At 56.5% G+C, this 57,671-nt stretch carries 46 protein-coding genes, 5 tRNA genes, 1 pseudogene and 1 other annotated feature (2 of these 53 running past the window's edge); of the genes and pseudogenes, 22 read left to right on the top strand and 30 right to left on the bottom strand.

Annotation, left to right across the window (positions count from 1 at the left end):
- Positions 1 to 529: the end of a hypothetical protein gene (locus tag ACRER8_RS05440; RefSeq protein WP_431745322.1), read on the top strand. The gene continues 566 nt to the left of window position 1, outside the view; only the last 529 of its 1,095 coding nucleotides appear in the window; its start codon lies off the left edge, out of view; its stop codon occupies positions 527 to 529.
- Here the strand turns inward: ACRER8_RS05440 and ACRER8_RS05435 are convergent.
- The 8 genes and pseudogenes from ACRER8_RS05435 to ACRER8_RS05400 all read right to left on the bottom strand — a co-directional run.
- Positions 420 to 1,522 (bottom strand): annotated as a pseudogene (locus ACRER8_RS05435) (IS3 family transposase); the annotation flags it as partial. The gene ACRER8_RS05440 and the pseudogene ACRER8_RS05435 overlap by 110 nt on opposite strands.
- Positions 1,260 to 1,376 (bottom strand) — a sequence feature (AL1L pseudoknot). (Overlaps the previous pseudogene by 117 nt.)
- Positions 1,491 to 4,289 (bottom strand): DEAD/DEAH box helicase family protein, encoded by a 2,799-nt coding sequence (locus ACRER8_RS05430; RefSeq protein WP_431745321.1) that lies wholly within the window; start codon positions 4,287 to 4,289, stop codon positions 1,491 to 1,493. The gene ACRER8_RS05430 and the pseudogene ACRER8_RS05435, both read right to left, overlap by 32 nt.
- A gap of 1 nt (position 4,290) precedes the next feature.
- Positions 4,291 to 6,081: a site-specific DNA-methyltransferase gene (locus ACRER8_RS05425; RefSeq protein WP_431745320.1), complete on the bottom strand. Its 1,791-nt coding sequence runs from the start codon at positions 6,079 to 6,081 to the stop codon at positions 4,291 to 4,293.
- Positions 6,081 to 8,945, bottom strand: coding sequence for an SNF2-related protein (locus ACRER8_RS05420; protein ID WP_431745319.1), 2,865 nt, complete (start codon positions 8,943 to 8,945; stop codon positions 6,081 to 6,083). Before ACRER8_RS05420 ends, ACRER8_RS05425 begins: the two co-directional genes overlap by 1 nt.
- A 131-nt stretch (positions 8,946 to 9,076) precedes the next feature.
- A complete protein-coding gene (locus ACRER8_RS05415) occupies positions 9,077 to 9,961 on the bottom strand; it encodes a helix-turn-helix transcriptional regulator (RefSeq protein ID WP_431745318.1) in 885 nt (294 codons plus the stop codon).
- A 425-nt stretch (positions 9,962 to 10,386) separates the two neighbouring features.
- Entirely contained in the window at positions 10,387 to 11,358 is a 972-nt protein-coding gene (locus ACRER8_RS05410) for a hypothetical protein (RefSeq protein ID WP_431745317.1), read from the bottom strand.
- Between the two features lie 333 nt (positions 11,359 to 11,691).
- On the bottom strand, positions 11,692 to 11,922 hold the full coding sequence (locus ACRER8_RS05405; RefSeq protein WP_017739170.1) for a helix-turn-helix transcriptional regulator: 231 nt from the start codon (positions 11,920 to 11,922) through the stop codon (positions 11,692 to 11,694).
- Positions 11,923 to 11,976: 54 nt separating this feature from the next.
- Entirely contained in the window at positions 11,977 to 13,356 is a 1,380-nt protein-coding gene (locus ACRER8_RS05400; RefSeq protein WP_431745316.1) for a hypothetical protein, read from the bottom strand.
- Between the two features lie 156 nt (positions 13,357 to 13,512).
- Here ACRER8_RS05400 and ACRER8_RS05395 point away from each other — a divergent pair, with 156 nt between their 5' ends.
- From ACRER8_RS05395 to ACRER8_RS05385, 3 genes are all read left to right on the top strand, one after another.
- On the top strand, positions 13,513 to 14,196 hold the full coding sequence (locus ACRER8_RS05395; protein ID WP_431745315.1) for a hypothetical protein: 684 nt from the start codon (positions 13,513 to 13,515) through the stop codon (positions 14,194 to 14,196).
- A 797-nt stretch (positions 14,197 to 14,993) separates the two neighbouring features.
- Positions 14,994 to 15,686 (top strand): YoaK family protein, encoded by a 693-nt coding sequence (locus ACRER8_RS05390; protein ID WP_431745314.1) that lies wholly within the window; start codon positions 14,994 to 14,996, stop codon positions 15,684 to 15,686.
- A 269-nt stretch (positions 15,687 to 15,955) separates the two neighbouring features.
- Positions 15,956 to 17,077, top strand: a complete 1,122-nt coding sequence (locus ACRER8_RS05385) for an MFS transporter (protein WP_431745313.1) — start codon at positions 15,956 to 15,958, stop codon at positions 17,075 to 17,077.
- Between the two features lie 154 nt (positions 17,078 to 17,231).
- Here ACRER8_RS05385 and ACRER8_RS05380 read toward each other — a convergent pair whose 3' ends face one another.
- A complete protein-coding gene (locus ACRER8_RS05380; protein WP_431745312.1) occupies positions 17,232 to 18,083 on the bottom strand; it encodes a LysR family transcriptional regulator in 852 nt (283 codons plus the stop codon).
- Positions 18,084 to 18,185: 102 nt separating this feature from the next.
- On the opposite strand from ACRER8_RS05380, the gene ACRER8_RS05375 reads away from it, so the two are divergent.
- Positions 18,186 to 18,569 carry a cupin domain-containing protein gene (locus tag ACRER8_RS05375; RefSeq protein WP_431745311.1) on the top strand — a complete coding sequence of 128 codons (384 nt, stop codon included), beginning with the start codon at positions 18,186 to 18,188 and terminating at the stop codon, positions 18,567 to 18,569.
- A gap of 204 nt (positions 18,570 to 18,773) precedes the next feature.
- Here the strand turns inward: ACRER8_RS05375 and ACRER8_RS05370 are convergent, their stop codons facing one another.
- A complete protein-coding gene (locus tag ACRER8_RS05370; RefSeq protein WP_431745310.1) occupies positions 18,774 to 21,437 on the bottom strand; it encodes an autotransporter outer membrane beta-barrel domain-containing protein in 2,664 nt (887 codons plus the stop codon).
- Positions 21,438 to 21,803: 366 nt separating this feature from the next.
- On the opposite strand from ACRER8_RS05370, the gene ACRER8_RS05365 reads away from it, so the two are divergent.
- The 3 genes from ACRER8_RS05365 to ACRER8_RS05355 all read left to right on the top strand — a co-directional run bounded on the left by ACRER8_RS05365 (position 21,804) and on the right by ACRER8_RS05355 (position 24,898).
- Positions 21,804 to 22,982 (top strand): sugar transporter, encoded by a 1,179-nt coding sequence (locus ACRER8_RS05365; RefSeq protein ID WP_431745309.1) that lies wholly within the window; start codon positions 21,804 to 21,806, stop codon positions 22,980 to 22,982.
- 339 nt (positions 22,983 to 23,321) lie between these two features.
- Positions 23,322 to 23,603 carry a hypothetical protein gene (locus ACRER8_RS05360; RefSeq protein ID WP_431745308.1) on the top strand — a complete coding sequence of 94 codons (282 nt, stop codon included), beginning with the start codon at positions 23,322 to 23,324 and terminating at the stop codon, positions 23,601 to 23,603.
- 443 nt (positions 23,604 to 24,046) lie between these two features.
- Positions 24,047 to 24,898: an HPP family protein gene (locus ACRER8_RS05355; RefSeq protein WP_431745307.1), complete on the top strand. Its 852-nt coding sequence runs from the start codon at positions 24,047 to 24,049 to the stop codon at positions 24,896 to 24,898.
- 59 nt (positions 24,899 to 24,957) lie between these two features.
- On the opposite strand, the gene ACRER8_RS05350 is transcribed toward ACRER8_RS05355, so the two are convergent.
- The gene (locus tag ACRER8_RS05350) at positions 24,958 to 25,821 is read right to left on the bottom strand and encodes a LysR family transcriptional regulator (protein WP_431745306.1); all 864 of its coding nucleotides are present in this window, start codon (positions 25,819 to 25,821) and stop codon (positions 24,958 to 24,960) included.
- Here ACRER8_RS05350 and ACRER8_RS05345 point away from each other — a divergent pair.
- A complete protein-coding gene (locus tag ACRER8_RS05345; protein ID WP_431745305.1) occupies positions 25,814 to 26,299 on the top strand; it encodes a hypothetical protein in 486 nt (161 codons plus the stop codon). The genes ACRER8_RS05350 and ACRER8_RS05345 overlap by 8 nt on opposite strands.
- 133 nt (positions 26,300 to 26,432) lie before the next feature.
- Here ACRER8_RS05345 and ACRER8_RS05340 read toward each other — a convergent pair whose 3' ends face one another.
- From ACRER8_RS05340 to ACRER8_RS05315, 6 genes are all read right to left on the bottom strand, one after another.
- A complete protein-coding gene (locus ACRER8_RS05340) occupies positions 26,433 to 28,718 on the bottom strand; it encodes an Orn/Lys/Arg decarboxylase N-terminal domain-containing protein (RefSeq protein WP_431745304.1) in 2,286 nt (761 codons plus the stop codon).
- A 26-nt stretch (positions 28,719 to 28,744) separates the two neighbouring features.
- On the bottom strand, positions 28,745 to 30,154 hold the full coding sequence (gene potE, locus ACRER8_RS05335) for a putrescine-ornithine antiporter (RefSeq protein WP_431745303.1): 1,410 nt from the start codon (positions 30,152 to 30,154) through the stop codon (positions 28,745 to 28,747).
- A 295-nt stretch (positions 30,155 to 30,449) separates the two neighbouring features.
- Positions 30,450 to 31,223 carry a 5'/3'-nucleotidase SurE gene (gene surE, locus ACRER8_RS05330; RefSeq protein ID WP_431745302.1) on the bottom strand — a complete coding sequence of 258 codons (774 nt, stop codon included), beginning with the start codon at positions 31,221 to 31,223 and terminating at the stop codon, positions 30,450 to 30,452.
- 191 nt (positions 31,224 to 31,414) lie between these two features.
- A complete protein-coding gene (gene ampE, locus ACRER8_RS05325) occupies positions 31,415 to 32,251 on the bottom strand; it encodes a regulatory signaling modulator protein AmpE (RefSeq protein ID WP_431745301.1) in 837 nt (278 codons plus the stop codon).
- A gap of 15 nt (positions 32,252 to 32,266) precedes the next feature.
- Entirely contained in the window at positions 32,267 to 32,815 is a 549-nt protein-coding gene (ampD, locus tag ACRER8_RS05320) for a 1,6-anhydro-N-acetylmuramyl-L-alanine amidase AmpD (protein ID WP_431745300.1), read from the bottom strand.
- Between the two features lie 186 nt (positions 32,816 to 33,001).
- Positions 33,002 to 35,257 (bottom strand): DUF1631 domain-containing protein, encoded by a 2,256-nt coding sequence (locus tag ACRER8_RS05315; RefSeq protein WP_431745299.1) that lies wholly within the window; start codon positions 35,255 to 35,257, stop codon positions 33,002 to 33,004.
- Between the two features lie 388 nt (positions 35,258 to 35,645).
- Here ACRER8_RS05315 and nadC point away from each other — a divergent pair, with 388 nt between their 5' ends.
- Positions 35,646 to 36,494, top strand: a complete 849-nt coding sequence (gene nadC, locus ACRER8_RS05310) for a carboxylating nicotinate-nucleotide diphosphorylase (RefSeq protein ID WP_431745298.1) — start codon at positions 35,646 to 35,648, stop codon at positions 36,492 to 36,494.
- A gap of 160 nt (positions 36,495 to 36,654) precedes the next feature.
- On the opposite strand, the gene yecR is transcribed toward nadC, so the two are convergent.
- The 3 genes from yecR to ACRER8_RS05295 all read right to left on the bottom strand — a co-directional run bounded on the left by yecR (position 36,655) and on the right by ACRER8_RS05295 (position 37,988).
- Complete coding sequence (gene yecR, locus ACRER8_RS05305) at positions 36,655 to 37,167, bottom strand: YecR family lipoprotein (RefSeq protein ID WP_431745297.1); 513 nt, start codon at positions 37,165 to 37,167, stop codon at positions 36,655 to 36,657.
- A gap of 260 nt (positions 37,168 to 37,427) precedes the next feature.
- Positions 37,428 to 37,503: transfer RNA gene (locus ACRER8_RS05300), tRNA-Thr, on the bottom strand.
- A gap of 50 nt (positions 37,504 to 37,553) precedes the next feature.
- Positions 37,554 to 37,988 carry a pilin gene (locus tag ACRER8_RS05295; protein ID WP_431745296.1) on the bottom strand — a complete coding sequence of 145 codons (435 nt, stop codon included), beginning with the start codon at positions 37,986 to 37,988 and terminating at the stop codon, positions 37,554 to 37,556.
- 225 nt (positions 37,989 to 38,213) lie between these two features.
- On the opposite strand from ACRER8_RS05295, the gene pilB reads away from it, so the two are divergent.
- The 5 genes from pilB to yacG are packed head-to-tail and all read left to right on the top strand — an operon-like array spanning position 38,214 to position 42,822.
- The gene (gene pilB, locus ACRER8_RS05290; protein ID WP_431745295.1) at positions 38,214 to 39,908 is read left to right on the top strand and encodes a type IV-A pilus assembly ATPase PilB; all 1,695 of its coding nucleotides are present in this window, start codon (positions 38,214 to 38,216) and stop codon (positions 39,906 to 39,908) included.
- 2 nt (positions 39,909 to 39,910) lie between these two features.
- Positions 39,911 to 41,128 carry a type II secretion system F family protein gene (locus ACRER8_RS05285; protein ID WP_431745294.1) on the top strand — a complete coding sequence of 406 codons (1,218 nt, stop codon included), beginning with the start codon at positions 39,911 to 39,913 and terminating at the stop codon, positions 41,126 to 41,128.
- Position 41,129: 1 nt separating this feature from the next.
- On the top strand, positions 41,130 to 42,002 hold the full coding sequence (locus tag ACRER8_RS05280; protein ID WP_431745293.1) for a prepilin peptidase: 873 nt from the start codon (positions 41,130 to 41,132) through the stop codon (positions 42,000 to 42,002).
- Positions 41,999 to 42,622, top strand: coding sequence for a dephospho-CoA kinase (gene coaE, locus ACRER8_RS05275; RefSeq protein WP_431745292.1), 624 nt, complete (start codon positions 41,999 to 42,001; stop codon positions 42,620 to 42,622). Before ACRER8_RS05280 ends, coaE begins: the two co-directional genes overlap by 4 nt.
- The gene (yacG, locus tag ACRER8_RS05270) at positions 42,619 to 42,822 is read left to right on the top strand and encodes a DNA gyrase inhibitor YacG (RefSeq protein WP_431745291.1); all 204 of its coding nucleotides are present in this window, start codon (positions 42,619 to 42,621) and stop codon (positions 42,820 to 42,822) included. The genes coaE and yacG overlap by 4 nt, the downstream gene beginning before the upstream one ends.
- A 297-nt stretch (positions 42,823 to 43,119) precedes the next feature.
- On the opposite strand, the gene ACRER8_RS05265 is transcribed toward yacG, so the two are convergent.
- On the bottom strand, positions 43,120 to 43,806 hold the full coding sequence (locus ACRER8_RS05265) for an energy-coupling factor ABC transporter permease (RefSeq protein ID WP_431745290.1): 687 nt from the start codon (positions 43,804 to 43,806) through the stop codon (positions 43,120 to 43,122).
- Between the two features lie 332 nt (positions 43,807 to 44,138).
- On the opposite strand from ACRER8_RS05265, the gene ACRER8_RS05260 reads away from it, so the two are divergent.
- The 3 genes from ACRER8_RS05260 (at position 44,139) to ACRER8_RS05250 (ending at position 46,448) form a co-directional block, all read left to right on the top strand.
- The gene (locus tag ACRER8_RS05260; protein WP_081566644.1) at positions 44,139 to 44,768 is read left to right on the top strand and encodes a DUF1780 domain-containing protein; all 630 of its coding nucleotides are present in this window, start codon (positions 44,139 to 44,141) and stop codon (positions 44,766 to 44,768) included.
- Between the two features lie 144 nt (positions 44,769 to 44,912).
- A complete protein-coding gene (locus tag ACRER8_RS05255) occupies positions 44,913 to 45,086 on the top strand; it encodes a DUF3094 family protein (RefSeq protein WP_431745289.1) in 174 nt (57 codons plus the stop codon).
- A 63-nt stretch (positions 45,087 to 45,149) separates the two neighbouring features.
- Positions 45,150 to 46,448, top strand: a complete 1,299-nt coding sequence (locus tag ACRER8_RS05250) for an NAD(P)/FAD-dependent oxidoreductase (protein ID WP_431745288.1) — start codon at positions 45,150 to 45,152, stop codon at positions 46,446 to 46,448.
- 162 nt (positions 46,449 to 46,610) lie between these two features.
- On the opposite strand, the gene ACRER8_RS05245 is transcribed toward ACRER8_RS05250, so the two are convergent.
- From ACRER8_RS05245 to rluD, 8 genes are all read right to left on the bottom strand, one after another.
- On the bottom strand, positions 46,611 to 46,892 hold the full coding sequence (locus ACRER8_RS05245) for a hypothetical protein (protein ID WP_431745287.1): 282 nt from the start codon (positions 46,890 to 46,892) through the stop codon (positions 46,611 to 46,613).
- A 321-nt stretch (positions 46,893 to 47,213) separates the two neighbouring features.
- Positions 47,214 to 47,290: transfer RNA gene (locus ACRER8_RS05240), tRNA-Pro, on the bottom strand.
- A 95-nt stretch (positions 47,291 to 47,385) separates the two neighbouring features.
- Positions 47,386 to 47,461, bottom strand: a tRNA-Lys gene (locus tag ACRER8_RS05235).
- A gap of 6 nt (positions 47,462 to 47,467) precedes the next feature.
- A tRNA-Pro gene (locus tag ACRER8_RS05230) sits at positions 47,468 to 47,544 on the bottom strand.
- A 20-nt stretch (positions 47,545 to 47,564) separates the two neighbouring features.
- Positions 47,565 to 47,640, bottom strand: a tRNA-Asn gene (locus ACRER8_RS05225).
- Positions 47,641 to 47,994: 354 nt separating this feature from the next.
- On the bottom strand, positions 47,995 to 50,559 hold the full coding sequence (gene clpB, locus ACRER8_RS05220; RefSeq protein WP_431745286.1) for an ATP-dependent chaperone ClpB: 2,565 nt from the start codon (positions 50,557 to 50,559) through the stop codon (positions 47,995 to 47,997).
- A gap of 321 nt (positions 50,560 to 50,880) precedes the next feature.
- A complete protein-coding gene (gene pgeF / locus ACRER8_RS05215; RefSeq protein ID WP_431745285.1) occupies positions 50,881 to 51,630 on the bottom strand; it encodes a peptidoglycan editing factor PgeF in 750 nt (249 codons plus the stop codon).
- Positions 51,627 to 52,589, bottom strand: coding sequence for a 23S rRNA pseudouridine(1911/1915/1917) synthase RluD (gene rluD / locus ACRER8_RS05210; RefSeq protein WP_431745284.1), 963 nt, complete (start codon positions 52,587 to 52,589; stop codon positions 51,627 to 51,629). Before rluD ends, pgeF begins: the two co-directional genes overlap by 4 nt.
- A gap of 151 nt (positions 52,590 to 52,740) precedes the next feature.
- Between rluD and ACRER8_RS05205 the strand changes: the two genes are divergently transcribed.
- The 4 genes from ACRER8_RS05205 (at position 52,741) to ACRER8_RS05190 (ending at position 57,069) form a co-directional block, all read left to right on the top strand.
- Positions 52,741 to 53,763 carry an outer membrane protein assembly factor BamD gene (locus ACRER8_RS05205; RefSeq protein WP_431745283.1) on the top strand — a complete coding sequence of 341 codons (1,023 nt, stop codon included), beginning with the start codon at positions 52,741 to 52,743 and terminating at the stop codon, positions 53,761 to 53,763.
- Between the two features lie 144 nt (positions 53,764 to 53,907).
- A complete protein-coding gene (locus tag ACRER8_RS05200) occupies positions 53,908 to 54,147 on the top strand; it encodes a PP0621 family protein (protein WP_431745282.1) in 240 nt (79 codons plus the stop codon).
- The gene (locus ACRER8_RS05195; RefSeq protein ID WP_431745281.1) at positions 54,137 to 55,729 is read left to right on the top strand and encodes a sensor histidine kinase; all 1,593 of its coding nucleotides are present in this window, start codon (positions 54,137 to 54,139) and stop codon (positions 55,727 to 55,729) included. Before ACRER8_RS05200 ends, ACRER8_RS05195 begins: the two co-directional genes overlap by 11 nt.
- Before the next feature lie 2 nt (positions 55,730 to 55,731).
- Entirely contained in the window at positions 55,732 to 57,069 is a 1,338-nt protein-coding gene (locus ACRER8_RS05190; protein ID WP_431745280.1) for a sigma-54-dependent transcriptional regulator, read from the top strand.
- 155 nt (positions 57,070 to 57,224) lie between these two features.
- Here ACRER8_RS05190 and thiO read toward each other — a convergent pair whose 3' ends face one another.
- Positions 57,225 to 57,671, bottom strand: the 3' end of a protein-coding gene (gene thiO, locus ACRER8_RS05185) for a glycine oxidase ThiO (protein ID WP_431745279.1). It continues 651 nt past the right edge of the window; 447 of the gene's 1,098 nt are visible here — the last part of the coding sequence; the start codon falls outside the window, past its right edge; the stop codon is at positions 57,225 to 57,227.

Below are 57,671 nucleotides of genomic sequence, written 5' to 3'. Positions count from 1 at the left end.
CCCCAAAAGAGCTTGGCAGTTGGCGTCGGCAGTGTGGGGCGCGGTGGCGCGCATGAAGCTCGACTATGCGTTGCCGCCGGCCAGCTTTGAACAATCAGGACAGAAGATTCGTAGCCCCAGTCAGCTTGCTGACTCCGGGTTGGCTACTTGTCTCGACCTGACTCTGCTTTTCTGCGCAGCATTGGAGCAGATTGGTCTTAACCCCGTGATCGTATTCACCCATGGTCATGCTTTTGCTGGTTTGTGGCTTAAGCCAGAAGAGTTTACGACTGCCGTGGTGGATGATGTCACTGCAGTACGTAAGCGGGTGAAGCTTCAGGAGCTCGTGCTGTTTGAGACCACTCTTATTACCCACGCCTCGATACCGCCATTCTCTTATGCGGTAGTGAACCGCCCCGGGTTTCGCGGAGGGCATTTGGTTAAAGTAAAACGGCCTTTTCGGCAGTTCTGCCGAGTTGGTTGTAGTAGTTTGCCTCAGCCTCGGCGGGCGGGATATAGCCGATCGATGAGTGCAGGCGTTTATGGTTGAACCAGGCGACCCATTCCAGGGTGGCCAGCTCGACGGATTCCCGGCTTTTCCAGGGCGCACGACGGTGGATCAGTTCGGCTTTGTACAGGCCGTTGATCGTCTCGGCCAATGCGTTGTCGTAGCTGTCGCCACGGCTGCCGACCGAGGGCTCGATGCCGGCCTCGGCCAGCCGTTCGCTATAGCGGATGCTGACGTATTGCGATCCCCTGTCGGAGTGATGGGTCAGAGAACCGTCATTGCCGGGCTGACGGGCGTATAACGCCTGCTCCAGCGCATCGAGCACGAAGTCCGTGGTCATGGACTTGCTCACGCGCCAGCCGACGATGCGCCGGGCGTAGACGTCGATGACGAAGGCTACGTACAGCCAGCCCTGCCAGGTCGAGACGTAGGTGAAGTCCGAGACCCAGAGCTGGTTTGGCCGATCCGCCCGGAACTGCCGGTTGACGCGATCCTGCGGTCGCACGGCAGCATCGTCGGCGACGGTGGTGCGCAGCCGTTTGCCACGCCGCACGCCTTGCAGGCCCTGGGCACGCATCAAGCGCTCGACCGTGCAACGGGCCACCGTCACGCCTTCGCGGTTCAGTTGCCGCCAGACCTTGTCTGCACCGTACACGCGATGGTTCTCCTGCCAGACCCGATGGATTTGTGGCTTCAGATGTTCGTCACGCCGAGCACGGTCGCTGCGCGGCGACGAGTCGCGTAGCCGAGCGGCGTGGCGCCGGTAGGCCGACGGGGCAACCTGCAACACTTTGCAGATCGGCTCGACCCCGTAGACCTCCCGGTGCCGGTCGATGTAGGTGTTTACGACTTTAGCTTGCGGTCGAGCTCCGCCTGCGCGAAAAAAGCGCTGGCCGTGCGCAGGATGTCGTTGGCACGGCGAAGCTCGCGGTTCTCTCGCTCCAGCTCCTTGATCCGTTCGCGCTCGCTGGTGGTGACGCCTTCGCGCTGCCCGCGGTCGACTTCATGGCGCTTGACCCAGGTCAGCAGCGTCTGCGTCTGCTTGGCGCGTGTATTTTGCGGCAAGACCTGCCAACGTAGAGTTTCCGACCACGTCCGTATGTGGCACTAATAAATAAGACCACGGCTTACCGCCAGTCTTCTTCGCATGGAACTCAGTGGCAATATGCGCCCAAAGCGCTGCAGTTTCTGCTTTACGCAATACCACCGTATCGCTAATTTCATCCGCGCGCTTGGTTTCAATAATAAAAATGCGATCTTGCATTTCAACCACAAAATCCGGCTGGTAAGGCAATCCATCTGAATCATACAGTTTGAATTGGTTGGGACCTGGTTTCATCCACAGCTTAACGCCATTTTCTTTTTCTAAAATCTCGCTCAGTTTACGTTCCGTATCCGAATCAAACTTAGCCAGTGGATAGCAGGATTTACTGAAACCGCTAAAAATATAACGCTTGATCTCGTTAAGCTTTGGCGGTGCCTGGCGAAAGTCCAATGAATATTGGCTGCCCGCATTCTCGAAAGTTTGTGGACGCAAGTCTTGGAAGGCCGCGCTCACAGTAACGCGGTAATTTGTTTTCCCGCGCCACATATTTTTCTTCATATCCGCAAAGATGGCATCGGCCATTTGCCGAGAGTGGCCTTGCAGCACACTACGCAACTCTTCAGGCTTATCGTATTTTGCTTGATAGTGAGAAACTACTTGGCCAGCCAGCTGGTAAAGAACTTCGGAGTGCGTGTCGTAATCAATCTCTGGGAAGTCCATGAGCTTGGCAACGATATAGTTTTCTAGGCACTCTTGCTGCTCATCATGGGCGTCGCCGCTAATGGACTGCGTTTTCTCTGTGCGTAAGACCTGAATCAATAGCTCGTTCGAGAGCGGTTGATGGTTCCAGTGTTTAAGATCCAGCGCGAACGGTTTAAAACCAAAAGACACATCTTGGGTCGGTGTGATGGTCAGTGCCGGAATGGCAATAATTCGCTCAACGAACTGACTGCAAATCGACTTCACGATTGCTTCAATTTTCAGCGTTTCAACCGGAAATATCTCAGCTTGCGGTTTTTGCTCCGCTTGAATGGCCTGAACAATAGCGGCTTGCACTTCCGGCTTATTGATATCCGCAAGGCTTCCTACTTGTTTAGCGGTCTGCTGAACCACAATCTGAAGGGTCTTCTCAGCCACTTCCACTTCTTGCGCTGTTTGCAGAATAAAAGGCGCAGGCGCTTCAGCCACACCGGCAGGGCTCGAGGGAGCAGGAATTTTGTAAGCAGTACTTTTTTCACTACCTTCTGCTTTCGGCAGCATGGATTGCACCAAGTGCTGCACCACATTTGGCGTAGTGACGGCCTCAGGTTTCGTTGAGGTCACGTCACCGTCCTCACCAATAAAAACTTGCTTAAGTTTCTTGGTAACGCCGTTTTCCGTTTTGGCCAATTCAATCAGTTCACTGAAGCGGTCGTGGGCAATAACGGTGAGCTGATCGACTTCAGCCACCCCCGTGCGCTTGCCATAAGGTAAGCGCAGGCCACGCCCCAAGGTTTGCTCGGTCAGAATATCGGAAGCTGAGGCACGAAATGGAACAATGGTGAACAGGTTGGTAACGTCCCAGCCTTCTTTGAGTTTGTTAACGTGAATAACGATGTCGGTATCGCCGCTTTTTTCGATGTTCAGCAAGCGCTGCGCATTCTCGTCACTCTCTTCCCCGGACGTTTTTGAGTGGATTTCGATAACACGGCCTTTGTAACGGCCACCGAAAAAACCGTCCGACTCCACAAACTGTCTTACCTCGGAGGCGTGCGTGGTGTCCTTGGTCACTACCAGCATAAACGGTCGCACTACCGGCTTGTCGTAGTTTTTGGCGTAGGTTTCCAGCGCTACCTTGACATGCTCGTGATAGTTAATTCCGTCCTCAAGCATGATGCGTTCCAGCGCATCGGCATCGACTGACTTCGGATTAAAGTTCGCCCGAGTACCAATGGCAGGCTCCTTCACATATCCGTCTTCCATCGCATCCGGCAGCTCGTAGCGGTACACCACGTTTTTAAATGGCTGAGGCTTGCTACCTGTAGTTTTCGGCGTCGCCGTCACCTCAAGGCCCATAATGGGCTGCAACTCGGCAATGGCCTTGAATCCGGCACTGCCACGATAACGGTGCGCTTCATCCATCAGCAGTACCAAATCATCAAGCTCAGACAGGTACGAGAAATAGCTGTCGCCAATGTACTCCTGAAGGCGTTTGATACGAGGGGCGGCACCGCCTCTTACCTCGGAGTTGATCTTCGAAATGTTGAAGATATTGATGATCACACTTTCACGGCCAAATAAATCCGCGCCGCGCACACCACGGCCTTCTTCATAGTTTTCAGCGTTAACAATCAAAGGCGGGTTATGGGCAAAGGCATCAATGCCCTTGAACACATATTTGGGGCTGCGCGGATCGAAATCGAACAGCAACTTCTCATAGATCGTCAGGTTTGGTGCCAGAATGAAAAAATTTCGGCTCTTACCGATCATGTGCAAATAACTGATGAACGCGCCCATTAAACGGGTCTTGCCGACGCCGGTGGCAACGGAGAAACAAACCGACGGGAAGTCACGTTCAAAATCTGCAAAGTCCGCATCAGTAACCTCACCGAATGCCTGACGCACCTGCTCCCGAGCGGCCTCGACATCAGTGCCCTTTTTCGGATCAATAAGCCCTACGATGGTATCGAGGCGCCGAAGCGCCTCTGCTTGAGGCTTGCGTAACGAGAGACGCTGACTAATTTGGGCAACTACACGATCCTTGTTGAGTTCAGTCATCTCAGTTTTCCTCAGAGCCATCGAATAGGCTGGTCTGCGCTACCGATGCTTTATTTTTTTTTGATTTGTTCTGCTTGGCATCTGCTTCTTCGGGCTCGTCAGGCTCTTCGTCTTCCAGAGGCAAGGCTGCGATTTTTAAGGAGTAATCGTCTTTACCCCACTCGCAACGATCCAGCACCACACGGGGGATTTTCTTGATAGTTAGGTTCGTTAAGTTATCGCCAGCGGCCTCATAGGCCATACAGCAAACTAGCAGGCTGCGCTCTTCCCCTACCTCATCAGACAGGACCTTGAGCTGATCAAAGGTCAAACTGTTAGTCGTGACATAGATAAACGCGTTTTCTGTGGCCTTGCCGTGCATCCAGTACTGCTCGGTGGATGGCGCGTAGATGTAGTTGAAATGCTTGCACATTGCCTCTGTCAGCATTTCTGGATTGTAGTCTTTATTTATAACCAAATTACCCCATTTGTCCTTTTGCAAAAGGGAGGGGGCAAGTTTGAAGAAGCGGTAGCCACCACCGCCCACCCAATTCATGGCATTTGAAATACCAGTATTATCTTGGCCAGCCACTATTCGCTTCAGTCTGGGTTGAATATGTGTTACTGCTTGCTCGCCGAGTTCCACCACTATCCAACGCCTTTTCATTTTGTGCGCTACGGCGGCAGTGGACCCAGAGCCCCCAAAGCTATCGAGCACAAGATCTCCCTCTGAAGTAGCAAGCTCTAAACATCTCTTTATAAGTGCCTCAGGCTTTTTTCCATTGGGAAATGAAACACCACCTTCGGCATGAAGATTGTTAGAAAGAAGATCATCCCACAGATTGGTTAGCGGCGCTGCAGTCGTAATCTTTCCGTCTAAAGTTTTTATCTTTGCACTGTAAAAAATTAGCTGCTCTCCATTAATGAAGTAATACGGCTCTTTTCCCTCTCGCTGAGAACAAAAGACCCTGTTTGGTACAGAGTTTGACTGAGCCAGTGCATCACGTGCGTCTTCATTCACGTCTTTAGGGGCTACACGCGCCGTCCTAACCACCCTCGCAGCCCTCTGCAACACGAACTCCTCAAGTCTGCTCTCTATCTTGTCAGCAAATTTCTTTTTTGCTTCGCTCCAATTTTGAACGCATTTCTCACGGCAAAATTCATCCTTTAAGCTTTCGAGTTGCCATTCAAAAAAAGGGCTTTCGTTATTTTTAATAATCTTACTGTAACGATCGTCTCTACCTATGGCTGTATAGACCCGCCCAGGAGTCCACTTATCCCTATTCTTAGCATAGTAAATTATAAAGTTATTTGTTGTAACAATTCCTTTATTCCCAGCCTTCGGACCAGAAACAGAACTTTGTTTAAACGTAATCACGTTAATACGATTGCGTCTTCCGAATATTTCATCCAGCACGGGAATGATGTATCCCAACTCGTTATCGTCGATATGGACGAACATCGACCCATCTTCAGATAAAAGACGATGCAAAATAATGCACCTCTCTCGCATTAGAGATAGCCAAAGAGAGTGTTCAATTCCGTCATCATAATTCTCAAACGCCTGTTGAGTGTTAAATGGCGGATCAATGTAAATACACTTCACCCTGCCGCGCACATTAGAGTCAGTCTCCAGCGCTTTTAGCGCCAGCAAATTGTCCCCATGGATCAGCATATTGTCGAACTGATCACCCTCACGCCGTGCTTCTGCGTGATAGGAAAACTCGGGCTCTTCAATCAGGATGCGCGGTTCTAGGCGCGGGCGATCGTCTTTGCCAATCCAAGTCAGTTCAAGTTTGGTTTTACCGGCCATTAGATCAGGCTCCATCGAATCGTAAACAGGTGGTCCACCTGTGGCGTCAAGTTAAGTTGTTCAGCAATGGTGTCGAGCATGGCTTCACGCTCACTATCGATCTCACTCAGGCGGGTATAGAGCTGATGTTGTAGCTCATCCACTTGGCGCTTTAAGGCTTTTGCTTCGTGCTGTAGCTCAAGCTTGGCGGCCAGATTAGCGGTTGCACGAGCAAGTTTGTTCTTCTCGTTGGCCTGTTTGGTCAGCTCTTTGATCTGCTGGTCGTAGGCTACGCGGGCGTCATTGCGCCACGCATCCAGGCGGTCTTCTTCTTCGTTGAGAAACTCACCCAAACGCTCTTGTGCATGCCCGACAAGCGCCGTTTGCCGCGCCTCAGTAACGCCCGCCAATTCTTCCTCGGGCGCCTGCCCCACCAGTGCGCCAAGCTCTCGGGCAGGAATATGCAGCAAGCGTTCGGCGGTACTCAGGTCAAGCATGCTGCCGTCATCAATGAAGGCTGCGCAGATCAGCTCATCCCAGGTACGAGCAGGTGTTTGTAATGTGAGTCGCGAGAGTCGCATCCAGCCTGATTGACCACGCAAGCAGGCCACATCCCCCAGATTGCCAGCATAGGCGCTGTAGTCAAACTCAAGCGCGGCCATGGGAGTTAATCGCGCTTTAGCCTGCGCCATCAGCTTGTCTGCTAGGCCTCCATCGCCCAAGCGGAAGAAGCGCCAGCCGTTATCCTCTGCCTCAGGCCACTCGGTCGACCAAGTGCTGCCTTGATAATCAAAACGTTCGGCATGGTCCGGATGAAAGTGGGCCTCGGGTAGCTCAGCACGGGCAAGGGTCAGCAGCGCCCTACGGAAGTCGCCAAGGGCGGCATGAACGCCTTCCTTACGGCTCATCAGGCGCTCAATCACCTTTTCGTCCATCTCAGCCAATATTTTGTTGCGTGCATCCTGTTTGGCCGCATCAATCTCGACACTGAACTCTTCTTGCAGCTTATCGAAAGCCTCATTGATTTCGTCGTTCGAGCGGCACGTCTGGACGATCTCCAGAATACGACGTTCGATATCCACACCAGACTCAATGGCGCCCAACACTTCATCGGATGAGCCAAACACACCCTCAAATAGCTTGAACTTCTGCTCTAGGAGCTGGTGAATTCGCTCTTCAGCCTGGTTCTTGCGATTGAGGAAGTTGATGACGGTAACGTCGATCTTTTGCCCGTAGCGGTGGCAACGACCAATGCGCTGTTCAACCCGCTGGGGATTCCAGGGCAAGTCATAGTTGATTAGCAGCGAGCAAAACTGCAGGTTGATACCCTCGGCACCGGACTCCGTGGAAATGAGGATTGAGCGGTCATGTTTGAAAGCATCGACAATGGCCGCTTTCATATCGGCAGTTTTAGAGCCGGAGACAACCTCAGTGCCTTTATTTTTGGTAAGCCAGGCTTTGTAGAGGGCTGCGCTGTCTTTATCAGTGTTTGAGCCGTTGAGAACTACGGTTTGACCGGCAAAGCCATTTTGCTCCAGCAGATCACGCAAGTAGGCTTGGGTACGCACGGACTCGGTAAATACCACGGCCTTGCGCTGACCGCCTTTGGTTTCCATCTCGGCCATAACGATGGGCAAGCACTCCAAGAGCGCTCGCCCTTTAGCGTTGTCGCTAATTGAGGTCGCGATATCCCGGTAATGCGTCAGCTCGGCGATCTCGACCTGAAGCTTTTTCGGATCAATTTCATCAAGATCATCATCCGTATGGTCTTCGACAGCATCCGCCTCGGTTGCGGCGATAGAACCAGCATCGCGCCAATCCTCGGCGTCCTCAGCAAAGCCATCAAGATCATCTAGGGTGTCGTCATCAACCACTAGCTTGGCTTGCAGGCGGTTGACCATCTTGTCCAAGGTTTTGGCAATGGCAAATGAGGATGAACCTAGGATCTTGCGCAGGGACAAGGTCACCAGGTGACGGCCATTTCTACCTAGGGCAAGGGTGTCTGGGTTTTGCAGGTACGCCGACACTGACTCGTACAGATCCAGCTCAAGCTTGCTGGGGGTAAAGTCAAAGGTTTTCGGCAAGCGGTTGGTGTAGTTGATCAGTCCAGCCTTTTGGACCTGACGGCGCAAGGTGCGCTTGCAGATGGGCTCCAAACGATTCTGTAGCAAGGTCATAGCGGCAAGATTGCCCTTGCCTCCGAACTCGGCCTTAAAGGCCTGCTCCGAACCAAAGTAAGCCTCATCAATGATCGTAACGAGACCATAGAGCTCCATCAGGTTGTTCTGCAACGGCGTTGCCGTCAGCAAAAGCTTCTGACAACCCTGTAAGGCATCGCGCAGGACCGCTGCTCGGGAATTGTTAGCCGCCTTAAAGACGTTACGCAGCTTGTGCGCCTCATCAAACACGACCAGATCCCAAGCAACCTTTTGCAGCTGATGGGCGATACGAGCGGCATATTCGTAAGAGACGATGATGATGCCTTCCTTACGCCCAATGGGATTGGGTTGCCCGCTGGCCGACAAGTCTTTAAGGCGCTTGGCATCAAGAATGACCGAGGGCAATGAGAACTTTTCACGGAGCTCCGTGGCCCATTGCTTGCGAAGAGAGGCCGGCACAACCAACAGAAGGTTTCGGCGCTGCTCCCACCAACGCTGGCTGAGCACTAACGCCGCCTCGATGGTTTTGCCAAGCCCTACCTCATCTGCCAGTAGCACGCCTTTGGATAAGGGCGAACGCAAGGCAAACATAGCCGCATCGACCTGGTGCGGGTTCAGATCCACACGCGCCGAAGACAAGGACTGGGTCAAAGACTCGTCGGCACCGATACCTTCACGCGTTAAGAAGTGAGCAAAATACTTGGCTTGGTAGGGGCTGTAGATCATTGGAAAAACAATTCCTTTTAACTTGAGGCCTTCCAGCCATGACAGGCAAAGAGAACTTAACGACCTTACCTCGGCTATCAGAGGCAACGGAGCCAAGGGTGATTAATCACTGTTTGTGTGTAATTACTTGCTCACCCTGTTCGGTAACCTGGAGCCAGCAACGCCGTTTCAACCCCATAAAGCAATAGAGGGTCTTTCAGCCAAAGGCGGTATTCCGGATCATGCAGCCGATGATCCGGCGAGCAGTCGACGCTCCATTTGCGCAGTACATAACCAGCGGTGGCACCGCGCAGGCGTAAACGCAATGCCCCACTGCTCATGCCGTAGTCCATCTCAGTGATATCCGAGTGCGGTTGATCCGGGTGAGGCACCAACTCGACCTCCAGTATCCGGCTCCACTGGACATCCTGTTCTGGGCGCTCGTGTTCAGCGACTTTAGACTCCGCCAGCAGCTTTGGCCGTCTGATGCGGGTGATCACGAAGTCCCGAAATGCCTCGCGCTTGCGATCATAGCCACGCACGTGCCAGCGCAGGCCCGTATCGATCAAGGCAAACGGAACAATTTCTCTCTGGGTCTTGCCGCTGGCCAGGGAGTGGTACTCCACTTGTAGAGGGCAGCGGTGATAGATGGCGCGGGTCACCACACCCAGCGTGTCCAGATCCGGCTGGGTAAGCCGTCCGGACGTTACGCAGGAGACTCCCGGCGCACTGCTCGCCGGCTCGCCATCGCCAAACCCTTCTGCGAGCCAGGCCAGTACCCGGTCAGCGGAGAAGGTGAAGATCGGTCGAAACTCTTTGGTCGGCGTATAGATTTTGCTACTACGGTCATACGCCAGGTTGTTACCTGCCAGCTCGCGATAGGTGGCGAGATCGCGCGTGGCTGCAGCCGTTTGAATGCCGAAACGCTGAATCAGATCCTGTCGCCCTATCTCTCCGACAAACCGCAGACGCAATTCGAGGTAAGCCAGGCGGTCGCGTTGGGCTTGCGTTAGCTGCAAGAGAGCTTCAGTGATCATGGCTACGCTGGTAGTGGTGAAAGCGGTGGACAGCATAAATTGCGATCACAACGCCAGCAACCAAAAATCATAAAAACGATATTTACCGATCATTTTGATTTGTAATAGCCTAATGCAATCTTCAGGCACTGCGCTGCCTGACCCCCACCCCAGCGAGGGATCTCAACATGTGGCTATTTACCAATTTCGGTTTCTTTTCGGTCGTGCAGAAAGACGCCAGCGATGACCTCACCATTCGCAGCCGTACCAAGAGCGACCTAGACCGTCTTCGCAATCACTAGACCCACACATTGACGTCACATCGGCTCACTGCCAACCCACTGCCACTGAGACGATTGAGCCACTGTTCCAGGGGAGGCATGCACATCAAGCCCCCTGGATTCTGGCTCAGCTTGAACCCTGCACCTGCACGATTACGCTGCCCGCTACCCTCGACGAGGACGTTTCAGCTGACCAGTCCGCAGGCATCGAGCGCCCTCAGGCCTCAAGCGCAGGTGCTGAGCATCTTTGACGAGATACTTCACCACCTTGTGGACATGGCGCCGAATCGCTCGATCACTCCTCTCGATGCGACCGATACCACACTCGTCACCGTACTGATCCTTATCGTGGTTGCAGCTGTACATGTAGCCCTGCCCATGCGTGATGTCTTCCCACAACTCGCCGAGCTTAATGGCCTTGAAGACATCTCCACGCACCTCGTTACCATTGAAGAAGTAGGCAGCATGAATGTGGTAGCCCCCACCATCATTCCGATCCCCTTGCTCCACCGAGTACATATGACCGATTAGGTGGTCGAAGATTGGATTGCGCCTATGCTGGGCAATCAGTTGCTTCATATCCTCAAACACATGTTCCACTCGCAGCCTGGCCTGCGCCTCGGAACGGTAGTGGAAATCTACCCTGACGATGGTGATGCGCGAGTAGAGTTCCCATAAGGCATCGACGTAGTCGCAGGCTTGGATCCCCTGCTTTATAGCTTGGTGACGGAGATCATCTTTCCTACGGAGATACCATCGTTCACAGGTCAACTGACGGATACGGGCAACCAGGACGTTCATGCTGCGGTGATGATCGAGCCAGGCCGTACCCCGCTCATTCAGACAGGCAGGGCCATCAGGGTTACGCTCAAGCCCAATGTCCTGGCAGGCTTCCAAAAACGCTTGTAGGTGTTCGCTGTAGTCGTAGGGCACTCGATCATCGAACAGGTCGTACATCTGCTTGATATGTGTGAAGTACCGAGAGAGCTTGGTCTCTTCGACACGCTCGTAACCTGTGCGGGCTTGCTTGATTCGGTATGCCGGTGAATCGGAATCTTCGATGGCCTGGACGAGTCGCTCGATCTGAAGGGTAATGTCAGATTGGGAAAGGTAGGTGTTGGTCTTGCGATTGATCATGGTTGGGTACCTGCTTGGTTATTGGCATAGCAGGTCCCGTGGTAGTTCTAAATTACTGATGCCCATCCCTGTCGATGCAGTGGGTGCTGATCAGACTGAATGCGTTTAGCTATTGAATTACCATTGACTGATAGTTAATAACTATATCAATAGATGCAACTCAGCTCATTGCCGATCATTTCGGCCAGGCCGTGCAACGGGGAGCAACATTGCCGTGCCTACCGGGAAATTTTCCAAACCGCTTCATGGAAGAGTTAGCTGAGAAAATTGCATTACCCAAGCGGCATAAGCGCCATGACCAACCGTAGCCGGTCATGGCGCTTATGATCAGTTCTAGCTGGCCATACTCAGGTGACCGGTGGACCGTACTGCAATGCCCTCTGCAAGATCACGCTCCTCGATCCTTGCCAAGATCCAATCGTGCACCTCGCTGTCGACCCAGCCGACGCAGCGGTCGCCCAGTGATACCGGTTTTGGGAAGGTGCCTTCCCCGATGTACTTGTAGATGGTCGACCGTGCTAGGCCAGTCGAGTCGATGACTTCTTTCAGGCGAATGATCCTCATGAACGGGGCTCCTCGTATTCGTTCAAAGGATCTGCAGGTGCGGTAAAAAATGACTTACCTTTTCAGTAACCGTCGCGCTGGCGGCGTCAACAACCCGCAAACGAAGCGATAGTCCAGCGGCATTTCCGACTCTTCCCCCCAGCTCTCGATGGCCAACTCACCACGTTGAGACTCCCTCAGAATTGTGCATGTGGAAATATCCACCGGTCGTGGCTGCAGGAGCAGCACCATGATTTCGTCACCTTCGCCCTCCAACACTGGCAGGATACTGAGATCCGCCAAGTCGAACCCGATCCAATTCGCCGCACCAAACCTCGCTCTGTACGCCTGCGCAATCCCAGAAACCAGTTTGCAAAAATGGTCGATGACAACCTTCCACGCCCAATCAGACTCGACCTCTCCCTTTCCCAAACCGGGTGGCCTTTGCAGGTCTGCCTCAATCCGCTCCCTAAGCCAGCCAGGATCGACCGAACCTTCACAACCGAGCTCAAACCAGTGGCGCGAGAGCAATTCGGAGGCGCATCGATAGAGCATGAGCCGCAAGACTTCCAAAACAGATCGCCGTTCACGAGCTAGAAAGTGAAGAGCCGCCTTGGGTGTCTCTGCGCGGTTCAACGCGGGTGGACGGCGAAGACCATGAATGTCCCGTAACAACACACCGAAAGCATCGTTCCGAACTTTGGACTGCGGCAGCCAGTGCACCAGAACCGCACCTTCGCCACTCAAGCCATAGCCTGGATGATTTAGGTTGAGGAAATACGAGCTGTTGACCTTCTTGGTACGAAAAACCGAACTTGTCACTCCGGGTACGTAGCTGCGAATCAAGCCCACTCCCCTAAGACGCTGGAGCCGATGACTCAAACTCTCGGAGTCGAGTCCTGTCATTCGTCTCAGGTCCAAGTTGCTGAGCCCTGTCACAACACCAAATTGATCGGCATTTGCGAGCAATGCCCCCAGCAGCAATCGATTACAGATACTCAACCTGCTACGAGCCCCCGGAGGCGCAGGTTTTCCAAGCTTGGTAACTGTCGACCTCTCCCTTTGGGGCTTCGGCTGCGCCCCCAATATCTCTGCCGGGATATCAGCTCCAGAAAAAAGCCGCTTCAGATGTTCCGGGTGAGAGGCATGTGAACATTGTTGACCCTCAAGAGTGGCCAGCGACTGCGGAGCAACTTGATAACTGATCTTTGGCCGACCTTTTCCGGCAAGGGCCGACTCCAAACGTTCCACCACACCAACCGCCACGAGTTCCCCCAAGGCAGCAGTGACTATTCCTTCCACCATGTGGAGCTGTTTCGCAAGCAGCTTGCCTCGCAAGCACTCGCCAGCACTACTACCATACGAGCCGCCCCTTGCAATGGCTTCCAATATGAATCGCGCCTCAGGTCCACAATCAGTCAGCTTCTGTAGGAGGGGCTGAATACGCAGGGTCATTCTTTGATAATCCAGATTTAAATTACAGATTATACACCCTGAATAAATCTGATTAGAGTTACCGCATAACGTTACGAGTAACGCATTTACAAACGATGGCGACAGGAGAGATTTAGCCCTAGAATTAATCGACGAAAATTAGCGGAAGGAAGGGCGATGACCGGGAACGCAGGTAGACCCCGATGGTTGCGAAAGGAGGGAGGTGAGTGGGAGTGGGCCTATCGCTACATGCAGCAAACCTCCGACGAAGGAATACAAACCAGTCTCAAATACGCAACTCGAGGAAAGGAACTTAGCTATGGAATGGTTGCTGACGCGATTGCGTATCTGCAGGAAACTCGTGGCGGCCTAGAGTTCGTGACGCGCCTAAGGAACGCCCTTCGGCAGCATCGACATCGATCATTGAACGCAGGTAATAAAAGGAAGCCCTACTCGTTCACACTCCCGACTGATACCAAAAAGGCCATCAGCATTAGCGCAAAAAAACTGAAAATGACGGAGACTGCTTTAGTCGCCGATCTCCTCAATGGCGCGAGGAAATTGCTTGAGGAACACCATGAACGAGAGCAGTTGCTTCGCGACGCCTTGGATTTTGAACGCAAACGAGTGAAGCAGCTTGATGATCGCTGGAAGGCTCAGCACCGCGAAGCAGTGAGACAGATCGAACGACTGGCCACGATTCTGTCAATGTGGGAGCTCACCTTGGAGCAGGCTGATCCAGGCTTCGAAGGAGACCAGGCGACACTGCAATCTGAGGTGAAGAAAAAGACTAGAGAAATCGAGAAAGCCATCAGCGATGCTCTTAAAATGCACACACTGATTGAAGCAAGACTGATCTAACCGACTCCATCACGCAGCCATAAGGTACCAAGCAAATCTCATTGGCATTCCAAATGGCATTCCAACTAAAAAACAAAACCGATATTTTATCTTTAAATCAACAAGTTACAGTGCCTGTTCAGATTACCCCGGCCCATCAAATAATCGTTCCAAATCAAGAACTTACCGTTTAACGCAAGTGCTTTTTTGTGCCTTTTGTGGCTGTTTTGGCTCCAGAATGCGAGCTTAATGACAGCTCGCGCTTATCGAATGGGCCAAGACGCATCCGGTTGTTACTGGGAAGATCTTGTGGCTGCGATACCTGGGGCAATGGTGAAGATCGGAACGTTCTGGCAATGGATTTAACTCGGTTAGCTGAATTAATTCCGAAGACGTTTGCTTATCGTCCTGATCTCGCTCATACCATCGCCCTCTGCAATGACGGTTGTAGCATACGGCACACCGCCGATCTCGTGCCGAATGATCCCGGTTGTGAGCGCGATCAGCGCTCGAAAATTACGGTTTGTCTAAGTCAGTACCGCTAGCGGATCAGTTGTTAAACAGCGTGAGTTCGATAGGAAACAAGGGTCCGATCACGCATCCGACCTTAATTGCTATACGGTGAGAGCATCCGCCAACAAGCTCGTCGGGCCAAGGCGGCCAGCACCAGTGGTAGATTCCCCGTACCCCCCTGAATAGGACTCTCCAGCATCGTCCCGCGCTCTTCCGTCTGATTGTGCAGAAGCTGCAAAGAGCTATAAAGTCCGCATACAGCGAACACGTGTTACGCCTCCCATACACCCAACATTGAGGTCACGGTGCTTCCAGAGTCCAAATATCTAGGGCCGAGGGCCAGGCACTTATCTCGTTTTCGAGGACGGATAGGTCTCTGCTTTGTAGCAAGTCTTTCATTCATCGCCGGTATGACGGACGCCATTGGCTTCGTGGTTACCGGCGACTTTGTCTCATTTATGAGCGGGAATACCACACGTCTCGCCGTGTCATTGAGTACGGATAACTACATCCTCTCCGCTCACATTGCCTTCCTCGTAGCAGCGTTCGTCGCGGGCAATGTCTTTGGTGTCCTCGCTGCCAGGCTCTTTGGACGCCGCGCATGGCCTCTGCTTTTTTGCATTGGGTTGCTCCTCTGCCTCTGCGGGCTTTTCGCTGAGGGCGCAGCGGTCCTGCTGTTGGCCGTGCTTGCCATGGGTATGATCAATGCCGTCGTCGAGGAGGTGAACGGCCTGCCGATCGGACTGACCTACGTGACCGGAGCCCTGTCGCGGTTTGGGCGCGGCTTGGGGCGCTTCCTGCTGGGGGAACAGCGCAATGGGTGGCGCGTCCAGTTGGTTCCATGGACTGGAATGCTCTCGGGCGCCGTGATTGGAGGGGCCATGGCCCGCTCTCTCGGTCTCAAGGCGATGTTAATCAGCGGGGTTATCACAATATTAGTGGGCGTCGCGTCTGCAGCTATTCCACGAGGATGGCAGCTGCGGTATATGCCGAAGTGAGCCCACAAGATTGCTCTTGCCTGGCTCATCCATCAAAAAACCACAAGATGCGGCAAATTGTCCCACCGGTTGAAGTGAATAATGTCGTTTTAGTACGATTGTTGATAGACATTGCGCTCCAGAGCGCTTTGCGTAAGCGTTAACGTCAACCAACGCAACCATAGGACAAATCCGTCCTTAAGTTGTGCGTGGTGTCTATGACGTCCCCCTCACCGGCCGTTCGCGTCGGAACATCTATATTTACCTCATCCTTGTTGCTTGGCGTTCTGTTGATCGCTGCTAATTTGCGCGCGCCGATCACATCGCTGGGCCCGGTTTTAGATCAAGTCCAGCAGTATTTTGCGTTAAGCGCGGCGGCTGCAGGTTTCCTGAACGCACTGCCACTGCTGATGTTCGCCTCTGCTTCGCCACTGGCCCCATGGCTCACTCGACGTTTCGGCCTGGAACAGGCTTTGTTTGGTGCGCTGTGCCTCATCGCCGTCGGTTGCCTTATCCGCTCCAGCGGTACTTTCACGGAACTGTGGGTCGGCACGCTTCTCATTGGTGGTGGTATCGCTACAGCCAACGTGCTGATCGTGCCGCTAGTGAAAAGGGATTTCCCAAGTCACGCGGCCTTATGTATTGGCCTTTATGCCGCGACCATGGCGTTGATGGCGGCACTTGCAAGTGGGCTGTCAGCGCCGCTGTCCTCGCTAACGGATTACACCTGGAAGGTTTCGTTGGGCGTGTGGTTCGTCCTCGCATTTGTAGCTATTGTCTGCTGGCTACCTCACCTGAGGCATGCTCAGGGTCGTGTCGCAGCGCCGGCGCCGCGTGCCGCAAAATCCGTCTGGGGAAGTGCTATAGCCTGGCAAGTGTCGATGTTCATGGCTTTGCAGACCGTGACCTTCTACACCTTGATTGACTGGTATCCCGCGATGGCAAATTCCGTGGGGATAGGGGCCTCCGAGTCGGGACTACATTTGTTGGCTTATCAAGCAGTCGCGGTCGTGGCTAACCTGTCTACTTCCGTTGCGATCAAGCGCTTAAAGGATCAGCGGCTACTGGGATTTGTGTGCTCGCTGGCGATTACGGTAGGTATGGCGGGCCTGGTCTGGGCTCCTTCTCTGTCATTGGTGTGGTTGTTGATCGCAGGAGGCGGGGCAGGTATGTCCATGGTCACATGCCTGACTTTATTCGGTCTGCGGGTTCGTGATCACCATCAAGCAAGTTCGCTATCGGCAATGGCGCAGTGTGTGGGCTATGGCCTGGGATCGGCAGGCCCATTTCTGGCGGGTTGGCTGCACAGCATTTTTGGCACCTGGCAGGTGTCACTGTGGATGCTTTTGGCGGCGGCTGGCTTGCAGATATTCTTCGCCGTTATGGCTGGTCGTAATCGATTCATTGAGTAAGATCATGCATGCGGGGCGCGAGACTGACATACGCTTTGACCAACGTCGTTTCAAGCCCCCAGGCAGCCATCTGGTAGTTGAACATTTCTCCTGGTCGGCTTGGAGTACTAAATCACATACCGCATGTCCATCGTCGCTGATGAGTCGCTGCGCCCTAAAGGTAGTGCTGCCGAATGATCTCTGCCATATCTAATGCGCTATCGCTGGCGTTTTGCGAGACGTGAAGCTCGATTGCGAAGTCGGGCAACAAGGGCAGTCCCGAATCCGCCGTTAGTATTTGAAAACCGTCTGGCACAAGGGAGCGAAGCCAAGGCGTCAGCGCGAGACCACTTCGTACGGTAGCAAGGGTTGTGTCGACTGAGGCATTTTCAAATATCACACGCCAGCCGATCTTCGCCTCCCCAAGCCGGGAAAAGACAGTGCGGCGAAACATGCAAGTCGGCGTCACGAAACATAACGGCAATGGCCTATGTAAAAACAGGTCATCTGAAGTACCTATCCAAACTAAAGGCTCCCGCGAAAGACGCTCTCCCACTCCCTCGTATTCAGGGCACTGACTGACGGTCAAATCGATTAGCCCCTTGGAGAAATCATTCATCAGGTCAACTGATGAGCCTGATACAACGATGACTTCAACGTTCCGACGTTTCTGGGAAAAGCTTTTTAGAACAGGAGCAAAATGTGATCCCGCCATATCATAAGGGACACCAACTCTAACCGTTTCCGTTATATCCGAGTCGGTCATTTCTTCGCAGAGGCTATCGTTGAGATCAAGGAGCCGCTGCGCCTTGGGCAAGAAATCCATTCCACGCCCTGTAAGCCGAGTCCCACGGACATCTCGCTCCAGCAGCTGACAGGCGAAAAAGCTTTCAAGCCGCTTTACCTGCTGGCTGATGCCTCCCTGTGTCAGATGCAGTTGGCGCGCGGCACTGCTGATGCTACCCGTCTGGGCCACAGTGACAAAAGCACGAAGCAGGACGAGATCGATGGTGCGAGGTTTAGGCATGCTAGCGGCCATTACTGTTACTAATGGCGTCATTATAAACATTCGATATGGTGCGTTATCGCCTCGACGTAAAGTTATCTTCCTTTTTACGGAGCGTCTCTCATGAACCTCAGCGGGAACAGCACAAGCATCGAGTCAGCGTTGGCCAAGGTCACACAGCATTGGTCACCGCAGGTCATTGGGTTGGTCAATGACCAGTACATCAAAGTGGCGAAGCTCAAGGGTGAGCTGATGTGGCATTCCCATGCCGATGAGGATGAGATGTTTATGGTGGTGTATGGCGTCCTTAAAATCCAACTGGAGGATAGAGACGTCATCCTTCGGCCTGGAGAATTTTGCGTTATCCCCAAGGGCACCCGACACAACCCAGTCGCGCCGGAAGAATGCGGCATCGTACTGATCGAAACCGTGACCACACAGCATACGGGGGACGAAATCAGCGCTCGAACCGTACCTATCGAGAGGCAACTTGGATCGGCGTCCTGACAACTGAGTTGCTAATGCACGGGTGGGCACCCGTTAAACTATGCACGGCGTGCTCATCGGGGTTGTACCCCGCTTGATTGGAGGATTCTGTTGTAGCAGCCTATGAACTGGACACTCATTTAGACGGTAATACGCGCCAGCCAGACGTGTCTGATGAAGCGCCAGAGGGGAGCTAACAGAGAAACCGTCGCCCCTTTGCAGGACTCACCAACTCACCCTAACCCCCAAAGTCCCACTCACATTCTCCAGCGATTCACTATCCAGATTCGTGTCGTAATCCACCGCAAGATACACACTCACACTCGACGACAACCTCGCCGCCACACCAGCCCCCACATCGGCGCTGGAGGACTTATGTTCGCTCTTGATTCGGTCCAAGCCGTTGTAGGTGACAGTGTCTTTACCCGCGAAGGTGTGCCAACCGTTGGCGCGAACATAGGGCTCTACCGGCGTGTCGTTGACCAGATAACGCCCTTTGAGCCGAGCGCCGACGCGGCCAGTCCAGTAGTCCTGAGAGTCGAAGGCAACGTCGGAGATGCCGTCGTTCTGCTTGTCGAGGTCCACGCTCTGGTGGATGACCTGAACCTGCGGTTCGACCGCCCAGTGTTCGGAGATCGGCAGGGGGTAGCCGCTTTCCAGCGAGAGCGTGACGGCGCGGCCCTCGGTATCGAGTTTGACCCCGCGGTCGGAGCGGTTGGTACCGTTGAGGCGGGTGCCCATTGCCACGGCGTCGAGATACCAGCCTTGGGGGGCCGAGAGGGTCCAGTAGGCGCCGTAATGATCACCTTCAAGCTTCAGGTGACCGGCCTTACGGTGCTGGAAGCCTTCGGCGAAGCCATCGACGTCGCCACGTAACCGGCTCTGCCCGACAAAAAATCCGAAGCGCTGCAGTAGGCCGGAATCCGACGTTGAGGCGTAGAGATCATGGCCGATCTGATAACCCTGGCTTGAGCCGTCAAAGCGCGGGGATGCGGTGCCTGACCAAGTTTTTCTCATATCGCTGCCATAGAGGCGTGCCCAGCCGGCAGGCACTGCTCCCGTTTCGGTCAACAGGCTTTGTTCGCCCTGGCGGTCATGAAATGTACCCAACGCAGACAACGCCATCATTTGCGCCGCAGGCACGATGACCGAATACACCGGCACTTCAAGGCGATAAAGCGGGATCGGATCGGCGCCAGGAGTGGCTTGCGGCACGGCGGGTGTGGTGGCTGCGGGTTCCGGCGAAGTAGCAGCCTGTGCGGTTGATGGCACAGTCGGGGGGTCGGGAGGTGCAACCGGGGTGGAGGTCGGGGGTTCTACCGGCGGTTCGTCGGGGCCGACCACCGGAGGGGGCGCGGCCACGGGCGTGGTGACAGGGGGCACCACTGTGACTGGCGGCGCAGGCGGAGCGCCGAGTACTCCCACCGCAGCCACCGAAGATCGCAGATACCAATTGTTCTCGGTCCCCGCAGTCACACCGCCTTTGAACAGGTAGTACTGATAGGCGCCTGCCGACAGTGAGCCTTTCAAGGCAAAGGCGTCAGTGGTACTGGTGGCCCCATTGAGCGCCTGAACGACTTCGATGCCGTTAGCTCGCGTCAGCCCGCCCTGGCCTCCCAGATTTGTCACGCGCAACTGCGTGTTGCCGCTGATCGAGCCTTGGGACACGACCAGCTTGTCGCTCGCGGAAGTGTCATCACCGAGCACGGTTTGCACCAGCAATTGCCCTCCCTGGCCGACATAGTTGCCGTATACGGCGAGCGTATCGCCGGCAACCGAGCTGCCGCTGGTCATATCGATGAACCCGGCGTTGTTGAGCGTGGCTAATCGGTCTGCCTCATAGGGACGGATCGCGCCTTGGGTCGCTGCCAGCGCGCTGGAGCTATCGATATTGAACGTGCCGGTGGTACTCGTGCTGTCACCTAGGAAAAAGCCGCCTGCGCCGAGGTTAAGAGTCGACTGATCGTTGAGATTGATTGTCTCCCAACCGATGTAACGCGACGGGTTGGCTGATGAAGTGTTGCTGAAGGTCAGGCTATCAGCGCCCAGGCCTCCATCGACCCAAGGCGTTGCGCCCAGCGTGCTTTCCGCAAGGTTGGCGACACGCGCTATATCGTCGCCATCACCCATCAGCACCGACGATTTGATCTGCCCTGCACCATCCCAGTTGAATGTGTCGTTGCCGGCGCTGGCGCGAATCTCTCCGGAAATCACGCCGCCCGTCACGCTGATGCTGTCATTGCCACCGCTGACGCTGACATTGCCACCGATGGTGCCACCGGAGATGCTGATGGTGTCACGGCCAAAGCCGGCCACCAGATTGCCGAGAATCTGGCCGTTGGACATGTCGAAGATATTGTTATCGAGCTTCATGTCGACACGGCCAATTGTGCCGCCGGTCATGGTCGCCACATCGCCGTCTTCGAAGGCCCCGACGATGGTGCCACCGCTCATGAAAAACGTGTCGCGGCTATCTCCCTGGGCCAATGACTGGATCGAGCCTCCGGTCATCTGGAAAATATCGGGCGCCGCTCCCTGTACGACGGCACCGGCGATAGTGCCGGCGCTCATTCGAAGCACATTGGCGCCATCCCCGAGATTAACGGAACCCTGGATCGCGCCAGAGTCCATCAGCAAAAGATCCGCCCCGGGACCAAACCGCACATTACCGTAGACGGTCCCGGCTCCCGCTGCCGGGAAGCTCAGACTGTTGTTGCCCGATAAGTCGGTAAGGGATGGATTGCTACCACTGTCGCAGACGTAACTGTCATCGCCTGCACCGGGTGTCAGTGTGCAGGCTGCTTTAATCTCCGTGACTGGCAATAACAACATAGATACGCAAGACATATAGAGAATATTGCTGACGCCCGCCCTAATGGGCTGCTTCATGACAATACTCCTTCAGGCATAGCCCGAAGCGGATTACTTCCTTTTAATGACCGCTGCCTAATGCGTCAGATGGCACCGAGTTAATACTCCTGTTTTTGAGCTAAGGATACCGGGCGAGACCTGTCAAGTTGAGCCGATGCGCACATGGGCATTTTGACGCAGGTGTGGCTCGTTGTGACAACGTTAACAAGCGCGTAGACTGCACCTCATCTGGCCGCACCCTCTCATACTCATAATATTTTGCTGACCGCATGCACCGCCTCGGTTTAAAAGCCCTGCGCGGCGTTTCTGCTTGTCGGCATTTTGATATGTGAGTTCGGCGGCCCTGTCGTACGGATTTTCTCCTTGAGGCTGACGCGTCCTTAAATGAACACCACCGATGCTCGCACTGGAAGTTGGCTCAGCGTAATCGCGCTGGCCCTGGCGGCTTTTATCTTCAACACCACCGAGTTCGTGCCGGTCGGCTTGCTGAGCGCCATCGGCCACAGCTTCGATATGACTACCGCGCAAGTCGGCCTGATGTTGACGGTTTATGCGTGGATCGTGTCTCTGACGTCGTTGCCGATGATGCTCATGACGCGCAACATCGAGCGCCGCAAATTGCTGACATTCGTATTCGCCCTGTTCATCGTCAGCCATGTGATGTCGAGCGTTGCGTCGAGCTTTGGCATGTTATTGGTCAGCCGCGTTGGCATTGCGCTGTCGCATGCCGTGTTCTGGTCGATCACGGCTTCTCTGGCGGTACGCGTTGCGCCTGCGGGCAAGCAGGTACAGGCGCTGGGGTTGCTCGCGACCGGCACTTCGCTGGCGATGGTGTTGGGTATTCCGCTGGGCCGTGTGCTGGGTGAAGCGCTGGGCTGGCGTACGACGTTCCTGGCTATTGCAGGCGCCGCGAGCCTTACCGTGCTGGTGCTGATCAAGTCGCTGCCGCTGCTGCCAAGCCAGAATTCCGGTTCTCTGCGCAGCCTGCCGATTCTGTTCAAGCGTCCGGCGCTGGTGTCCCTGTATATGCTGACCGCGCTGGTGATCACCGCCCAGTTCACCGCCTACAGTTACATCGAGCCGTTCGCACAGATTGTCGGGAAGATGGACGGTGGCATGATTACCGTCGTCCTTTTGCTGTTCGGCGGTGCTGGCATCCTCGGCTCCATCGTGTTCAGCCGCTACAACAACCGTTATCCACGGGGTTTGTTGATTACGGCGATTGGGGCGTTGGCGTTGTGTCTGGTTCTGCTGCTGCCGCTGTCCGGCAAGGCTTCGTGGATTGCGACGCTGAGTATCGTTTGGGGCATGGCGATCATGTGCTTCGGCCTGGTCATGCAGGCCAAGGTTTTGGCCATGGCGCCGGACGCCACGGACGTGGCCATGTCACTGCACTCTGGCATCTACAACATCGGCATCGGCGGCGGCGCGCTGCTGGGCAGCATGGTGATCAGCCAGTTGGGCATTGCCAATATCGGGCTGGTGGGTGGCCTCGTCGCACTGAGCGGCTTGCTGCTGGCGTGTTTGGCGACGTACCGGTATGGCGAGACCATTCGCGCTTGAAGGGGAACGATCATTATCGTTCCCTCATCCACCATCATTCCCATCGATAACCAACATTCTCGCGATTGCCTTCCGCTCAAAATCCAGAGGCGTACCATCGCCTCATACCCACACACGAACGAGGGCAGGAAAAATGATTATTCATCTTCTGACTTGCTTGACGCTGACAGCTCTCACCAGCTACGTCGTCGCCCTCAAACTTTTCGCGCTGGATTCCGTGCAAGACACGGCAGACGAAAATGTTAATCGTGTTATGGCACCGGCCAACTAAGGCCAAGTAGCTGACACTTATCAGCACCTTTTACCCTTCGACTTTCTGTTTGATGCGGAGCACTCGACATGACCCGAGACGTCACCCTGCACGTTAGTTTTCCCAAATTTGGAAATAACTACTACTCACAACATGTCGTCACTCGCAAAAACCGTCACAACCTGATTGAGGACAATCGTTTCGGTGCCTTCATGATGCCTGCGGCGGAAAACCACTTCAGCAATGAAGTGGTGGGTTTCAACGATCAGTTCCGTTTTCTGACTGATGTGTTGACCATGCATCTGCTGGACGCCGAAGCCGCGCGACCTGCCCAAAGAACACGTCAGTCGGCTCAGTCGCGCAGTCTGTAATCACAGGGTATTTAACGCAGGTTGCTGCGAGCCCAGCGCTGGAAATCAACCACGTTAATGGCCTGTCCACTGTGGACCTGGTGGCGTAAACGCCGATGGGTTTCGCAATTCCAGGAAGACATTCGACGCTCAGCCCAAAGCGGGATTACCAGCGCCGCATGTGGAAGCATGATGAATTAACTTCAGGGTTACTTGGATTTTCAGCGCAGATGGATGGCCTATCTACCTTTAATTCAAAATTATTGAACTGAAACTGCATTATTTCGAATTTGTCTCAAGCGTTCTTTCTAACCACAATCGGTGTGCTTCAACGCGACCGGGGAGTTGCCGCAACAGCTTCCCACCGTCGTGCTGCCCTTTTTGAAATCTGGCACTTGCCCCTTTTGTGCGGAGCTTCGCCTTCACCGGCCAGCTCCTTTTTTTTCATCCCGGAATTGTCCCGCTTGAAAACGCTTCTGCGCAGTTTCATTCCTCATTCGCTCAATACCCGTCCTGCTGAATGGTCCCGTGCTGCCTTGGGCGCTTGTCTGGGCATTTTTCTCAGCGCATTGCTGAGTCGCCACCTATTCGGCATCGACGTGACGTTGCACTTGCTCGGCCCGATCGGGGCGTCAGCCGTGCTGCTGTTCGCAGTATCGACCGGCGCGCTGGCTCAGCCCTGGTCGATCATTGGCAGTTATCTGATCTCGGCTCTGGTTGCGCTGGCGTGTATCCGGCTGTTCGGCAATACCGTCAGCGCCGCAAGTGCTGCGGTGTGTTCGGCGATCGTGATCATGTGCATCTGCCGTTGCCTGCATCCACCGGGCGCTGCGGTGGCGATCAGCATTGTCACCTCGAAACACGAGCTTTCAGCGCTGGGGTTGCAGGTGCTGCTTCCGGTGATGCTAAACGCTGCGTGTCTGCTGATCACCGCATTGATCTACAACAACCTCACGCGGGTGCGTTACCCCAAACCCCACGCCCGAACCGAGGTCGACACCGATACGAGCACGCACGCCGTACACAGCGGCTTCAACAGCCAAGACCTGGAAAAAGCTCTGGATGATGTAGGGGCGTTCGTCGATGTATCACGAGAGGATCTGCAGGCGATTCTGCACAAAACCGAAGCCAACGCTCAGCATCGCAACCGCACGGACATCGACACCACTCGGATCATCACCCGCAGCACGCAGAGCCTGTCCCTTGAGCACTCGGTGGCGGACGCAATGAACATGCTGGCCAGACATGGCGGCAAATATCTGCCAGTGCTGGATGCTGATCGCAAGGTGATTGGCATCATCAGTTTGGTGGATTGACCTACCCCGCTGGACTACAAGTAATCCTGAATTCGCTCCCACAGAAGATCGCGATATGCCTAGATCAACGGATCCCAGCGCTGCGACCAGTCGCCGTCCTCTTTGGCAATTTCCCGCAGCAACTCAAGCGCTCGTTGCAGGGTCGATGAGGGATTTTCCCGCGAATACACCAGATACGTCGGGTAGCTGAACTCGGGCGCCAACGGCACTCGCTCGAAAATTCCGCGATCCAGGTAGGACTGAACCACCCGCGTGCGAAAGTAACCGGCGCCGCCGTTGTCGAGAATGTACTGCAGCGCAAAAGGGCCTAGGTTGAAGGCCACAGCCGCTTTGGACTTTTCCGGCATCGCCGCGTCATGCTGCTGACGGAAAGCAGGGCCCCAATCGATGTAAACGTAAGGCTCGGGCTTGCCGACGACGCGCACCAGAATCAGCTTTTCTTCCAACAATTCTTCAACCTGGAGCCCTGGCCAGTACGCCGGCTGATAGACCAGCGCGGCATCCAGCACACCGCGTTCGATGTCTTTCATCAACGCATCGCCATCCTTGACCTGCGAATGCAATGCATAGTCGGGAATCGCGCTCCTGATCTCGCGCACCCAGCTGAGCATCAGCGGATTGCACAGGCTCATCTCGGCCCCCACACGCAGCACATGGCGGTAACCATCCGGCAGCGGCAGGTCGCGTCGCGCGGCTTCCCAGGTCTGCACCAGTTGATTGGCAAACACCACGAATGCTTCGCCGTCGGATGTCAGTTTCGCGCCGGTCCGATTGCGGATGAACAGCTTGCAGTTCAGGTGGCCTTCCAGCTTCTGCACGCGGGCGGTGATGGCGGTCTGGGTGACGTGCAGCTTTTCGGCTGCGGCCATCAGGCTGCCAAGGCGAACGATTTCGAGAAAGGTACGGGCGAGGTCAATGTCCATCGATACGGCTCGGTGTCTTGCTTCATGCTTCTGGCTTGAGAAACGCTGCGCCATGGTAGCGCAGTGGCCTGCCGTCCAGCGGGAACGCGTGAAAGATTTGCGATTGAAGCGGGGCGCTAGCTGGCAGAAATCTGAAATCCGCTGTCTCATGCAGCAGGTTCGTACAGATCCCGAACCCCTTACCTACCTTTCTGCGGAAAAACACATGAAACACGCCCTGCTCACCGGCCTGCTCCTGACTGCACTTGCCCTGCCATTCGTAGCGGCTGCCAACGACAATGACAGCCAGTGTCAGATGAATCTGAGCAAAGTCCGAGATGCAAAAGTGGCCAAACCTAATCTCAACGATGCCGTGAAGAGCGACGTCGACACCACCGTTCACCGCGCGGAGGCTGCACAGGCGCGGCATAGCGATGATGGTGCGAGGGAGTGCGTTTCGTTGACGCAGCAGGCGTTGCAGAAGATTCAGAGCAACTGAGCTGATCGTCACAGCGAGATCCCTGTGGGATCGAATTCATTCGCGAAAATCGGTCAGCCGACAAAGATGTATAGGCTGTACCAACCTCGCGAATGAATTCGCTCCACAGCTTTATATCGATTTCAGCCCAATATCACTTCAACACCAACAACCGATAAACCCCCGCCTCGTTTTCAATGCCGTGCGTGTCATGGGTAAAGCCCGGAAATGACTTGTCGAAACTCTCCAGCGCCTTGAGGTAAGCCAGCACAGCCCCATCCGACGGCCCAGCATGTTCGCCCGGCATCAGCAGCGGAATTCCCGGTGGATACGGCACGATGCCTGTCGCTGCGATGCGTCCGGCGGCCTCTTCCAAGGTCACTTGCTCGACCTCATTCCTGACCAGTTTCTCGTAGGCTTCGACCGGGCTGAATTCCGCCGTCGGCAGCGTGCCGAAAGCCTGGGCCATGGTCGCCGTGGTTTTGGTTTTCTTCATGGCCGCGAAGATTTCCTCGGCCAGATCCTTTAACCCCATTCCCGCATAGCGCTGCTGATTGGCCGTGAGCAGGTCGGGCAAGCACAGCTCCAGTTCCAGGTTGGTGTCGTAGTCCCGCTTGAAGTCCAGCAACGCGTTGACCAGCGTGCCCCATTTGCCTTTGGTGATGCCGATGGAAAACAGGAACAGAATGGTGAAGTCAGTGGTTTTTTCGACCACGATCCCCTGGTGCCCCAGATATGCGCTCAGTACACACGCCGGGATGCCGAAATCCAGCAGATTGCCGTCGTCGCCCATGCCCGGACTGAGAATCGAGACCTTGATCGGGTCGAGCATACAGTAGCCGTCTTCGATGTCGCCGAAGCCGTGCCAGACCTCGTTGGGGTGCAGGACCCAGCAGTTGGGGTCTGTCTTGAGCTTCAGCGGATCGACTTCGTGGAAAGGAATCGAGGTCGCATCCACCGATACCGACGGCGGCTGCCAGCACGAGAAGAACCAGTCATCGTTACCGAGCATTTCACTCTGCATCCGCGAAATGACTTGGCGAAATGCGATGGCTTCCTCGATGGATTCGTTAGTCAGGATCTGCCCGCTGGGAGCTTCCATCATTGCGGAGCTGACGTCGCACGAGGCCATGATCGCGTAATTCGGCGAGGTCGAGGCGTGCATCATGTACGACTCATTGAACCGCCCGTGAGGAATCGGATTGCGCCCGTTGCGCACATGAATCATCGAGGCCTGTGACAGTGCCGCCAGCAACTTGTGAGTGGATTGCGTGGCGAACACCGTCGGCCTGGATGCGTCGTGATCGTCCGGGCTGCCATGCATCGCGAAGCGGTCTTTGTACAGCGGGTTGAACCGCGCATAGCCGTACCAGGCCTCGTCGAAATGCAGGCGGTCGACGCTCTGCCCCAGCAGCTCTTCGACGCGAGTGACGTTGTAGGTCAGGCCATCGTAGGTGGAGTTGGTGACGATGGCGTGGACGGGCGTCGGATCGATGTCACTCCTGACCAGCGGGTTGTTGGCGATCGCCGCTTTGACACCTTCGGCACTCAGGGTCTGCGGCAGGATCGGGCCGATGATGCCGAAGCGGTTGCGGGTCGGCACCAGATAGGTCGGGATCGCGCCTGACAACGTCATCGCATGCTCGGCGGACTTGTGGCAATTGCGATCACACAGGGCGATCTGATCGCGGGTCACGCTGGCCATGAGGATGACGCGGTTGGACATCGACGAGCCATTGGTCACGTAGTACGTGCGATGGGCGCCGAACACTTTCGCTGCGTAGCGCTCCCCCTGGCCGATCGGACCGCTGTGGTCGAGCAAAGAACCCAACTCGCCAACGGAGATCGACAGGTCCGAGCGCAGCAGATTTTCGCCAAAGAATTCGTAGAACGCCCGACCCGCCGTGCTTTTCAGAAACGCCGTACCGCCCGCGTGGCCCGGCGTGTGCCACGAATATTCGTAGCTACGGGCGAACTTGAGTAGCGCGCCGAACATCGGTGGCAACACGGCCTGACGATAACGCTCGATGGCAGCCAGGATGCGCCCGCTGAGGAAGCGGCTGGTGTCTTCGGGCAGCCAGATGAAGTCGTCGGCGTGCTGCATAACGATCAGCGGGACGTTGGACGCCGTGCTGCGATCGCTGATCAAGAACACCGGCACGCGGGTGTTGCGTTCGCGCAATGTGGTGAGCAGATCGATGCATTCCTGATGGTCCGGGCTCTCGTCCATTTCCCAGCTGAGCAGCACGCACTGAACGGCCGGATCGGTGCTTAGGATCGATTTGGCATCGCTCAGGCTCTCCGAGGTGAGCACGCTGATGGAGCGTTCTTCGACATCACTGATCAGCTGGATCAAGGCCCGGCCGAACACGCTGCGTTTGTCGGGTTGCTTGGTGACCAATAGCGCCAGCATGCCGAGCAGGTGTCTGTATTCCGTCATGATTGAGTCTCCAGTGTTGCGCTGTTTCATTGAACGGCAGTCCTGCCATTGAGCGCCAGGTTATTCACGGGAATGGCTTGGCCAACGATGTGCTGCGCCGCGACGGTCTGGGTCGGCACGCTGTTGTTCACGGCCTCCAGCCTGATCAGGCGTGTATTGACGAAGCCGAACAGCGTGTAGCCGACAATGGTCGCCACCCCGCCGAGCATCAGCGCCTGAGCGCCGGAGCTGTACAGCGCCAGATAACTGTAGGCCGCCGCAATGTAGGCAACGATGTTGGTGATAAGTGCCTTGTTGGCCGGCACATTGGAGACCTGCTGCAGCGTCATCAATGTCGCCATCGACAAGATGTACGGCACCAGATTGGTCACCACTGCGAGGTTCACCAGAGTGTCGAACTGCTTGGCCAGATCCGGGCTGATGGTCAGCAGCGCCATGGCCGTCTGCATCGCCAGCAGGATCAACATGCTGATGATCGGCACGCCGTGCTTGTTGGCCTTGGCGAAGATAGGCAGGAAGTAACCGGTGTCGGCCGAGCTTTTGAACACCTGCGCGACAGTGAACTGCCAACCCAGCAGCGAGCCGATGCACGCCAGTACCATCAGGCCCATGACGATGTTGCCGATCATGGGATTGAACATCCTGGCGAACACCAGGCCGAACGGCGCGGTGGACGACACAAGCTCGGCATTCTCGACAATCCCGGCGATGACGTTGGTGGACACGATGTAGATCACCGCAGCGCCTAATGTCCCACCCAATACGGCGATGGGCACGTTCTTCTCGGGATTTTCCACCGCATCGCCGTTGGCGCAAGCCGACTCGAGGCCGAGAAATGCCCACAGCGTGATCGCCACCGACGCGCCGGCAGCCTCGAACCAGGTTTTGTCGTGGGGATTCCAGCCCGCGGCGTAGATGCTGCTGTCGAACCAGAACCAGCCGATGGTCGACACCAGCACCACCGGCGCAATAACACCCCAGACCGTAACAGCGCCGATCCTGCCGGTAATACTCGCTCCGCCGAAGTTGGCGATGGTGGTAATCCACAACAAAGCGATAGTCGCCAATCCGACTTGCAGAGAATCAAGTTTTATATCGAATAGCGTCTGGATATAACCCACTGCGGTAATACTGATGGCCACATTCGCAATCAACAACGACAGGCCATAGGTGTAGTTAGTGATGTAGTTGCCGGACTTGCCAAAGGTGTATTCGGCATAGCCGCCCATGCCGCCAGTCTTGCGGCTGAGCATGCCGCAACGGGCGAAAGCATACGCCAGGGCCAGCGAACCGGTGGCGGTGACCAACCAGGACAGGATGGAGATGCCACCGACTTCAGCGAGTTTGGTTGGCAATAACACAATGCCGGATCCCAACATGTTGACCGCCGTCAACATTGTCAGTTGTCCCACGCTCATTTTCTTTGCGACTGACATTCCGTTGCCTCGTTAGGAGAAGTGAGGCTTTTAGCTATAGCAAAGGTTTTTAACTAAGCAAGAAAGTCTGTCTATAAAACCGGATAGCCAAGAGCCATCTTTTTATAACTTCAAAAAGAATAGCGATGGAAAACAACTTGATGAATTGCCGTGCAAGTTCGAAGTGGATGGGTGGACAAGAAGTTGACTCACTGACTGGCCGAGTTGGCAAAGCCATCGCTCTTGCACGGTATGGCTCGCTGGCGGTGGCATTGGTGAGATCGCTACCGCTGGCGAGCCATGAAGGTGTCGTGTGTCAGTCGGGAAGGCTGCTTTTCAAGCGCGCCATCACGTCCAGGTCAGTGCGCTCGAAACGCAGCGGGGTCGCTGAAACGCCACCTCGCGTGACGACGAAGGTTTCGCTGTCTTCGAAGTCCGGGCGCTCGTGACGATCGATATTCAGCCAGTAATAACCCTGCTCTCGCATGTCGGTGCGCTGGGTGATGTTCAGGCCGTCCATTCGCCCGACGCCTTGCCGGGTGATCTGCAACGGACCGGCCTCTTGCGGCGCGACGTCTGGAAAATTGACATTCAGGCAGACATCCGCTGCCCACTCCATGCCGATCAGCCTGCGTATCACATCAGGTGCCAGCGCTCTGGCCGTGTCCCACTTCACCGCGTCGCGACGGGTGAAGAACTGGCTCAAGGCAATCGAAGGCACACCCAACAGCAGGCCCGCCATGGCTGCGCCGACTGTTCCGGAAAACATGGTTTCGACGCCCAGATTGGCGCCTTTGTTGATCCCTGAGAGCAGCAGTCGCGGTGGATTGTCCATCAACTGACGCAAGCCGATGGCCACGCAATCAGCCGGAGTGCCGGATACCGAAAAGCGTCGCTCGCCCCGGGCCTTGACCCGTAATGGATGATGGATACTCAGGGCGTGGGAAATCCCGCTCTGATCCTGCTCCGGCGCGACGACCCAGACTTCATCCGCCAACTCCCGGGCCACCGCTTCCAGGACCTCAAGCCCCGGGGCATCGATGCCGTCATCGTTGGTGATCAGGATCCTCTCGATTCGCGGGTACGACATGTGGTTCTCCTTGGCGGGGGATGGATGATTCAGAAGGCGTCACAGATTTCAGATAGTGATGAGGACACTGTGGGAGCGAATTCATTCGCGACCCGGAGATACATCCGACACAATCCGTCGTCTGCCCGGTCCTCTCGCGAATGAATTAGCTCCCACGAGATTTAATGCCAGCCAATATTTTGCGCAAGACCTCAAACAAACAGCGTCCACAACGCAAACCCGGCATACCACACGATCGCTGCGCGGATGAGCAGCTCCCAGAGCACGTCCAGACTGTTCACGCCCTCGACCCCCACGACCGGCGCGGGCACTTCGCCGGCCACACAGCCTGCTTTGGTGATCAACGCCGAGGCACTGATATCCCAGTTCAGCAGCTCACTGAGCATCACTCGGCTGACCGCTACGAAGTTGCCGACCAGCGCGAAACTCGCCGCCAGCAGTCGCACGGGTACCCAATCGAACGCATGGCGCAGCTGGGTCGCACGCTCCACCAGCGCTGGGGTCTTGCCATGTTCGGAAGCCAAAGCCAACAGTCGGTAGGCCAGCGCCGCCACCGGTCCCAGCACGAAGTACCAGAAGATCACCGCGAAGAAACCCTGATAGACCTGCCACAACAAATACGTCTGCACGCCACCGAGCAACTGCTCTTCGTCTTCGGCCTCGACGCCCAGATCACGATGGGCGACCAGCACCGCCGCTTCCTGATCACCACGCCGGCAGGCATCGCGGAACGAGCCAAGATTGGCTTTCACATTGCCGCGCCCCAGGCTGTAGATCAGCACCAGAAGATGAATCGGCAGCGCCAGCCACCCATAGGCAACGGAGCCGATGATCACCAGAACCAGCGCCAGCACCAACAATGGCAACAACACCGTTAGCGTTAGAATCCACCACGGGCGTTTGGCCGTGCGCGGGCTGGACTCAAGCCGCCCCAACTGACTGAGCCAGGGCGCGTCACGTTGAACACGCTGACGCAGGGCGGAGAACTTCTCGATCCACACTGCCAACAGCAACACCAAAAAACTCATCACCTGCTCCTTGATTCAATCCTGCAAAGCCGAACGAAACCGTGCCCAGTCAAAGCATGGACCCGGATCGGTCTTGCGTCCGGGGGCAACGTCGCTGTGCCCGCAGATTCGTTGCGAGGTAATCGCCGGCCACGCCGACCGCAGCTGGCGGGTCAGGACGATCAACGCCGCGTATTGGGCGTCTGTGAACGGCTGATCATCGGTGCCTTCCAGCTCGATGCCGATAGAGAAGTCATTGCACGTCTCCCGGCCCTCGAACATCGAAACACCGGCATGCCAGGCACGATCCAGACAGGAAACGAACTGCGTCAGTTCGCCATCACGTTCAATCAGGAAATGCGCGGAAACCCGCAGTTCAGCGATGCCTTCAAAATAAGGATGCTCTGTGACATCCAGCCGGTTCTGAAAGAACTCCTGAACCTTGCCCGTCTTGAACTGCGCGGGCGGCAGGCTGATGTTGTGGATTATCAGCAGCGAAATCTCCGCTTCGGGGCGGGCATTGAAATTGGGCGAAGGACAGTGGTGCGCGCCGTGGCACCAGCCCGTGGCGGAGTCCAATTGCATGGAGGGTCCTTAGAACATGAATCGACAGCGGCCAGTATGCCCGCGATAGCAAAGGATGTGGGAATCGGTGACATGAAGCCGAGGTCTTCCTGCGCGAGCGCGCATCGGCATCACACACTTCACCTGTGGAAGTGAGACGTACGCAGCCAGCAGAGTTGCGTCGATTCGAAGCGCAATTTAGACGCCTCAGCCTTTAAGCTTGCGCAGATTACCCAGCACCGATTCCAGCGCCCGGTCGAACAGCAGCGAGTCGTCCAGCACGCGAATCGTCCCGCGACGAAATTCGACAGCCAGCCCCATGCGGGTTTTCTCCAGCACTTTCATCCCGGTACGGTTGACGAAGACATAGCGCCCGCTCGGCTCGACGATCGCTGCTAGCTTGCAGCGCAGCTTGTGTTCTTCGTCCTCCTGGATCTCGACCCAACTGCCCAGCCGCAACTTGTCGACTTGCATCAGACCTTCGTCGTTCTCCGGCAGATACAGCGAAGGCTCACTCAGCACTTGCTCGCCCGGTGCGACCAATACGATCTCTTCCACCACCGCCATCATCGACGGCCCCTCGTCAGTCACGCTGAAAGCCGCCTCGTCGCTTTCGTGCGGCGCGCCCTCGTCCGATGTGCGCGCAACATGATTAAAGGCTTGGACGTGCAGAGCTTCCAGTTGGCTGAAGAATTCGCTGGTGGCGAACGGGTCGAACGCGGCACTGCTCAGGCCGTCGCGCAGGGACTTGAGCAGGCCCGGCACCAATTCCAGCAGACGCTGGCGCGCATCCGGCTCATCGTGCGGCTCGACACTCCAGATCAGATCGTCCATCGCCTGCAATCCCGCCTTCCACTCGCTGGACTGCTCGCCATGCTTGAGACAAGTCAACAACAACACCTTGCTCCAGGCTTCCTGCAACAGACGCACGACCACCTCGGGCAACGTCTTGCCGAGCAAACGATCATTGAGCGCCTGCTGCACGCGCTGCCGAGCCAGTTCCGCCAATGCACGGCCCTCTTCGGCATCGCGGGTGCGCTGTTCGAGCAATTCGCTGCGACGACGTTCATCGCTGGTGAAGGCCAGGAAGTCCACCAGCAACTCGGTGAATATCGCCGGATCATCGACGAAGTCATGCAGCAGCCGCTGCACTATCTGGTCGATTCGTGTGTACAGAGAATCGCGCTGGCTATCATCGCGCCCGCCCCAACCCAACGCCGCCGAAGCGATCTCGTTGAGCAGGCGCCGCGCTGGATGACTGCCGCGGCTGAAAAAGCTCTTGTCGATGACCGCGACTTTGAGCATCGGGATCTGCAGCCGACCGATCAACGCCCGCAGCGAACCCGGCAGGTTACGGTCGTCGAGGATGAATTCGAACAGCATCGAAATCAGGTTGATCACGTCTTCATCGATGGTGCCCACGGTGCGGAATTTCCCGCTGCGTGCACTGACACGACCGATCAGTTGCTCAAGTTGCGTGCGCAGATCAAAGTCATCCGGCGCCTCGGCGCGTGGCACATACTGCTGCAGATGCGACAGAAGACGCAGCAGATCCTGACTGGAAATCGGTCTGGCCTCGGTTGCATTCTTCGGCAGCGGCGTCAAGTTGCCCCGCACGTAGACCAAGAGCTCCTGCAAGGCAGAAAACACTTCCTGTACGCTCTGGTCGAGCTTCTCTGCCGCCTGGACCAGCGCCGCATTCTCGGCACGCAACGTTTCGGGGTGGACTGCCGCACTGGCCGCTCGATCGGTCGAACGACGGGACGGCAGCACTTTCAGATCCGGCAACACACCGGCGGCGATCAGCAACTGGTTGGCGGCCTCGTACAATTCATCGGCGTCGGCCAGGGCGTATTTTTCAAACAGTTTGAGAATGATCAGCTTGACCTTGATTTCGACGCCCAGGTTACGACCGGCCTGCAGGAAGAAATCACACAGCAACGTCGGACCCAACGGATTGGTCTCGTCGGTCAACGGCTGCGGGATCAACTCGTTCAGGCGCGTGGTCAGCTGACTCAACGCCACCCCGTCGCGACTGATCACCTTGGTCACCATCGTATCGACGGCCACGGTGCGCTCCAGGTCATCGTTATGGACCAGTGCGAGTTTGTCGAAGGAAACAGGCTCAGAGAGGATCGGCTCGGCGACCTCATACTGACCAAGGCGCAGAAACGCCTCGAAGAATTTGTCCAGGAAATTGCGCTCGATGCTCTTGCGCTTCAGCCGCAAATCACGCATCGCTTCGAAAAAGATATTCTGCTCGGCATTGTTATGCGCCCGATCCGCCATCTCGAACAGCGTGTCATCGGCATTATCGAACAGCGTCTGCAAGCTTTCCTTGAGCTGCTGGGCAGCCTTGTCCCGCACCTGCAGAAGAACGACGGGCAGCCGAGCGACAGGCGAAGACCCCGGTTGATCCGGACCCGTCTTGCTCAAAGGCACCACTTTACTGTCGTTCTGCATCAAGGACTCCTCGTCAAACATCACTCAAAACAGCCACTGCGACAGACACAATATCATCACCAACGGAGGATCGACCTCTATTGGATGCATCTCGAATTTTTGTAGTCCCTGGGTAGACAGACAGAGCGCCAAACCTATGACGCCAAATACAAGGCGAAGTATCTTTCAAAACGCATCTGCTCGCCAGCAGACTCTTCGCCTTGAGTGGAATAATAGGAGTAGACGAAGCGGCATGTGCGGCGATAGACCGCGAAAACCCCGTTTCATCGCATCAACGGCAGAAAAACCGACAAAGTGCAGACGATGCATTCGGTTGAGTGGCAACAGACAGGTGGGTTGGTACAGCCCACTGCCTTATACTCCGACCACTTAGTAAGTGGAGTCCGATATGCCGAATCTACGTCTTGCCTCGCTGACCACCGAAATAGAAGCCAACGTGCGCCGCGCGTTGCTTGAAGACGTGGGCACTGGCGACATTACCGCGCAGCTGATCCCCGCCGAGCGCCTGGCCAAAGCTACCGTGATCTCCCGCGATGACGCGGTGATCGCTGGCACGGCCTGGGTCGACAGCGTCTTTCGTCAGTTGGACCAGCGCGTCGCGGTGCACTGGCAAGTCGGCGATGGTGATCGGGTCAAACCCAATCAGCCGCTGTTCCACCTGGAAGGCCCGGCCCGCTCGCTGCTCACCGGTGAACGCAGCGCCCTCAACTTCCTGCAAATGCTCTCCGGTGTGGCCACCCGCTCTCAGCACTACGCCGACATGGTCGCCGACACCCAGGTCAAACTCCTCGACACCCGCAAAACCCTGCCCGGCCTGCGCCTGGCGCAGAAATACGCCGTGACCTGCGGCGGCTGCCACAACCACCGCATTGGCCTGTTCGACGCCTTCCTGATCAAGGAAAACCACATCGCCGCCTGCGGCGGCATCGCCGAAGCCATTACCGCTGCCCATAAAATTGCCCCCGGCAAACCGGTAGAGATCGAAGTCGAAAATCTCGACGAACTCAAACAAGCCCTCGACGGCGGCGCCGACATCATCATGCTCGACGAACTAAGCCTCGACGACATGCGCCAAGCCGTCCACCTAACCGCCGGCCGCGCCAAGCTCGAAGCCAGCGGCGGGGTTACAGACGCAACCTTGCGCAGCATTGCCGAGACAGGGGTGGACTACATCTCGATCGGCACGTTGACCAAGGATGTGAAGGCAGTGGATCTGTCGATGCGGTTGAGTATCTGAACTTACTTGTAGGAGCGCGCATGCGCGAGGGTGTGGTGTGTCAGGAGCATTTCCGGCGTCTGACACGCTGCCCTCTTGGGCAAGCGCGCTCGTCGTTTCGAATTCCGCTATCCGCAGCAGCGTCTCCACTGCTCCGCACGCTTTAACGAGATTCTGGTCCTTACTCACCCATTATCTTTCGATACCGGGCTTGGTATTCCTCGTATGAAATATCCGAGTCCTGCAATTTCTGAATTTGCTGGTCCTGCCAGGTTTTTTTATCGAGGGCGCTGCTCCCAGTACCAGATTGAGCGGGTTGCGCCCGCTGCAGCGCTTGGGGCTGAGACGGTGGCGACTGCCTGGTGGCGCCAAGATCACCGAGGCACTGATATTTCTCGATCACCTGACCTTGAGTACAAGTTCCGAATCCATTCCGCGCATAGCAATTCTGCGTCATGCCACCGAAGATTTCGGCATCTGCATACCCCCATACCTGACATTTGCTCTTGGCAACCGACTGGGCCTGATGTCGGTCAACGACAGCTGTTTCGAATGGTTTGAAGTCATAGGCCATATCCACAGTGCCATCTGCGCGACTACCGCCCATCGCGTAATAAGGCGTTTTGGTGGAGCATCCTGAGATGTAGACGACGACACATACGCCAAGCGCGATGAGGTGAAAGAATTTCTGCATAGGTAACTCCGTGTAAAAAAATGGGTGGCTCTGTCGGGCAACCCAGCCTGAATCTGTATTCATCGAGAACAGGGCGGGGGCTTCACGCTCCCGACTATGTCGGCTGACTTGAGAAAAGTTTTAAAGCTTCACGCTGCGGGGGTAGATGCGGCGAGGGATGTGTGGCGTTCGTGCGACCCAGCGGAGTCCCGGTGCATGGTGATGGAAGGTTCAGCAGATGCAAAAAAGCCCGGCTTTGAGGACCGGGCTTTTTGTGTTGCTGGTGCCGAAAATAGGAATCGAACCTACGACCTTCGCGTTACGAGTGCGCTGCTCTACCGACTGAGCTATTTCGGCGTGTCGAAAAAGCGTGGACATAAGCTAGAGGATGCTATGCCCGTAAGCGCTTAGGTTTTCGGTGCTGCAGCTGGGCGGCAGCTAGACGGACGATATTTCACATCGACAGTACCGGCGCACGACCAAACCAAAGTGTCGTTAGTTCCGTCAGTTGTAGGCGTCAGTGTGATTGTTCCCGTTAGTTTAGGGTTCGCATCATTACCAGCTGTTGCAGTAACCACACCTGCTGCGATATCGACGGAAGCTGTGTATTTACCAGATGCTCCGCCATATCCGGCATCATCGGCGGTGGCTGGCAACTTACCGTTGGTTTGGTAGTACTCAGTAACCGCAACCTTTGCACCATCCGTTAGAGCCATCAACTCCGTCGCCTGAGCACGGATCGTATAGTCCTGATAGGCAGGCAAAGCTACGGCCGCCAAGATACCGACGATCGCTACCACGATCATCAATTCAATCAGCGTAAAACCTTTTTGTGAATTCATCGCTACTACTCCAAGCGTCAATTTGGTGTTGCTCACGGTGGAGCTAGCATGCCTCGTGCCATCCATGAGACTTCATGAGATTTATCGATAGCGTAAGGGATTCTGCGCAGCTAACGATCTCGTACTCAGCACTTACTGACAATTTTCGTCACATCGCTTCAGCTCATTTGGCAGCTAAGCCCGACTACGCTATAAACGGTCCAATGTCTGTATCTGGTGGCTGTAATGACTGATGTCGTCTTAACCGGTTTGGCCAAGCAGCTCGTCGTTGCTGAGCTACTCAACGAAAAAACTGCGCAGCAGGCCTATGAGCAGGCGCGCCGTGAGAAGGTTTCGCTTGTCCATTATCTCGTCGAGAACAAGCTCTCAAACAGTTTGACGCTCGCCGAGATCACGTCGGACCAATTTGGTATCCCGTTCCTTGATCTCGGGACGTTGGAAAAGGAAAGCCAGCCAAGGGGACTGGTGAGTGAAAAGCTAATTCGTCAGCATTGTGCCCTGCCCTTGTGGCGCCGTGGTAACAAGTTGTTTGTGGGCATTTCTGACCCTACTAATCATCAAGCGATTACGGATATCCAGTTCAGCACCGGTCTGACGACCGAAGCGATCCTGGTTGAAGACGACAAGCTCACCACTGCGATTGATAAGTTTTTTGACAGCAATGCCGGCTTGGGAGAGCTGGATGACGTGGATTTGGGGTTGGAAATCGAAGCCGTCGATGACAGTAAGGAAACAACTGTTGGTGGGCAAGATGCCGATGACGCTCCGGTTGTCCGCTTTGTAAACAAGATGCTGATGGACGCCATCCGTCTCGGCTCGTCCGACCTGCATTTCGAGCCTTACGAAAAAATATTCCGTGTAAGATTGCGCACCGATGGCATCCTTCACGAAGTGGCGAAACCGCCCACTCACTTGGCAGGTCGAATAGCTGCGCGACTCAAAGTCATGGCAAGCCTTGATATTTCTGAGCGGCGCAAACCACAAGACGGCCGTATCAAACTTCGCATTTCAAAAAACCGTTCTATAGATTTCCGCGTGAACACGTTGCCGACCCTATGGGGTGAGAAAATCGTGATGCGGATCCTTGACCCCACTACTGCGCAAATGGGTATTGACGCACTTGGTTATGAGCCTGAACAAAAAGCCCTCTATCTTGAGGCCCTTCGCCAACCACAAGGGATGATTCTGGTTACCGGCCCCACGGGTTCAGGTAAAACTGTTTCGCTGTATACCGGGTTGAACATTCTAAATACCGTCGACATCAACATATCCACAGCGGAGGACCCAGTCGAAATCAACTTGGAAGGCATTAACCAAGTTAACGTCAATCCGCGCCAGGGAATGGACTTCGCACAAGCCTTGAGAGCATTTCTACGTCAAGACCCTGACGTAATAATGGTTGGTGAAATTCGTGACCTTGAGACCGCGGAAATAGCCATCAAAGCATCGCAAACCGGTCACATGGTACTGTCGACGCTGCACACCAACAGCGCGGCAGAAACTTTGACCCGCCTTCATCACATGGGCGTAGCTGCATTCAACATCGCTACGGCAATTAACCTCATCATTGCCCAACGCCTAGCTCGAAAGCTTTGTCCCCACTGCAAAAAAGAATTCGATATCCCTCGAGAGACTTTGATTGCCGAAGGTTTTCCCGAACCTGAAATCGGCTCATTTAAGCTCTATTCTCCGGTGGGCTGCGAGCAATGCAATGGCGGGTATAAAGGCCGAGTAGGGATTTATGAGGTCGTGAAAAGCACGCCAGCGCTGGAACGCATCATTATGGAGGAAGGCAACTCGATTGAAATCTCCGAGCAAATGCGTAAGGACGGATTCAATGATCTGCGCACCTCCGGACTTTTGAAGGCGATGCAGGGCGTGACCAGCCTAGAAGAAATAAACCGGGTGACCAAGGATTAAGCATGGCGACCAAGGCAGTAAAAGTGAGCGTCTATGCTTGGGAAGGGCTGGATAGGAAAGGAAATAAAGTCACTGGCCAAATCAATGGCCACAATCCGGCGTTGGTTAAAGCGCAGCTGCGCAAGCAGGGCATAAATCCGACCAAGGTGAAAAAGAAATCCGTTTCAATCTTCGGCAAAGGCAAGAAAATCAAGCCGCTGGATATTGCGTTTTTCAGTCGGCAGATGGCGACGATGATGAAGGCTGGGGTGCCACTGCTTCAGTCCTTTGACATCATCAGTGAGGGCACTGACAACCCGAACATGCGCACATTGGTGAATGACATCAAACAAGAGGTCGCTTCAGGTCATAGCTTCGCTACAGCTTTGCGCCAAAAGCCTCAGTACTTCGATGATCTGTTCTGCAATCTGGTCGATGCTGGTGAACAGGCTGGTGCACTGGAGTCGCTGCTGGATCGAGTGGCCACATACAAAGAAAAAACTGAATCGCTAAAAGCAAAAATCAAAAAGGCAATGACTTATCCCATCGCCGTAGTCGTCGTAGCAATTGTGGTGACAGGCATCCTTTTACTGAAAGTGGTACCCCAGTTTCAATCAATCTTCGAAGGCTTCGGCGCTCAACTGCCAGCATTCACAATGATGGTGATCGGCCTGTCGCAGATTGTGCAAGATTACTGGTGGATGCTGATTGGCGGGGCGATCCTTACCCTTATCACGTTTAAACGAGCCTATCGAACATCTGAAAAATTCAGAAACTGGATTGATCGCTTACTGCTAAAAATTCCTATCATCGGGCCCTTGCTCTACAAATCAGCAGTCGCACGTTATGCCCGCACGCTTTCCACTACTTTTGCTGCTGGCGTGCCTTTGGTCGAGGCACTTGATTCCGTGGCAGGAGCAACTGGCAACATTGTTTTTAAAAACGCCGTCCAGAAGGTAAAACAAGACGTCTCTACAGGCATGCAGCTGAACTTTTCAATGCGTAGCACCGGCGTATTTCCGATGCTGGCAGTACAAATGACCGCCATCGGTGAAGAGTCTGGCGCCTTGGACTCAATGCTGGATAAAGTGGCGACTTACTATGAGGACGAAGTCGACAATATGGTCGACAGCCTGACTGCACTGATGGAGCCCATGATCATGGCGGTATTGGGCGTGATTGTCGGCGGTTTGGTTATTGCCATGTATCTACCTATCTTCCAGCTCGGAAACGCTGTCTAGTATGCCTTTCTTAGACCTCCTGGCCAGTTCCCCACTGGCCTTCGTCCTATGCGTCCTCGTCCTAGGCCTACTCGTCGGCAGTTTCCTCAACGTCGTCATCTACCGCCTGCCAAAAATGATGCTCCGGGATTGGAAAATCCAAGCCCGTGAGGTGCTGGAACTCCCTCCCGAGCCGAAAACGGAAACGTTTAACCTGATCCTGCCGCACTCCCGTTGCCCTCACTGCTCGCACAAGATCCGCCCGTGGGAGAACCTGCCGGTGATCAGCTATTTATTCCTGGGCGGTAAATGTTCAAGTTGCAAAGCGCCGATCAGCAAGCGTTACCCTCTGGTGGAACTGGCGTGTGGATTGTTGTCGGCCTTCGTGGCCTGGCATTTCGGGTTTGGCTGGCAGGCGGGGGCGGTGTTGGTGTTGAGTTGGGGGTTGTTGTCGATGAGTTTGATCGATGCCGACCACCAATTGTTGCCGGATGCGATTGTGTTGCCACTGTTGTGGCTGGGATTGATCGTCAATTCCTACGGTTTGTTCGCTTCGCTGTTTGATGCGTTGTGGGGCGCGGTGGCGGGGTATCTCGTGCTGTGGGGGGTGTTCTGGCTGTTCAAGCTGATCACTGGCAAGGAGGGCATGGGGTATGGCGATTTCAAGTTGCTGGCAATGCTCGGTGCCTGGGGTGGCTGGCAGATTTTGCCGTTGACGATCTTGTTGTCGTCGATCGTCGGCGCGGTTTTGGGCCTGATTTTGTTGAGGCTGCGCAACGTTGAGACGAGCACGCCGATACCGTTCGGCCCCTATCTGGCCCTTGCGGGGTGGATCGCATTGCTCTGGGGTGATCAAATAACCACTTCGTATTTGCAGATCGCCGGTTTCAGATGATTTCTTCTGCGGTAAAACCCTGGATTCTTGGCCTCACTGGCGGCATTGGCAGCGGCAAGAGTGCGGCTGCGCAATGTTTCGTCGATCTGGGCGTTCATCTGGTCGATGCTGACAACGCCGCGCGTTGGGTGGTTGAGCCGGGGCGCCCTGCCCTGGCGCTGATTGCCGAGCACTTCGGCGCGCAGGTGTTGCAGGCCGATGGCACGCTGAATCGCGCGGCGCTGCGGGAGCTGATCTTCAAGGATCCGCAGCAACGAACCTGGCTTGAAGGCTTGTTGCATCCGCTGATTCGCGAAGAGATTCGCCAGTATCTGGCGCGCGGTCAGTCGCCTTACGCGATTCTGGTGTCGCCGCTGTTGGTAGAGACTTCGCAGCATCAGATGGTGCAGCGGGTGTTGGTGATCGATGCGCCGCAAGCGCTGCAGATCGAGCGCACGGTGCTGCGCGACAAGACCAATGAAGAGCAGGTTCGCGCGATTCTCAAGGCGCAGGCCAGTCGTGAGGAACGGCTGAGTCGCGCGGATGATGTGATCGTCAATGATCGCGACCCTGCCTGGCTGAAAAGCGAAGTCGAGCGACTGCATCACTTTTATTTAACTTTGCGTGGAGGCCAATCATGAGCCAACCAATGACCGTCGATTGCCCAACCTGCGGAGCCCCTGTGGAATGGACGCCGCAGAGCAAATTCCGGCCGTTCTGTTCGGACCGCTGCAAGCTGATCGACCTTGGCGCCTGGGCGTCGGAAGAGCATGCGATTCCGGTGGCGCCGGATGCGGAGGATGAGTTGTTTTCGGGTGAGTTTGATCCGCGGCAGCATTGATCGAGATTGGGCCAAACTACCTCTGCCGAAGGCGTAGGCGCTCGGCTTGCCAGCGATCTGCCGGGCACCGACAGTAAAATCAGGCGCGTTGGTTGAGTCAGGCAGACTAGGTGCTCAGGGTTTGCTGCCGCTTCGCGACAGATCGCGAGCAAGCTTGCTCCTACGCTCTTCGGCCAGCATCAGAAGCCATTGCGTGCCTACCAAGTCCTGTTTTTATCGAAAGCAGATCGTCGGCAAGCCCGACTCCTACGGCCTGCAGCCAGCATCAAGAGTAGCCAGCGCTCTTCATGTTTCCCCTCAGGTATTCCTGTCATCCGGCCAGGGCGCAGCCAGATACCTTGTGCGATTGAATGTTTCCAACCACTCGGGGCAGAACACCACCAGGGCGGTGACGATAATTCCGTTGATGAACGCCTCCGGAAACACGATCAACCATACATAGCCAATGAAGTCCCCCAGCCATTCGGGCATGGCGAACAGTCCGTCATGCCAGAGCAGCCCCATCGCGACCAGCAAGCACAGTAACGCGGCGAGCGCTGCGGCGAAGAAGCCTGAGCAGAAGATGTAGGTGAACGGGCTTTTCGGTTGGGCGCGCTCGACGATCAGTGAGCAGCCTTCGGTGATCAGCACAGGCAATACGATAAGCAACAAGCCGTTCACCCCCATTGGCGCCAAATCCTGCCGCCCCATCGCCAACATGCCCAGTTGCGCAATCAGCCCTCCGACTATCGCCAGCGGCCAATCCAGCACAAGCGTCACGGCGGTCATGCCGAGGAAGTGGTATGAGACACCGGTGTTGAAATCGCGGCGCATCAGCCAGAGAAGAAACAGCGCGAACACCGTGCCGAACAGCAGGTGCTGTCGTCGTGCGTCGGTGAACAATTCGACCCAGGGGCATCGCCAGATCGCCCACAGCAGCATCGGCAGGTAGAACAGCCAGGCGATGATCATAGTGTGTGGGTTGAGAACTTGGGCGCCGATCATGATGATGGGGTTTGGTGGTTAGAGTAAATGTGAGTCTAGCTCTGCCGGCGTGGCGAGGATTGCGCCAGGAAAAAGTTTTCTTTGTAGGAGGCGCTTACCCGCGACCCAGTGCGAAGCGGCAGCAAACCGATTCGCGCTATATCCCTGGCACAATCGGATCGTATGAATGCTGCTGCCGCTGCCAGGCAGATCGTGGGAACAGGTAGAGCACCGCCCCGGCAGCTCCTATGGCCTGCGGCCAGGTTCAAGAGCCAAAGCGAGCCGCTGCCTGTCATCCAACTTTCTGTCCACGCAGGTATTTCATCTTCCCGTCAGGACGCTAAGCTTGCCCCATGGATGACTCCGACTACTTACGTCTGTTGACGATCCAGGCCGAGCAAGCCAATGCGTTTTTGTCCAATGCGCGCAAGTGGGAGCGGGAGCGCTGGGTGTGCCAGCGTTTGTTGCAAGGCCTGAACATTCCTCATCGCACCGACGATTTCCTGCCCGCAGGGCAGGAACCGCCGGACGTACTGTTTCGCGATGCGTGTTTTGAAGTCTTCTTCGTGCTCGACGAGGGCCGTCGGCTCAATGATGAATGGCGTGAAGAACTGCAACGTCGACGCAGCGCGTTTTCCCTGAGTCAACTGGTGCGGCGTGAAGCCAAGCCCAAGCGCATTCCCGCGTCCGAACTGCTTCGCCGCCTGGCGCCGACCTTGCGCAAGAAAGCCCACAACTACAAGGAGCGAGGGCTGGATTTGAGTGAGCTGGACATCATTGCCTTCGCCAGTCTCAAGCGCGAGGTATTGGATCTGAACAGTCACTTCCCTCCCCCCACCGAATACCTGCGACAGGGTTGGCGCTCGCTTTCCCTGGTGGGTCCGACCTTCGCCCGCGTGTTGTTCGCACACCCCGATGCGCCGGATTTCCTGCGCACGAACCTGGGGCGCAGCGTGGTCTTCGATGTCGGGATCAGCCTGTGATGGCGCAATTTCAACGCGGATGTTACAAAGCGGCATTGCTCGTTGATCTCCGTGCTAGCCACTGGCCGGAGCATGTCGTCAACGAGGTTAACGCATCGCCGACCGCCGTTCGCTGACGCCGGTCAACGCTCATGACGAGGCTTTATGACCAGCCGCCTGAACCCCGACGACCAGAAGCGTGTCGAAGAGTACCTTCAAGCGCCGCAGCATCAAGTCGAGCGCCGGCCGTTTCGGCCCTGGCTGCTCCTTGTAGTGGTGCTTGTCGTGGTCATCGGTTTGGGCCTGTTGAGCCGTTTACTGAGCTATCTGACGCTATGAGCTGCCTGGCGCTCGCTCGGATAGAGCCACAAGAGAATTCCTTAAGCCTTATGAGATATCCCCATGACTCATCGAATCGTGATCGTCGGCGGAGGCGCTGGTGGTCTGGAACTGGCTACCCGTCTGGGTAAAACCCTTGGCAAGAAAGGCACCGCCAGTATCACGCTGGTGGACGCCAATCTGACCCACATCTGGAAACCGCTGCTCCACGAAGTGGCCGCCGGTTCACTCAATTCTTATGAGGACGAGCTGAACTATGTGGCGCAAGCCAAGTGGAACCACTTTCAGTTTCAGCTGGGGCGGATGGTAGGCCTGGACCGCGAGAACAAGCAGGTTCATCTGGCGGCCACGCTGGATGAGAGCGGCAACGAACTGGTCCCGGCACGCAGCCTGGATTACGACTCGCTGGTGATTTCGGTCGGCAGCACCACCAATGATTTCGGCACCAAAGGCGCGGCGGAGCACTGCCTGTTCCTCGACACCCGCAAGCAGGCCGAGCGCTTCCATCAGCAGTTGCTCAACCGTTATCTGCGGGCCCATGCCAGTCAGACGGATGTCATTGAAGAGATCAACGTCGCCATCGTTGGAGCGGGTGCCACCGGTGTGGAACTGGCCGCTGAACTGCACAATGCGGCTCAGGAGTTGGCGGCTTACGGCCTTGGTCACATCAAGCCCGAGAACCTGCGCATCACCGTGATCGAAGCTGGTCCCAGGGTGCTGCCTGCGCTGCCCGAGCGTATTGGCGCCCCTGTACACAAGACGCTTGAGAAACTGGGCGTGACCGTAATGACCAATTCGGCGGTCAGTGAAGTGACGGCGGAGGGTCTGGTGACGGCGAGCGGTCAGTTGATTCCGGCGACATTGAAGGTCTGGGCCGCGGGCATTCGCGCTCCGGCGTTTCTGGAAGGTATCGCCGGGCTGGAAACCAACCGCATCAATCAGCTGCAAGTGCGCCCAACGCTGCAGACGACGCGTGATGACAATATCTTCGCCTTCGGCGATTGCGCGGCCTGCCCGCAAAAAGGCACCGACCGCAACGTCCCGCCACGGGCCCAGGCCGCGCACCAGCAAGCGTCGCTGCTGGTGAAATCGCTGAAGCTGCGCATCGAAGGCGGCGAGTTGCCGGAATATCGCTACAAAGACTACGGCTCGCTGATTTCGCTGTCGAAGTTTTCAGCGGTGGGCAATCTGATGGGCAACCTGACCGGCAGTGTGATGCTAGAAGGCTGGCTGGCGCGGATGTTCTACGTCTCGCTGTACCGCATGCACCAGATGGCGCTGTACGGCATGTTCCGCACGCTGATGCTGATGCTCGGCAGCCGCATTGGACGCGGGACGGAACCGCGGATGAAGCTGCATTGATTCATTGATGTAAAAACCCGCCGCGCATCATGCGGCGGGCAGTCTTCCAATAGGCGCGGTAACTGAAAAAAACGCCAAGGACTTCGGCCTGTAGATCCTTAAGCGCCCAGCGAAAATGCCTACACGGTCACCGCGGCGATGTCATCGTGCCGTACCGAAATATCAGCGTCCTGACATCTGATCGAGCAATGCGCTTTTTTCCTCCAGCACCGCTGCGCGCCGGGCTATTTCCGCCTTGGCCATCTCGATACGTGCGCGGCCAGCTTCCACAGCGGCCTCGTGCGATGCGAAGAGGGTATCAGGCGCGTACCACTTGCCCTTGATCGTGCGCTCATGCTGTCCATCGGCAGTAGGCCCGGCCAGCTCGACTTCAAGCACGGCAAAGCTGCGGGTCAACACCCAGGCGGTATAAGGGTAGGTACGCTCGTTCGTGTTCGGCCTCATGGCTAAGTCTCTCTATGAGGTGTTTCATGGCGCAAAGGGTCATCTTCTCGCCTTCAGGTATCGACGCGGGTCTGTACGGTAAAAACGTCGTAAGGGCGGCCATGATAACTTTCGCTGTATATATTTTCATATAGCGAAAGACACAGATACCTTTCGGATCGAGCGGATTGCGCCCACGCCGGGTCTGTAGACGATGCAAAAAACTGAAGAGGAAAAAACGCCAGAAACGAAAAAGGCGCCCCGAAGGACGCCTTTTTGTTGGCTGCAGCGTAAGTGACGCTGGAACCTGATTTTCAGCCCGGTTACCGCTGGGGGCGAAAATGGTCGGGGTAAGGGGATTCGAACTCCTGACATCCTGCTCCCAAAGCAGGCGCGCTACCGGACTGCGCTATACCCCGATGAAACAAGAAAACACCTCGTAAGGCGCTTTCGAAGCGGGTGACGTAACTGACGTCACTCCCTAAGATTCAACCCGATGAAGCCAGGCTAAAAATGGTGGGTCGTGTAGGATTCGAACCTACGACCAATTGGTTAAAAGCCAACTGCTCTACCAACTGAGCTAACGACCCAAATAATGGTCGGGGTAAGGGGATTCGAACTCCTGACATCCTGCTCCCAAAGCAGGCGCGCTACCGGACTGCGCTATACCCCGACGGTACTACTTCTTGAAATTGGCTCCGTGACCAGGACTCGAACCTGGGACCCAATGATTAACAGTCATTTGCTCTACCGACTGAGCTATCACGGAACGATCTTTTCAAATCAATCAATTTCAGATGCAGCGTTTGACGCGCTTCAACACATCTAAATTCAGTACTTCTTCACGAGATAAATCTCGCATTTACTGCTCTGAATCTACTGCATTTTCAGCCTCTTCGACCTGTCTGCATCGCTGCGTTCACGTCTCTGAGGCGCGCTATTCTACATTCCCAGAAACAGGTGTCAACCCTCCAAATTGCTTTTAAGACGTTGATTTGCGACTTTTTTTCGGAATGGCCTCCGGGCCGCGAAAAACAGGCATTCGACTGCAAAGTCTACGCTTATAAAAAAGGGCGCCCCGTCAGGAGCGCCCTTTCATGCCTCTATATAGAGAGGCGCCGAATCAGACGAAGGTGATTTCGTCGTTCTCCACAGTGCCCTTGATACTGGTGCCAGGCATGAAGCCCCCGGACAGAATCAGCTGGGCGAGCGGGTTTTCGATCCAGCGCTGAATCGCGCGCTTGAGCGGACGCGCGCCATACACAGGGTCGTAGCCCACTGCGATCAGTTTCTCCAGCGCCTCGGGCGTCAGTTCCAGGCTCAGATCCCGCTCGGCCAGACGCTGACGCAGACGGCCCAGCTGTATCTCGGTGATACCGGCAATCTGGTCATGGCCCAACGGCTCGAAGATCACCACTTCGTCGACCCGGTTGATGAATTCCGGACGGAAGTGCGTACTTACGGCGTCCATCACCGCTGCACGCTGTGCCTCACGGTCACCGACCAGCTCCTGAATACGCGCCGAGCCAAGGTTGGAGGTCATGACGATCACCGTGTTGCGGAAATCGACGGTGCGACCATGACTGTCGGTCAGACGGCCATCTTCGAGCACCTGCAGCAGAATGTTGAAGACATCCGGGTGGGCTTTCTCGACCTCGTCCAGCAAGATCACCGAGTAAGGCTTGCGCCGCACGGCCTCGGTCAGATAGCCGCCCTCTTCGTAGCCAACATACCCCGGTGGCGCACCGATCAGACGCGCCACGGAATGCTTCTCCATGAACTCGGACATGTCGATGCGGACCATGGCCTCTTCGGTGTCGAACAGGAACTCGGCCAGCGCCTTGCACAGTTCGGTCTTACCCACGCCGGTCGGGCCGAGGAACATGAACGAACCGCTCGGACGATTCGGGTCGGACAACCCGGCTCGCGAACGACGCACGGCATTGGCCACCGCCACCACGGCTTCGTTCTGCCCGATGACACGCTGATGCAGCAGGCTTTCCATCTTCAGCAGCTTGTCGCGCTCGCCTTCGAGCATCTTCGACACCGGAATCCCGGTCCACTTGGAAACGACCTCGGCGATCTCCTCTTCGGTCACCTTGCTGCGCAGCAACTGGTTCTCCGGCTTGCCGTGCTGGTCAACCATTTGCAGGCTGCGCTCCAGGTCGGGAATCACCCCATACTGCAATTCGGCCATGCGATTGAGGTCGCCGCGACGACGCGCCGCTTCCAGTTCCTGACGCGACTGCTCGATCTTTTGCTGAATTTGCGCGGAGCCGGTCACTTCGGCTTTTTCCGAGGTCCAGACTTCTTCCAGATCAGCGTACTCACGCTCCAGACGCTGGATTTCTTCCTGAAGCTTTTCCAGGCGCTTGAGGGCGGCTTCGTCGTCTTCTTTCTTCAACGCCTGGGATTCGACCTTCAGCTGAATCAGTCGGCGTTCCAGGCGATCGAGCACTTCGGGCTTGGAATCGATCTCCATGCGGATACGGCTGGCCGCTTCGTCGATCAGGTCAATGGCCTTGTCCGGCAGCTGGCGGTCGGTAATGTAGCGATGGCTAAGCTTGGCCGCCGCGATGATGGCGCCGTCAGTAATCGCCACTTTGTGGTGAACCTCGTAGCGCTCTTTCAGCCCACGCAAAATCGCAATGGTGTCTTCCTCGCTCGGCTCATCCACCAGCACCTTCTGGAAACGCCGCTCGAGCGCTGCATCCTTCTCTATATATTGACGGTACTCGTTGAGCGTCGTGGCGCCGACACAGTGCAACTCGCCTCGCGCCAGCGCAGGCTTGAGCATATTGCCTGCATCCATCGAACCCTCGGCCTTGCCTGCACCGACCATGGTGTGCAATTCGTCGATGAACAGAATGACCTGGCCTTCCTGCTTGGAAAGCTCATTGAGGACGGCTTTCAGACGCTCCTCGAACTCACCGCGGAATTTAGCACCGGCGATCAGCGAGCCCATGTCCAGCGACAGCAGACGCTTGCCGCGCAGACCGTCCGGAACTTCGCCATTGATGATGCGCTGCGCCAGACCTTCGGCAATCGCGGTCTTGCCCACGCCGGGCTCACCTATCAGCACCGGATTGTTTTTGGTACGACGTTGCAGAACTTGAATGGTCCGGCGAATTTCGTCGTCACGGCCAATCACCGGATCGAGCTTGCCCTCTTCGGCACGCTTGGTCAGGTCGACGGTGTATTTGTCCAGCGCCTGCCGCGACTCTTCGGCGTTCGGGTCGTTGACCGCATCGCCGCCGCGCAGGTTGCTGATGGCATTTTCCAGAGCCTTCTTGCTGACGCCCTGGCCGAGCAGCAACTTGCCAAGCTTGCTGTTTTCATCCATCGCAGCGAGCAGGACCAGCTCGCTGGAGATGAACTGATCGCCCTTCTGCTGCGCCAGGCGGTCGGCTTGGTTGAGCAGGCGCGCCAGGTCCTGCGACATATTCACGTCGCCGGTCGGGTTTTGAATTTTCGGCAGTTGATCGAGCTCCTTGCTCAACGCCTTGCGCAGGCTGTTGATGTCGAAGCCGACTTGCAGCAGCAAGGGTTTGATCGAACCACCTTGCTGTTCGAGCAGCGCCTGCATCAGGTGCGCGGGCTCGATGGCGGGATGGTCCATACCTACCGCCAGAGATTGAGAGTCTGATAAAGCGAGCTGTAATTTGCTGGTTAAACGGTCAATACGCATTGGTCACCTTCCTAATGGGCAGGCCGGAGCAATGAACACACCTTAATAAAGAAAACCTGCCGGATAGCCCTTAGATGTGGCCGATTGCACAGGATTCAAGCGGCGAGTACTTGACACAGATCAACATTAGCTGGCGGGGAGGGTTTTGGAGAGGAAATCGTGAAATGTCAGGAAGACAGAACGTGTCAGATAGCAGACACCGTGCACTCATGTCGAACGCAAGACCTGGAAGCGAATTCATTCGCGATGGGCCGAATAGGCGCCTTATCGCCTGTTTCATCTTCGCGAATAAATTCGCTTCCACAGAGGAACAGGGGTAAGTCAGTTCGACCGAAGGTAGTCGATCCACACTAACGAAGCAAAGCGACCGGTTCGTGCGCCACGACGATAGGAGAAGAAACGCTCGTCGTCATAGGTCGAAAGACCACCGCCATACACCGCTGTCACGCCATGAGCCGCTAGCCGCAACCGCGCCAGCCGGTAGATATCGGCCATGAATTTTCCAGGGTTGGCGCCTGCTATAAAAGCCTCGGCAGTCTCAGGATGCGTCGCAATGAAGGCTTCGCGCACCTCTGGCCCGACTTCAAACGCCTGCGGACCGATGGCCGGCCCCAGCCAGACAAGAATTTCGGAAGGTTGGTCGGCAAAGCTGTTTACAGCCGCTTCCAGCACCCCAGCTGCCAGCCCCCGCCAGCCGGCGTGCGCAGCCGCGACCTGCGTGCCCTGCCGATTGCAGAACAACGCGGGCAGGCAGTCGGCGGTCATGATCGTGCAGGCCACGCCCGGTGTCTTGCTCCAACTGGCGTCGGCCTGCAGGGCCTGGGCAGGCGACGCCTGCACCACATCGATTCCATGAACCTGCTTCAGCCATGCAGGCTGAACGCGCAGACAAGACGTCAGTTTCGAACGATTCTGCGAGACCGCCTCTGGATCATCATCAACGTGATCGCCCAGGTTGAAGCTGTCGAACGGGGCAGCGCTGACGCCACCCGCGCGAGTGGTGACGCACGCTTTGATGCCAACCGGCGCAGGCCAGTCGGGAATCAGCCAGTCCGCCGGGCACTCACTCATCCAACGAATGCCTCACGGTCCTGCTTGAGCAACGACAGCAGCCAGACGAAGTCATCCGGCAGCGGCGACTCCCAGCTCATGCGCTGACCGGTCGTCGGATGGTCCAGCTCCAGGAAGCGCGCGTGCAGCGCCTGCCGCGGGAAATGCTTGAGGGATTCGACCATGGTGGCGCTGGCCGCTGGCGGAATACGGAAACGACCACCGTAGGCCGGATCGCCCACCAACGGGAAATTGATGTGGGCCATGTGCACGCGGATCTGGTGGGTACGGCCGGTTTCCAGCTTGACCCGCACATGTGTATGGGAACGGAAGCGCTCCAACACGCGGTAATGGCTGACCGCTGGCTTGCCGCCTTCCATCACTGCCATGCGCTGACGCTGTTGACCATGACGGCCGATCGGCGCGTTGATCTTGCCGCCAGCGGTCACCACGCCGATCACGATGCACTCGTAGATCCGGCTGACGCTGCGATTCTGCAACTGGGTGACCAGCTGGGTCTGCGCCTGAATGGTCTTGGCCACCACCATCAGACCGGTGGTGTCCTTGTCCAGACGATGCACGATGCCAGCACGCGGCACATTGATGATATCCGGCACATGGTGCAGCAAGGCGTTGAGCAGGGTGCCGTCGGCGTGACCTGCCGCCGGGTGCACGACCAGCCCGGCCGGTTTGTTGATCACCAGAATCTGGTCGTCTTCATAGACGATATCCAGCTCGATATCCTGGGCGACCCATTCGCCCTGAGCTTCCTGCTCGGCTTTGAGGACCAGTTCGGCGCCGCCATGCACAATGTCACGCGGGCGCAGAACGCCTCCGTCCACAGTCAGGCGGCCGTCTTTGATCCAGGCGGAAAGGCGCGAGCGCGAGTGCTCGGCGAAGAGTTGGGCGGCGACCTGGTCGAGGCGTTGGCCGCCCAATTCGGACGGCACCTCTGCGCGAAGTTCAATGATCTCAGACATGCTCAAACTAGGAGGTGGCACTGGCCTTTGGTTTCGGCTGTGCGCTTGTGGTTAAATACGGCGTCTTTTGTCCCGGGGGTTCCACGGGGCGCCCATCATAACAGGACGGTCCTGCGCAAGACAGCAGGCCGTTATAGGGACGCAAGCCGCCATGCAAGTGAAACACCTGCTGCTGATAGCCATCCTCGGACTTACCGCTGCCTGTTCTTCGAAGAAAGAAGTCATCGACGAAAATCTCAGCGAAGTCGAGCTGTACCAGCAGGCGCAGGCCGATCTGGACCACAACAGCTACAACAGCGCTACCGAGAAACTCAAGGCGCTGGAATCCCGCTACCCGTTCGGTCGCTACGCCGACCAGGCACAGCTGGAGCTGATCTACGCCAACTACAAGAACGGCGAGCCGGAGGCCGCGAAGTCCGCCGCCGAGCGCTTCATTCGTCTGCATCCTCAGCACCCGAACGTCGACTATGCCTACTACCTCAAGGGCTTGACTTCGTTCGACCAGGACGTGGGCATCATTGCGCGCTTCCTGCCGCTGGACCAGACCAAGCGTGACCCGGGCGCTGCCCGTGACTCATACAACGAGTTCGCTCAGCTGACCAGCCGCTACCCGAACAGCCGCTACGCGCCGGACGCCAAGCAGCGCATGATCTACCTGCGCAACCTGCTGGCGGCCTACGAAATCCACGTCGCCGACTACTACCTGACCCGTCAGGCTTATGTAGCAGCGGTCAACCGTGGCCGTTACGTCGTGGAAAACTTCCAGGAAACCCCGGCGGTCGGCGACGGCCTGGCGGTCATGGTTGAAGGCTACCAGCGCCTGCATCTGGATGATCTGGCCGACACCAGCCTGGAAGTGCTCAAGACCAACTACCCGGATCATCCGCAACTGGCGGACGGCAAGTTCAGCGCACGTACTCCCGATCCGGACAACCGTTCATGGCTGTCGAAAGCCACGCTGGGCCTGATCGAGAGCCGTCCGCCGCTGCCGCCGGGAGAAACCCGGGCCAACCAGGACGTGATCAAGCAGTACCAGGATGCCAAGGAAGCCATCCCGGCCGAACTGTTGCCTGAGAACCAGCCAGCAGAAGATGAAAAGAAAAACGAAGACGACGACGGCACGCCAAAAAGCCGCTCGATCTTCAGCTACATGACCTTCGGCCTGTTCGACTGATTACAGTCAGGGTTCATGTGTCAGAAGAAAGAGGTCCTACGGGACCTCTTTTTCATTTCCGACAGCACTGGACGGCGCAGATCACTGTGCGCCCGCCAACGCGTTGGCTACACTGCGACATCTTCACTCACTAAGCTGGTAGACATGATTCGCTTGATTATGTGGATCGCCTTGATCATGGCGGCGATCTGGTTCTTCAAACGCCTGACCAATGGCCCTGCCTCAAAACCGAAACCTGCCGCGCCCGAGATCGATGCCGCGCCAATGGTGCGTTGCGCCCAGTGCGGCGTTCACGTCCCGCGGGATCGGGCATTGCATCAGGACCAACAGTGGTATTGCACCGAAGCACACCGCTTACAGGGCCCCGCCGCACGTGACCGCTGAAACCCTGTCGCTGGCAACACCCCAAGCCCAGCGCATTCTGCGGTTGTATCACCTGTACCGCCTGAGCATCGGCATTCTGCTGGTGCTGTTGATTTCCAGCAGTCTGGATGCCGAGCTGCTTGAGCTGGCGAACATCGAACTGTTTCGCACCGGCTGCTGGCTGTACCTGGTGTTCAACATTCTTATAGTCGTGCTTCTTGAGCGACCGACTCGGCAAGGGCAGCTGTTCACGCTGGCCATGACCGACGCCGTCATGCTCTGCGCGCTGTTCTACGCGGGCGGTGGCGCACCCAGCGGAATCGGCAACCTTATCGTCGCCTCCGTGGCCATCAGCAATGTGTTGCTGCGCAAGCGTATAGGCCTGTTGATCGCTGCCATTTCAGCCATCGGCATCATCTATCTGACGTTCTATATCAGTTACCACAAGCCGGCAGCAGCCAACCACTTCGTCCAGGCCGGCTCTCTCGGGGCCTTGTGTTTCGCTGCGGCGCTGCTCGTGCAAACGCTTGCCCGACGGCTGCAGGTCAGCGAGAACATCGCGGAACAACGCGCCGCCGATGTCGATAACCTCGAAGAGCTCAACGCACTGATCCTGCAACGCATGCGTACCGGCATTCTGGTGCTGGACGCCGAACGTAAAGTGTTGCTGGCCAATCACAGCGCACTGACACTGCTCGGCCACGACCGCTTGCTCGGAGAAGCCATCGACCTTTATTCGCCGCAACTGGTGGAGCGGCTGAGGCAGTGGCAGATCAACTCGTCGATGACGCCGCGCAGCATGACCACTTCTGCCATCGGTCCGGTGCTGCGTCCCGGCTTCATTGCACTGAGCCGTGGTCATCAACAGCACACGCTGGTGTTCCTCGACGACCTCTCGCAAATATCCCAGCAGGCTCAGCAACTCAAACTCGCGGCGCTCGGCCGCTTGACCGCAGGCATCGCCCACGAAATCCGTAATCCGCTTGGGGCCATCAGCCACGCTGCGCAGCTGCTGAATGAATCCGAGGAACTGCGCGGACCGGACCGGCGTCTCAGTCAAATCATTCAAGATCAATCGCAACGGATGAATCTGGTGATCGAGAACGTCTTGCAGTTGTCTCGCCGACGTCAGACCGAACCTCACCTGCTCGACCTCAGGCAGTGGCTCGAACACTTCGTCAGCGATCTGCGCAGCAGGCTGCCCGCCGACCAGTTCGTCCACCTGGACATCGGCTTCGGCACCCTGACCACCCGCATGGATGCCGAGCAACTGCAGCAGGTCATGACCAACCTCGTGCAGAACGGCCTACGCTACAGCGGCCAGTTGCACGAGCGCGCTCAAGTTTGGCTTCGGCTGTTTCATGATGTGCAAAGCGACCTGCCCAGCCTGGAGGTGCTCGACGACGGGCCCGGTGTCGCCAACGAGCACCTGACACAGATATTCGAGCCTTTCTTCACCACTGAAAGCAAAGGAACCGGACTTGGCCTATACCTTTCGCGCGAATTGTGCGAAAGCAATCAGGCGAACTTGAATTACATACCACGGGAAGGTGGTGGCAGTTGCATGCGGATCACCTTCGCCCATCCGTTCAAATTGAGTTGAACATGAGCCAACGGCAAAAGATCCTGATCGTCGACGATGAGCCCGACATTCGCGAGCTGCTGGAGATCACTCTGGGGCGGATGAAGCTGGACACGCGTAGCGCGCGCAACGTCAAGGAAGCCCAGGACTGGCTGGCGCGGGAGCCTTTCGACTTGTGCCTGACCGACATGCGCCTGCCCGATGGCAACGGTCTGGAGCTGGTGCAGCACATTCAGAAGCGTCACACCCAGGTGCCCGTCGCGATGATCACCGCCTTCGGCAGCCTCGACACCGCCATTCATGCACTGAAAGCAGGCGCGTTCGACTTCCTCACCAAACCCGTGGATCTTGGCCGACTGCGTGAGCTGGTGAGCAGCGCCTTGCGCCTGCAAATATCGCCGTCTACCGCAAACAGCATTGACCATCGCCTGCTCGGCAACTCTCCACCTATGCAAGCGCTGCGCAAGCAGATTGGCAAATTGGCGCGAAGCCAGGCACCGATCTACATAAGCGGCGAGTCCGGCAGTGGCAAGGAGTTGGTTGCCCGGTTGATCCATGAACAAGGCCCGCGTATCGAAAAACCGTTCGTGCCGGTCAACTGCGGCGCGATTCCGACAGAGCTGATGGAAAGCGAATTCTTCGGCCATCGCAAGGGCAGCTTCACTGGCGCCCACGAAGATAAGCCTGGGCTGTTTCAGGCGGCCAATGGTGGCACGCTGTTCCTGGACGAAGTGGCCGACCTGCCATTGGCCATGCAGGTGAAATTGCTGCGCGCCATACAGGAAAAATCCGTGCGTGCCGTAGGCGGCCAGAACGAACAGGTCGTGGACGTGCGCATCCTCTGCGCCACCCACAAGGATCTCAGTGTCGAAGTCGCGGCCCAGCGTTTTCGCCAGGATCTCTACTATCGCCTCAACGTCATCGAGCTGCGAGTCCCGCCCTTGCGCGAACGCCGGGAAGACATCGAGGAAATCGCCAACAACGTCCTGCGTCGTCTGGCAGAAAGCGCGCAACCGCCCGCACGCCTGACGCCTCAGGCCTTGGCCGCGTTAAGGGGTTACCGCTTCCCCGGTAACGTACGCGAACTGGAAAACATGCTCGAGCGGGCCCACACCCTTTGCGAAAACGATCAGATCAACGCTGACGACCTGCGACTCGCCGAGCCTTCAAGCCCCGTGGATCAGGACGGCCCAAGCCTCGCCGACATCAACAGCCTGGAAGATTATCTGGAAAGCATCGAACGCAAGCTGATCCTCCAGGCGCTCGAAGAAACCCGCTGGAACCGCACCGCGGCTGCTCAGCGGCTGAATCTGACGTTCCGCTCGATGCGCTACCGGTTAAAGAAGCTGGGGTTGGAGTAGCGCTGAAAAGTGCGATGCTGACCCCGTATTTTCGGCACCGCGAGCTTGTAGGAGACGTCGGAGGTTACGACGGCAGCGAACGCAGTGTGTCAGACGAACGAGCCGTCTCAGACTGTCACGTTCATCCAAGCACCCAGCACCAACGCCTGCTGCTTTTATAGCCGCGTAGCAGGCGCATATGGCGCAGGGTCGATAATCGGCGCGTCGCCCACCAACAGATCAGCCAGCAACTGACACGAAGCCGGCGCGAGCACCAACCCGTTGCGGAAATGACCGCAATTCAACCACAGCCCATCGTGATCCGGGACAGGGCCTACGAATGGAATCCCATCGGGGGAGCCCGGGCGCAATCCGGCCCAGTGGCCCACAACTTCTGCGTCGGCCAGCGCCGGAATCAATTCCGCCGCCGATGCCATGAGACTTTCGAGCGCGTTGCCGGTCGGAGTCTTGTCGTAGCCTTCGTATTCCAGCGTGCTGCCGACCAGAATATGTCCATCCTGGCGCGGAATCGCGTAGCGGCCTTTGGCGAGGATCATGCTCGGCAGGAAGTCCGCAGCGCATTTGTACAGAATCATCTGCCCTTTCACGGGCTCGACCGGCAG

Source organism: Pseudomonas sp. (assembly GCF_050739935.1).
Classification (GTDB): domain Bacteria; phylum Pseudomonadota; class Gammaproteobacteria; order Pseudomonadales; family Pseudomonadaceae; genus Aquipseudomonas.
The sequence above is the reverse complement of the archived record's forward strand: the minus strand, read 5'-3'. Positions and strand labels throughout refer to the sequence as shown.

Coding starts and splice junctions, on each gene's coding strand:
- ACRER8_RS05430 (WP_431745321.1), bottom strand. CDS start 4,289: ATGACTGAACTCAACAAGGATCGTGTAGTTGCCCAAATTAGTCAGCGT.
- ACRER8_RS05425 (WP_431745320.1), bottom strand. CDS start 6,081: ATGGCCGGTAAAACCAAACTTGAACTGACTTGGATTGGCAAAGACGAT.
- ACRER8_RS05420 (WP_431745319.1), bottom strand. CDS start 8,945: ATGATCTACAGCCCCTACCAAGCCAAGTATTTTGCTCACTTCTTAACG.
- ACRER8_RS05415 (WP_431745318.1), bottom strand. CDS start 9,961: ATGATCACTGAAGCTCTCTTGCAGCTAACGCAAGCCCAACGCGACCGC.
- ACRER8_RS05410 (WP_431745317.1), bottom strand. CDS start 11,358: ATGATCAATCGCAAGACCAACACCTACCTTTCCCAATCTGACATTACC.
- ACRER8_RS05405 (WP_017739170.1), bottom strand. CDS start 11,922: ATGAGGATCATTCGCCTGAAAGAAGTCATCGACTCGACTGGCCTAGCA.
- ACRER8_RS05400 (WP_431745316.1), bottom strand. CDS start 13,356: ATGACCCTGCGTATTCAGCCCCTCCTACAGAAGCTGACTGATTGTGGA.
- ACRER8_RS05395 (WP_431745315.1), top strand. CDS start 13,513: ATGACCGGGAACGCAGGTAGACCCCGATGGTTGCGAAAGGAGGGAGGT.
- ACRER8_RS05380 (WP_431745312.1), bottom strand. CDS start 18,083: ATGCCTAAACCTCGCACCATCGATCTCGTCCTGCTTCGTGCTTTTGTC.
- ACRER8_RS05375 (WP_431745311.1), top strand. CDS start 18,186: ATGAACCTCAGCGGGAACAGCACAAGCATCGAGTCAGCGTTGGCCAAG.
- ACRER8_RS05370 (WP_431745310.1), bottom strand. CDS start 21,437: ATGAAGCAGCCCATTAGGGCGGGCGTCAGCAATATTCTCTATATGTCT.
- ACRER8_RS05365 (WP_431745309.1), top strand. CDS start 21,804: ATGAACACCACCGATGCTCGCACTGGAAGTTGGCTCAGCGTAATCGCG.
- ACRER8_RS05360 (WP_431745308.1), top strand. CDS start 23,322: ATGACCCGAGACGTCACCCTGCACGTTAGTTTTCCCAAATTTGGAAAT.
- ACRER8_RS05345 (WP_431745305.1), top strand. CDS start 25,814: ATGTCCATCGATACGGCTCGGTGTCTTGCTTCATGCTTCTGGCTTGAG.
- ACRER8_RS05350 (WP_431745306.1), bottom strand. CDS start 25,821: ATGGACATTGACCTCGCCCGTACCTTTCTCGAAATCGTTCGCCTTGGC.
- ACRER8_RS05340 (WP_431745304.1), bottom strand. CDS start 28,718: ATGACGGAATACAGACACCTGCTCGGCATGCTGGCGCTATTGGTCACC.
- potE (WP_431745303.1), bottom strand. CDS start 30,154: ATGTCAGTCGCAAAGAAAATGAGCGTGGGACAACTGACAATGTTGACG.
- surE (WP_431745302.1), bottom strand. CDS start 31,223: ATGTCGTACCCGCGAATCGAGAGGATCCTGATCACCAACGATGACGGC.
- ampE (WP_431745301.1), bottom strand. CDS start 32,251: ATGAGTTTTTTGGTGTTGCTGTTGGCAGTGTGGATCGAGAAGTTCTCC.
- ampD (WP_431745300.1), bottom strand. CDS start 32,815: ATGCAATTGGACTCCGCCACGGGCTGGTGCCACGGCGCGCACCACTGT.
- ACRER8_RS05315 (WP_431745299.1), bottom strand. CDS start 35,257: ATGCAGAACGACAGTAAAGTGGTGCCTTTGAGCAAGACGGGTCCGGAT.
- nadC (WP_431745298.1), top strand. CDS start 35,646: ATGCCGAATCTACGTCTTGCCTCGCTGACCACCGAAATAGAAGCCAAC.
- yecR (WP_431745297.1), bottom strand. CDS start 37,167: ATGCAGAAATTCTTTCACCTCATCGCGCTTGGCGTATGTGTCGTCGTC.
- ACRER8_RS05295 (WP_431745296.1), bottom strand. CDS start 37,988: ATGAATTCACAAAAAGGTTTTACGCTGATTGAATTGATGATCGTGGTA.
- pilB (WP_431745295.1), top strand. CDS start 38,214: ATGACTGATGTCGTCTTAACCGGTTTGGCCAAGCAGCTCGTCGTTGCT.
- ACRER8_RS05285 (WP_431745294.1), top strand. CDS start 39,911: ATGGCGACCAAGGCAGTAAAAGTGAGCGTCTATGCTTGGGAAGGGCTG.
- ACRER8_RS05280 (WP_431745293.1), top strand. CDS start 41,130: ATGCCTTTCTTAGACCTCCTGGCCAGTTCCCCACTGGCCTTCGTCCTA.
- coaE (WP_431745292.1), top strand. CDS start 41,999: ATGATTTCTTCTGCGGTAAAACCCTGGATTCTTGGCCTCACTGGCGGC.
- yacG (WP_431745291.1), top strand. CDS start 42,619: ATGAGCCAACCAATGACCGTCGATTGCCCAACCTGCGGAGCCCCTGTG.
- ACRER8_RS05265 (WP_431745290.1), bottom strand. CDS start 43,806: ATGATCGGCGCCCAAGTTCTCAACCCACACACTATGATCATCGCCTGG.
- ACRER8_RS05260 (WP_081566644.1), top strand. CDS start 44,139: ATGGATGACTCCGACTACTTACGTCTGTTGACGATCCAGGCCGAGCAA.
- ACRER8_RS05255 (WP_431745289.1), top strand. CDS start 44,913: ATGACCAGCCGCCTGAACCCCGACGACCAGAAGCGTGTCGAAGAGTAC.
- ACRER8_RS05250 (WP_431745288.1), top strand. CDS start 45,150: ATGACTCATCGAATCGTGATCGTCGGCGGAGGCGCTGGTGGTCTGGAA.
- ACRER8_RS05245 (WP_431745287.1), bottom strand. CDS start 46,892: ATGAGGCCGAACACGAACGAGCGTACCTACCCTTATACCGCCTGGGTG.
- clpB (WP_431745286.1), bottom strand. CDS start 50,559: ATGCGTATTGACCGTTTAACCAGCAAATTACAGCTCGCTTTATCAGAC.
- pgeF (WP_431745285.1), bottom strand. CDS start 51,630: ATGAGTGAGTGCCCGGCGGACTGGCTGATTCCCGACTGGCCTGCGCCG.
- rluD (WP_431745284.1), bottom strand. CDS start 52,589: ATGTCTGAGATCATTGAACTTCGCGCAGAGGTGCCGTCCGAATTGGGC.
- ACRER8_RS05205 (WP_431745283.1), top strand. CDS start 52,741: ATGCAAGTGAAACACCTGCTGCTGATAGCCATCCTCGGACTTACCGCT.
- ACRER8_RS05200 (WP_431745282.1), top strand. CDS start 53,908: ATGATTCGCTTGATTATGTGGATCGCCTTGATCATGGCGGCGATCTGG.
- ACRER8_RS05190 (WP_431745280.1), top strand. CDS start 55,732: ATGAGCCAACGGCAAAAGATCCTGATCGTCGACGATGAGCCCGACATT.